The sequence below is a fragment of the Shewanella sp. 2_MG-2023 genome (assembly GCF_030548905.1).
GTDB classification, from domain to species: Bacteria; Pseudomonadota; Gammaproteobacteria; order Enterobacterales; family Shewanellaceae; genus Shewanella; species Shewanella electrodiphila.
This window is the reverse complement of record NZ_JAUOSO010000006.1, coordinates 115,343-173,013: the sequence shown is the minus strand read 5'-3', so window position 1 is coordinate 173,013 and position 57,671 is coordinate 115,343. Positions and strand designations below refer to the sequence as shown.

Genomic DNA, 57,671 nt, shown 5'->3' with positions numbered 1-57,671 from the left:
AACTGAGACCACCGATAACAATGGCTGACATGGTCAATGGCATTTCTCGGCCTAGCCCTTGGAACTGTTTGAGCTGGACGCTGCCAATTCGGTACATTACTGCGCCTAATGCTAAAAACAGTGCACCTTTCATTAATGCATGGTTAAACAAATGCAGTAAGGTTGCCATTACCCCGGTACTGGTATTTATCGAGTAACCGATGATCATATACCCCACTTGAGCGATGCTCGAGTAAGCTAAGATATGTTTCACATTTTGCTGATAAATCGCAGTGATAGAAGCGGCAAATACCCCCACAAGTCCAAGCACCATTAAAATGCTTTGTAATGGCAACGAGGTGAACGAGAAAGAAATCCCAAATACGGTAAAGGTGAAACGGATCAGCAGGTATACAGCGACTTTAGTTGCTGTAGCGGCTAAAAATGCCGTTACTATCGAAGGCGCGTAAGCGTATGCATTTGGTAGCCACAGATGTAAAGGGAATAGGGCTAGCTTCAAACAAATGCCGACGATCAAAAATGCGAAGGCAACAAATACTGTTCGGGTATGACCAACATCCACTAATCGGGTGGCCAGATCGCTCATGTTTAACGTGCCCGTCATTTGATAGAGCATGCCGATACCAATCAAAATAAAGGTCGCACCGATGGTGCCCATGATCAGGTATTGGTAGGCTGCCCATAGCGCGCGTCTGTCTCTACCTAAACCTATTAAGGCATAAGCAGATAGAGAAGAAATCTCTAAAAATACAAACACATTAAACGCATCACCGGTTGCGACGATGCCGAACATGCCAGTTAATGACAGTAGGTATAGACTGTAAAATAAGGTGTGGCGATCTTCGTCGAGTTCTTTTTGTATGCTGGTGTTAGCGGCAAACAACACCACGGTTCCAATGGTGGAAATAATCAGCAGTAAGAAGGCGTTAAGCTTATCGATGCGATATTCAATTCCCCAAGGTGCTTCCCAGCCCCCGAGTTCATAGATAATCGTGCCTGACTTCATCACTTCAATGAGCAGTAATATGCTGTTGACGCAGGTTGCAGCACAGACTATTAAGGCAAATATCCACACCAGTTTAGAGCGGTTTAAGAACCAGCATAGCGGGGCTGCAATTAGCGGCACCACAACTTGTAAAATAGGCAGGTGAGCTAACACTATGATTCATCCTCGCTGAGCTGATCTTGTTTTTGGATCTCATCTTCTTCGACACAGCCATAGGCTTCTTTGATTCTGATGACCAGTGCTAAACCAAGTGCTGTGGTTGCAATACCTACCACAATGGCGGTAAGAATTAACACGTGGGGAAGAGGGTTAGAGTAATCACTGATCCCTTCAGCAATAATCGGCGCACTACCGCGCTCGACCATGCCGACGGTGATATAAAAGATAAACACTGAGGTTTGGAAAATGGTGAGTCCAACTAGCTTTTTAACCAAGTTTCCGTGGGCGATAACGATATAAAAGCCAATCATCATCAACAATACGACGATCCAATAGTTATAGAGTCCGAGAAACATCCTGCTCCCCTTTTAGTTTTTGTTCTTGTTCTGATTGTTGTTTCTCTGCTTGAATTTCAGCTTGAGCTTGTCTGCGACCATCAAAGTTGAAGAAGATACTCAACATGACTGAGGCAACGGTGATGCCTACGCCTAATTCAATCAGTAATATGCCAATGTGTTGACCTGAAACAGGATCATCAGCCAGTACGTTGTAGTCTAAGAAGTTAGCGCCATTGAGCATGGACACAACCCCGACACAGGCGTAAAGCAGCAACCCAACTGCGGCTAACAGTTGAATCAAGGCTGGGTTGAATACTTTTTTAGCGGTATCTAAACCAAATAGCATGGTGTACAGAATAATTGCAGCAGCAAAAATAACGCCCGCTTGGAATCCGCCACCTGGGCCAAAGTCACCGTGAAATTGCACATACAATGCAAACAATAAGATGAACGGGATGAGCGCTTTACTGACAATACGTACCACCATATGACGTTCATGCATTTGTTCTTCTGTGGCTTCTTCAGATTTGATTTTTTTACGGCGACGAGGCAGTGATAACAGAGAAAGCACACCAATGCCTGCAGTAAAGATAACGGCGACTTCACCTAAGGTATCAAATGCACGGTAACTACCTAAAACGGAAGTCACAATATTAGGTACACCGACTTCCTCCATCGAGTCATGGATATAACGAGGGGCAACATGTTGATGAACAGGCGCCTCAGGATCACCGAAATAAGGCATATCTAAAGTGCCGTAAATCAGCATGCTACCAGTGACTAACACCACAAATAGCGCCAGAAAGGGTTTATGCCGTTTTGGCGCCTCTTTTCGGCCTGTTATGGTGATGGCCGCTAACATGAGTAAGCCAGAGATACCTGCACCAACAGATGCTTCGGTAAAGGCGACGTCTACAGCATCAAGCACCACAAAGAAACAGGCAGACAATAAGCCATAAATCCCAGTTAACATGACCACGGCTAATAGGTTTCTTGTGAATATGATTGCAACGGCAATAACGACTAAAAATATCAGTAGTACAATATCAACTAAAGCTTCGATGGCTTGTTCCCTCCCTGATTATCAGGCTTACCTTCTAGCGGTAATAAGCCATTACGTAATGCGGCTTTTGCTAAAGCATGGCTGGCAGACGGGTTGATAAATAGCGTGCACAATAAGATGAGTATTAATTTAATCAGCACTAAACCATTGGGGCTTTGTAGCATTAACCCAAATAGCACTAAACACGCGCCTAAAGTATCGGTGACACTCACAGCATGCATGCGAGTGTAAAAATCTGGAAATCGCAACATCCCAACGCCACCAGATAAGCAAAGGAAGCAACCAATTAGCAGGCTTAAACCGCTGATAATTTCGATTACGAGGTTCATTCTTCACCCTCCTTGGTTGAATGAGGCTTATAAGGAGCTACTTTAAATTCTGCTGAGTCAGAGTAGCGTAATACCCCAATCACACTGATAAAGTTAATCAAGGCGTATACAAGGGCGATGTCGAGAAACTCTGGACGGCCCATTAAAAAGCCCAATACAGATATCAATAGGATTGATTTGGTGCCAAACATATTGAAAGCGAGGATGCGATCGTAAAGAGTTGGGCCGACAATGCAGCGAATGATCGCTAACAGCATGACGACAAGAATTGCGATAGTAGCGGCAGCTAACATTAGTTTTCGAGCTCCCTTACCCGGCGATCCATATCGCCGGTTTTTAATGTATCGATATCATCCTTATGTAAAGCATGAACAGTGAGTTGATCATCAATTAAGTCTATGGCGACAGTCCCTGGCGTTAAGGTGATTGAGTTGGCGTAGATAACTTTATTAATGTCAGTGCACTGGCGTGTATCTATGGTGGCCAGAGTTGGCGAGATGCTGCTGTTACCCAACCAAATATGTTTAACCACACTGATGTTGGATAACACGACCTCTTTTGATAGCCACAATAGGTAGGTTGCCATATTGACCGACAGACTAATCGGATGAGATTCGTGGTCGATAACATCCATTTTCTGGGCGATATAGAGCACCAGCATGATCGAAGCTGCCCCTAATGACAGTAACAACGGGTTACTGTAGTTGGAGTTTATCCACCAAAATAGGGCTAAGGTTAATAACAGAATAAGCCTATGGCTCGGAAAAAAGCTGCTTTTCTTTTCTTGTGTCATATTCTCGAATACTTCGTGTTAATTAAGGACTGTGTAAACTTAGCGACTCAAAAATGATTGAGTTTTATGACAACGAACTATTCAAGTCGATGCAGTGCTAAGTTGATCATTGGCTTCATATAGCCTGTTCAATATTTTATTCACATGGTAATTCTGCTGATAACGCCTGATAAATTTTGCTGTGCAACAACTGTAAAGAGTCGGCAGAGGCTGGGAGTTGTTCAACAGTTCGGCCGACTATGCGTTCAATCAGCTGATCACGGGTTGCTTTTGTTGGGATACACACTTCGGTGATTTGCTTTATTGACGTCTCGTTACCGACTCGGGTTTGGTAGGCTCGATCTGAAAAACCGCCAGCACTTTCTCTAATCTTATATTGGTAACTCGTATTTAAAGCGCCTGCGAGAAATCCCTGAATGTAATAAGTACAGGCTTTAGTTGAGCTGTCAGACGGCGCATTTTTTAACGACATGCAAGATGAAAGTACTAATTGTGCTTCATTTTTATCGGTATTTGCAGATGCTGGTAACGAGAAAGATAGTAATAATAGCGCTAAGAGTTGGATGATCTTCATGTAGCCCCCTTTTTATAATGGCTTAATCACAGATAAACATTAGCAAAACTAAAATTTATCAATGTTAGCAACAGCAAGTTTTCAGGTGCAGGCTGTTAGTCGCTTGCTAACCTATCAATGACTTTGCTTAAGGCAGTGTTTTATCGTCGATTTTATTCAGTTAGGTATTATTAAAATTTGTACCTGGATAGGTATCGATATACTGACTGCTTTCAACTAATAAAGTAATTGCTAAAACACTGTAACTATAACAAAGGCTTAACAAATGAAGCCTTGGCGGAAACAATTAATTTACACTGCCAATCTATTTATAACACAAATGATTTAAGTTTAAATACTAAGTGAGTGTAAAGTCGCATATTTTTCGTTATATGAAGGAATTTTTCAGTTACTTACCTAAGTCCTTGCTGAGCCTAGGCTGTAGGCTACTTTTAAACTAGTTTTAGTTTAAAACGCCAGTTAATTAAGGTGCTGTTTCACGATTTTAAGGTGTGTTGTTGCCTTGTTTTTAGGTTTTAATGGCGTTTTCTGCGGCAAGTTTTATCAGGGTTTAGTTGAAAGCTCTAAATTGAGGGCTCTAAATTACGGGCTCTAGATTACGGGCTCTAGATTACGGGCTCTAGATTACGGGCTCTAAATTGAGAGTTCTAGATTAGGGGTTCTAGATTGAGGGTTCTAGATTAAGGGCTATAAATTGAGAGTTCTAGATTAAGGGCGTTAAATTGAGGGTTCTAAATTAAGGGTTCTAGATTAGGGGTTCTAGATTAAGGGGTTTAAATTGAGGGCTCTAGATTGAGAGTTCTAGATTAATGGGGCTAAATTAAGAGTTCTAGATTAAGGGCTCTAGATTAAGGACGGTAGAGTATGTGAGTTGTTAACTCAACCAATGACACGTCCGAGTTTGAATGGAGAGTTACACTGATTGTACCCAGCTTTGTATTGTATTAATCAAAAATCATCACCAGGCCAAGCGAAGCAAAAGTTAATTTGAAGCTGCACAATCCTTACATAAGCATTGTATTTCAATCTGAGAATTGATGAGCTGAAAGTCAGCTTGTTTAATACTGTCTTTTAATGCCTCAATGACACTGGTTTGAATGCCTTTCTCTGCCACTTTGCCGCAGGTTTTACAGATCAAAAACTGAGGAACTTCGTGGGCATGTTCGCAAGTGATGTGTGAACAAGCCAAATATTTATTTTCAGAAGATAATTTATGCACAAGCGGCAATTGACTCAGTATATCGAGCATGCGGTACACAGACATAGGGGCTAATGCTTCTTGATGTGTGGTGCGGTAGATATCAACAATTTCATAGGCTGAAAGGGGCTTACTGGAGTTCAGTAATACGCCTAAAACATTTTTTCTTTTCTCTGTTAACTTAACGCCATTGTCGCGACATATTTGCTCCGCTTTGGTAAAAATCGCAACGTTTTTGTGGGTAGGCATGGTTTGGCTCTAAAGAAATCAATGTTGCGCTATTATTTATCTTCGGGCTGAGATTGTAAATAATAAACCACCAAACATCTTTTTAAAGGTCGACTCAGGTTCAGATAGTGTGAGATAGGCGAGCCTATGAGCCATCAGCAATCAGCAATTATAACGTACTTACAAAAGGGGAAATTCCCGCAGGTGATTTCAGAATGACTGCAAAGCAATAATTATGAGCTTTATTCATTTTAAACATTACAAAAAATCATTCTATCTGGCCTTAACAAACGTGAGAATTTCAGACACAATGTAGATAACATCCATCTAGACGGCTAAACATGAGAAAATCCCTAAAACAGCGTTCATCCGATCATCACCGTGGGATCTACTTTATTGGCACAACCCCACCTAAAATCGATACCGATTTTGAAATGGTCAGTACTATTGCTGATAAGTTATTAGCGCGCCTTGATGAGATTAGCTTTGATGGTTTGATCATTTACGATATTCAAGATGAAACTAGCCGTATTGATGCGCCAAGACCTTTTCCGTTTAAAGCGACCCATGATTCTGGCACTTATGCTCAATTGATCAATCAAAAGTCTGGTAAGCCTGTAATTGCTTATAAGAGTGTTGCAGGCCTTGATGAACAAGGTTTTAACGAGTGGTTATCTCGGGCTTGGTATCAAAATAATGTCAGAGACATCGTATTGGTCGGCTCGCCGTCCGCGCAAGTCGCAAGTTCTCTACCATTAAATGATGCATACCGTGTGTTATCGGAACACTCTCAGGAGTTTTACCTTGGTGGTGTTGCCATTGCTGAGCGCCATTTAAGTAAAAAGAATGAACATATCCGTTTATTAGGTAAGTCCAATAAAGGCTGTGAATACTACATCACGCAAGCGGTGTATAACGCCCAAGCCACTATCGATATGCTTACCAGTTACGCTGAAGAGTGTGAGCTGAATAATATCAAGCCCAATCGAGTGATCCTGACTTTTTCACCTTGTGGTAGTGCTAAAACATTAGAATTTATTAATTGGTTAGGGGTATCAGTACCTGAAGAAACCAGTAACCGTATTTTGTCTGCAAATGACCCACTGTATGAATCAATTAAAGTTAATTACAGTAATTTGCAGAAGATCTTGGACGCCGTTATTCCACTTAATATTCCATTAGGCTTGAATATTGAAAGCTTAACCAATCGTAAAACAGAAATTGATGCGTCTATTTTGATGTATAAACTGCTTAAAGGCACGATGGATCAAGCCTTGGCCCAGAATCAAATAAATCAATTTGTGTTAAACAAATAAGCTCACTGCAAGCATGCCCTATGGCGTTAATTTCCCTAGGGCATGACTTTTCATACACAACTCAGCAGCGTTATTTCAAGTCCGAAATGATGGCCGGAATACCGGGTAGTAAACCCACTAGCGCCATAACGCCTGTGAGAATGACAAACATGATACTGGGTGCTATCCAGCGATTCATTCTAGTCAGTTTTGCGCTTCTGTCTTTACAGCCAATCAAGCCTAAATTATCCAATAGCATGGTGAGTGACCAGCCAAATGCAGGGTTCACTAATACTGATGAAAACACCACAATAGCGGCAGATTGGGTGGTTTTACCTTCGCGAGTCATTTCCATACCTGCTTCAAGTAATGGAATAAATACCCCAACGACCAGTGCAACACACAGCACTGGTTCCCAAATAGCAAGATCCATTGGATAACCCCATAGCGCAGCAATAACGCAAAACAATGCGGTAAGTAATGCACCCGCTGGAATAGGGCGCTTAGCAATCGCAGCTGGGACAATATAAGTCCCCCAAGATGAAGTGAAATTAGCCCCACCAAGTAGTGACCCCACTGTTTGACGAATTGAGGCACTGGTCATGGTATCGTCAATGTTCATATGTACTTTTTCAGTACGTGGAGGATAATTTATCTTTTGAAATACTTGATGGCCTAAAAAATCAGGGGACCACATAGCAACGGCTAAAATGGCAAAAGGCAGCACGACCATGAAGCTTTCGATAGTCGGTAAACCGAGCATCCAACCTGAGTTATCTCCCCACCAATACATTGGGTTCATATTAGGTAAACCAGGGGCGGTATGAAACTCAAATGGCGCGCCCATGGCAAAGGCTAATGTGCCGCCCAGTAAGCAACTTAATGGCACTGCAAGCCAACGTTTTCGCCAATGTTCCAGTAATGCGTACAGAATAATGGTGCAAAAAATCACGATAAAAGCAATGTGCTCCATGCCGATACCATCAGCCCACGCATACAATTTTTTTACTTGTGATGCGGTGCCGACAAAGCCTAGATACAAGAGTAGCCCTCCGCACACGCCTTTACTGGTGAGGTTTGCCAGCATACTGCCGCCTTTACTAATAGCGAGTATTAACCCTAGTGCGCCAATCAGTAATCCAAAGGCCATTGGGTGGCCACCTGCTGCAACCACAATCGGTATGATTGGGATCAACGGCCCATGGGTGCCAGCTAAGTTTGCTGTAGGTAATAAAAAACCTGAAAAGATAACAATGAAGAATGCAGCAATAATCAGTTCATAACGGACATTTTCTAAGATGAAACTTTCTTCAAGCCCTAGTGATGTTGCAAAGGTTGTCGCAATCGCGCCCACCATGACAACTTTACCAATGGTTGCAGCCATAGCTGCAATTGAATCTTCTGGTTCAAAGCGAAAATCTTTGAAAGGTAGGTTAGGACGCCAGCGTTTTGGGTCCATGATGCTGAGCTCGTGTTCTAGATATTCTTCTCGACTATTAAACGATGAACTTGGCTGATGTTGCTGTTGGTAATTTAACTTGTTTGCTTTTGTTGATTGGTCACTTTCTTGCTCATGTACTGATTCAGAATTACTGCTCATATTATTCCTATTGTTCATTCAAGAAAGTTCATTCACTAAAACTCACTTATTAAATTTCACTTGCTAAATTTCACTTGCTAAAAGTGCTTTGGATATAGACTCGGGATATAGATTAGAGGCACCTTATCTGAAGCATGTGGCCATAGCGAACAATAAAAGCCGTTTTGGACTCAGACATTAGTCGTAGGTAAATAATAATTTACAGATTTAAAATCAATAACTTGAATTGATTATTATCTATAGATAAGTCACAGGGTAGTTTTATGTAGGGTATTTGGGGTGTTACTCAGTCAGTTAATTACATTGAAAAATATATTGCAGAATAAACAAGAGTCATTATCTCATTATGATGTGATACCAAAGATAGGTTTTAATAAAGTCGACCTAAACCTCGTGATAGGTTTATAGCGTCATCCAGCTGATGATGAATCTGTTCATTGCTAAATCGGAATCTTGTTTAATTACTAATTTTGCGGTATTTCGACATTTAAAGCATTGAGGAGGAAATGCTTTAGGTTATTGAAAAGGTGAGCGTTAATTTATTAACTTAATTAGTGAGATAGTCTACTATTTGTGTGTATGGTTATATATGGAGATAGGATGTCTGCAGTTCACCCCAAACTAATTGAAATTGTTGTAGAACAAACGCCAAGGGCAATGATTGCCATGCTTATCGTCTCTATTGCTTATATTTCTATATTCATCTCATTTATTCCAATCACTATTTTATTGGCTTGGTTTTCATTGCAGTTACTTCTCGCGGTAGCTCGATACCTCAATATAAAAATGTTTAAACAGCATTTGAGTGACGACAATGCTAAGGGCTTGAGCCAACAAGAGATGGTATTTATAGGCCTTAATCTATTTCAAGCTTTCACTTGGATGGTTTCGTCTGTACTGATTATTATTTTCGCACCTCAACCATTTGAGCTGGTTAGTTTTGTGGTAGCGATAGGCATCATTACTGCTGCGACATTATCTATGACATCGCTTTATAAGGCTTATTTAGTATTCTTTTTTGCGATGATAATTCCTCAAGTTTTTATCATGTTTTATTATGGCGAGCATCAGCATATTGCCATGGTGGTATTCGCGGTAATTTATATTCCTGCAACAATCTTACTGTCTAAGTCGATGTATCATAGTCGTTTATCAAGTATTGAAGCTCATGAAGAAATAGAGAAAAGTGCTGAGGAATTCAGGAAACTCTCTATTGTTGATAATTTAACCAATGCTTATAACAGACGTTATTTTTTTGAAACCTCGAAAAAGGTTCTTATGATGGCGCTTAGAGATAGAAGAAAAGTGTCGATGCTGATGTTTGATATTGATTATTTTAAGAAAGTTAATGATACGCATGGGCACCAAACTGGAGATTATGTCTTAGTTAATTTGGCAAAAAATGTAAATCAACTCATGAGGGAAAGTGATATTTTTGCCCGCATCGGTGGCGAGGAGTTCGCCATTTTACTGAATAATACTTCAATGAATGATGCCAAAGTTTTAGCTGAAAGAGTTCGCGCTATGGTCGAAACATCCACTTTTGAATATAACAATACGGCTATACACATCACCATCAGTATTGGTCTTTCAGAGTGGACAGGTACTAGCATGCAAGTTGATCAGTTATATGCCATGGCCGATCAACATTTATACCTTGCTAAGGAAAATGGCAGAAACTGCTGTTATCCAGACTAAAAAGTCTGTTTTATGCGCGAATAAATTATCATCTCATCTCATCTACATCGAAATTGTTGAATTAATCTTCTTTGGTGTGGGAGATGGTTAGTGCTCCATCTAGATGAATATCTCGCTGTGGGAAAGCAATTACAATCTTGTTCTGTTCAAATAATTCGTCAATTCGAAAGCGTATCTCACTACTGGTTTGTCGCAGTTGGCCTTCCATTTTTGCTTCCATCCAAAAATAGACGACAAAAGCTAAGGCGTTGTCACCAAAGTCATTGAAGATTACGGTAGGAGCAGGGGTTGTTAATATAGACTCTTGCTCTGAAACAGCTTGTTCGATTAATTGTGCCACTTTACGACAAGGCGAGCCATATGCCACGCCAACACTGATAGTGGTGCGTGTTTTAGTATCCATTAAGGTCCAGTTGATAACAGTATTTTCAAGTAATTTACTGTTAGGTATTAATAAATGCACGCCATCAGTACGGCGAATTCGAGTTGATCGAGTATTAATGGCTTCTACATTCCCTTTAACGCCATCAACCTCTAAAAAATCTCCAATTTTAATTGGACGTTCCCACATTAAAATCCAGCCACTAATAAAGTTGTTAATGATGTTCTGAGCGCCAAAACCGACACCAATTGCAACAGCGCCAGAGAGAAATGCAAAAGCCGTGATGGGGATATTAATCAGTTCCAATGTTATGGCTAACATGGTGACAATACCGAGAATATAGGTAATGCGGCTAACGAAGTGCACTACATCAGGTTTCATTCCTTTTTTAGTCATACGACTGGTTAATAACTTAATGATCGCTTTAAGAACGAAATAACTTATCAGGAGTAAAAAGGGAATAAACAGAATATCGCCAACACTGATGGCTTTTTGTTGGACGGTAAAAACGGGTGTATCTAATATCGCAATGATATTGTCTAGCGCGCCATTAATTGTATCGAAATCCATCGTCATTCCTTGTTGTTTCATTAATTTGGCTAGTTTATTTTAGCTCGCTTTTTAACAACTGCTCATGTTAGTTACATGGCGATGATTACGTTTATAAGGATGATTTGTGTATTAGTTGGAGGTTGTTTCTGAGCGTAGCAAGCTTACGTTAGCTTATTTAGAAACAGCAAAACTAGGCGAACGGTTAGTTTTACTTGTGAATATTTAAACGGTTTCTGGAATGATTATTTGTAGGGTGAGCTCCTACATAAGTGATTCGTTTGATTGAGGTTTGTTAGTTAACATGCTTTGTGACAGTCAGGTTTAATTGCAACCATTCACTTACCGACCATATTTATTAAATACACCGACAGGAAAACGCTATTTATGCCACACGCCTTTTCAAATAGACGCCGCATTTTAAACCTTACCGCAGATAAAAAAGCGCTGAGAGCACAATTTCGCTGGGAAACCATCAATGCAATTGCTTATAAGTTGGGTGGTGTGCTGTTTGTTATAGGTAGTTTTTTCTTTTTCCCGAGTAGAGCTGAATATGCCTATATCGGTGGTTGGATATTCCTTGCTGCCTCGTTAACGTATTTAGTGGTGAATGTGCATGATATGGCCGAAATCCGACGTTACTGGAAAGACCATAGTACTCATAAAACAGATGAGGTTTTAGAGTACTTTGCGGGGGCGACTTATTTGCTCGGTACACTATGTTTTGTATTTGGCCGTTTAACCAGCTTTCCTCAAGTTGACTGGCCGCTTGTCAGTACTTGGTTATTCATTATTGGCAGTACACTGTTTATTGTTGGAGCAGCGGCGAACATCTTTTTGATTATCAAAGCTGACTCTGTGAAATTACTGCAATTGATGAATTTAACCTCCATATGTTTCATCGTCGGATCAGTGCTTTATGGCATGGCATCAGTGCCGTATTTATGGGCGTTCGAGTCGCCTAATGATCACTTACTTATTCTTAATTTTCTTGCTTGGCAGTACATGATTGGTAGCTGCTTGTTTCTGTTAGGTGGCATGTTTAATTACTGGCGGGCGTATTTGTTAGTTCAATCGGAAATTTCCAAGTTGCAGGAGTCATAATAAGGGCTTATAGGTGTTATTGGGGTTAAGGTTCTTTTATTGTGCATTGTTGATTATTACTATTAATAAATCTGTAAGTTCAATCCGTTTTACTTAAGCATTTATATGAAATATTAATTTTTATTATTTTTATGGATTAAAAAAAATAATGTAAAAAACAATTTTTGTATCTGTATTTTTTACATAAATAGGCGCAAAATCCGCTCTCTTTTTATTAGTCAGTACATTTTATGTTAGAAGTTAAAGTTATCAGTGCTTTATGGCTCATAGGCATATTAGCAGAGGCGATGACTGGCGCGTTAGCCGCCGGTAAAAAACAAATGGATCTGTTTGGTGTGGTGATTATTGGCTGCGTAACGGCAATAGGTGGTGGCACCTTACGGGATATGTTGCTCGGTAACTACCCAATTATATGGATTGAAAATGTACACTATTTGTTGGCCATCGCAGGTGCCTCATTACTTACTGTGATGATAGCGCCGCTAATGCGCTACTTAGCAAGATTGTTTTTGGCAATTGATGCTATTGGTCTCGCTGTATTCTCAATTGTAGGTGCACAGAAAACTTTAATGCTTGGATATAGCGCAGAAATAGCGATTGTAATGGGCGTTGTGACAGGTGTTTTCGGCGGCGTTATTCGAGATATTTTATGTAATCAAGTGCCGCTAATTTTTAAGAAAGAGCTATACGCATTCGTCGCTTTATTAACGGCAACCTTGTACGTGGTAATGAAGTTTACTGGGGTTATTGAATGGATAAGCCTGACTGTTGCTGTGACTTTTGGTTTTAGTTTTAGAATGTTGGCTATTCGATATCAATGGTCGATGCCAAAGTTTGATTATCAAAATCAGTCTGACAGTTCGCATTGAATAAATAAATAGCAACTGATAATCGTTGAGATTCGTTTGAATTGCAGATGTTTGTTATCAAGCTTATTATAGGTAGTGCTAATCATATCAAATATTAAACCACGCTTTAGCATGCTAAAACGTGGTTTTTGTAGAGCAGAATTTTCGAAAGTGCGGCTTCTTACTCTTGTTTTTCCTCTTGTATCTTACTCTTGTTTCTTAATCGTGTGACTGGGCGCTTGAGCTAGTAGCTATTGGCATTAAATCCATGCCGCAATTTGGACATGTATCGCCAGCAATACCTGTAATCTCAGCGTTCATAGGGCAAGCGTGTGTATGCTTGGCGCTAGCATGCTCTTTATGTGAATAGTTTTTATGTACGTGGTCGCCTTTTTTAGCGCACCCTTTGCACCCTTTGCACCCTTTGCACCCTTTGCACCCTTTGCAGTTTTCGGATTTGGCTTTGTTAGCACACTTGTCGCATTTGCCTTCACCTTTACAGTTTTCGCATTTGGCTTTGTTAGCACACTTGTCGCATTTGCCTTCACCTTTACACCCTTTGCAATTGTCACACTTGGCTTTGTTAGCGCATTTTTCACATTTGTCGCACTTGCCTTCACCTTTGCACCCTTTGCAATTGTCACATTTGGCTTTGTTAGCACATTTTTCGCACTTGCCTTTATTTGGGCAGTGGTCGCCATCTGCTTGGTGAGCATGTTCTAAATTCATGCCGCATTTAGGGCAAGTATCGCCATTCTGACCTGTTACTTCTGGATGCATTGGGCAAGCATGTGACTGTTTCTGCTCGGCAACATTATGATGTGCCGCAGTGGCCACTTGTACCGTCGAGCTGATTAAAAAGAGACTTAGGACGATATAAATTATGTTTTTCATTGCTTATTTCCATTAAAGATTCGGGCACGTTGTTCTGAATGATGTCAGTGTCTGTGGTTTATAAATAAAGTGACTAATTGTTGCTACTGTTAAGGTTAAGCAATGGGAGGTCTTAGGTGCTGCGTTGGCAATATTGATTGAAAGTAGGGGGTAAGGCTGACAATTTTATTATCTGGATGATGAAAAATTTTCCAAGGTTCATGCATCAACAGAGTGTCAGCAATACTGATATAAAAGCAGTTATCACAATCCGATGAGCAAGGGGTTAGGCCATCACAATGATGGGCTTTATTATTGGATAGAGTTTCATGTAGATGGTTTGCAGAACTGCAGGCTGTTAATAAAGTCGGTGCCAGCTTTCTGTCATGGGGATCATCGGTTTCAGAACTGATTATATTGTCAGAGTGAGCGAGATTGCCTACCTTTGGCATCATAAAATTCGGATTCGCAAATACCAACTGGCTGAACAGCGTCAGTATGGTAAAAACATATATTGTCCGTTGCCGAAAAAGGGTAAACATATCAGTTCCATAAAATATTATGGCTTGAGCTTATCACCATTTTTTTTCAATGAATCTGACTCAATTCACAGTTACAAAATCAACCTATGCCTTGTCATCATCAGCGATTTAATCTGTTAACTAGATCACTGGTGTTTATCTCTAAGCTGTTTGCATTCTCCTTATACTCGGCCTCATATTTTTATCTGATTATTTCCTACAAAAGTCCGCTTTCTATTTAATTCGTTAAATATAAAATGAGCGACTAAGTGCTTCATCTAGCTATTTCTGCCTATTTTGATTAATCTTTATTAAGTCACAGCTTAAGGAGTAAAGCGATGAAAGTAAGCGACATTATGACACCCAACCCTGTTTGTATTAGTCATCAGGCTAGCTTAAAGGATGCCCACTTATTGATGCAAAGTCGTAATGTGCGTCATTTACCTGTTATCAGTGAAACAACAGGAGAGTTCATCGGCTTACTGACACACAAAAAGATGATAGCAAGTGTGTTAAATACCTTGAACAAGTACGGTCAAGGCGCACTCGATAGAAAAGAGCGTTATACGCCCATCGCAGATATTATGGAAACCGAGGCGCAAAAGTTAGGTTTAGATGAACCTCTGACCGTTGTCGTGCAGTATTTTATTGATAATAAACTAGGTTGTTTACCGGTGGTTGATGAGGAAAATAAGGTACTGGGGATTGTGACTTCATCGGATTTTGTCAAACTCTGCCAGCGATTGCTGTTGATGCAGAAGTAATATTCGCCAAGTTATATTCACCAAGTAATATGTGAAATTTTCAAACTCTTAATTTTCATACTTATTTAGCTTATATTCTATAAAATGAGCTGGAATAAATCCCGCTCACCAAACTGAATCATGGATTATTAAAATATTCTTGTATTGATAAATTGAGAGAAGCGATTCAATTTTTTAGCAAGCGATTGTTTTTGTTCAATTTGAGTGAAGTAAGCTTGGTACATTGGATCTTCTAGCATGTTTTTTTCAAAATCTTTCCCAGCCTGCTCTCTATCTGATTGATGTGGAAATAAACCGCGTAATTTAGCGAGCTCACCATAATCAAACCAAATGCCGCCACATCCTGGGCAAATATCAATTTCTATTTGATGCTTAGGGCTATAAAACTGTCTAGCCATGACAATATCAGTACATTTAGGGCAATTAATTCTTTTAGAGTAATCTAATGCTGGCGGGGAAAATTGCGCTAGATGGTCGATTAACACAGTTCCACGATTTTCATGCTGCTCATCAAAGTGAGCTAATTCATGATTATCAAAAAAGACACCACCACAAGCCTGTGAAATATCGACGGCGATACCGCCTACTTTGACTTGTTTTAAGTTTGATTCCGTTCTTGGACACTTCATAAAAACTCCTTTTATACTATAACTTACAGTATCTTAACATGTTATATCTAACTAGCAATTTGTTGCTTGGTTAACTTTGGGGAATAACAATTAATGAAACGAAATTCAAATATTCATTGTGACATGGTTAAGTCAGCCTATTTCCCTTATTGTGTTAGTCCCTATTGTTTCAGATGATTTTTTGTAGATTCAGACTTAAAAATAAAGCCAAGCTATATTAGCTTGGCTTTAATTCTAGTTATGGTGCTATTACTGCGAGAGGGTTTATTTCAACTTAAATCGACCGACTAACCCATCTAAGTCATTTGCCATTGATTTAAGTGCATCACTAGAGTTCTCAATACTTGCCGATGCGTTAGCACTGCTTTCACTGCTGTCGCCAATACTGACAACATGCTGATTAATCTCATTTATCACTGCAGATTGCTCTTCTGTGGCTGTGGCAATTTGGATATTAAGCTCTGAAATATGGTGAACATTTTCAACGATATCTTCAAGTGCTTGATGGGTACGTTGCGAAGCTTGAACACCTAGTTCTGCATGCTCACGTCCTTCATGAACAGAAGATACTGCGGCTTTAGCACCGTTTTGAAGCTCTGAAATCATCGTGTGAATAGCATCGGTAGATTCATTCGTGCGCTGGGCTAAACTTCTCACTTCATCCGCAACGACAGCAAAGCCACGACCTTGTTCACCAGCTCTAGCCGCTTCGATGGCCGCGTTTAGTGCAAGTAAGTTAGTTTGTTCTGATATGCCTCGTATAACATCTAGTACGCTGGAAATAGATTCACTTTTTTCAGCCAAAATAACGATGTTAGAAGAGACTCCTTCCATGTTTGATGCCATCTCTTTAATGGTTGAATTAGACTCTTCGACAACCGTTTGTGCGCGTTGAGCTTTTTGCGTTGCCTCGGTTGTTGCATTTGCAGCTACTGAAGCGTTGTTGGCTATTTCTGCAATGGTACTACCCATCTCATTAATAGCGACGGAGACTTGGTGTGCTCCATCACGCTGAGTATCAGCGGATGTTTTTGAGTGCAGGGCATCGGTGTAAACTTGCTGTGAGGCAGTATTGACTTTATCTGAGGTGATAGCTAGCTCTTGTACCACATTGTGTAGTTTGCTGATAAATGCATTAAACCCTTTAGCTAAGCGGCGCATCTCTTCATTGCCATCTTCATTAATGCGTTGGGTTAAATCGCCTTCGCCTTCGCCAAGTTCTTTAAAGGTATCGGCTAGCTGGTTTATTGGGCGAACTAAGCTATTACCAAGATAGATGCTGATCATCACGAATAGTCCTGCAATGACTACAAAGGTCATCATGATGTTATTACGCGAAGTCGCAAGACCTGCATAAAGCTCTTGTTCTGGCACCTGAGCAATAACATACCAGCCTAAGCTTGGAATATAGCTTGAGGCAACCATTTGTCCATCAGCGATCGCAAAGGCGTAATCGTTCTGATTAAGCAGTTTTTGACTATTAATTGAAGGGTAAATGTCAGAGAGATTTTTTTCTGCTTTATAACCGATACTCTTGTGAACCTTGATAACACCGTTACCATCGACAAGATAAACAAAACCTGTTTCTTCAATTTGGAAACTGTTGAGGTAAGCGACCATAGCATCATAAGGTTTAGATACTCCAGCCATTCCCAGTCCATTGATTTGTTTATAGTTTATAATGATGTCAGTGCCACCAGTGCTATCATGATAGATGCTAATTGATTGCTTTTCATCATTGTCTTTAAAACGGAAGAACCACTTATCGTGCCCTGGATCCATTACCCGTAAAAAACCATTTTGATTCCAGTATTTATGGGTGTTTTTATCAGCGAATGAGACATTCCTAAAGCCATTATCACGCGCAGTTTGCGTTAAATACTGGATTAAGTGCTCTTCACCTTTAGCGCTTTCGCCTTGTTCGATCCAAAGTTCAATCATGCTGTTATTAGCGATAGATTGCGTAACCACTTTCATTTGGTTGATTTCGCCATCAATAGCATTACGGATCCGTTGTACTAGGTTGGGTGTATCTGATTGTTCTATACGTGTCGAAAGCAATTGTTTGGCACTATTTTGGCCGACATAGGCGACAACACTCGTTGATACAATGACAGCAAAAAGCATTGCGGTAATGAGTCTATTGCGAATGGATAGGTTAGACAAAAAATTCATGAATACAGCTCCTACACATCTATAATTTTAAAATTTAGGTTGTGTGTTTGATGGTTAGGTTTTCCTAATCTTAGGTGGTAATTATATCGGCTTTCATGTCATAACATTTAATGTTTTTGTATGTGAAATGTGTTTTTTTTGCTATTAAAGTGGATATAACTGCTTTGTAGGACAAAAACAAATAATCACACTATTGTGAATGTTTATCTTTAGGGAAGTGAGAGAGAAAACGCATAAATATCGAATGTAGGTTTGTAGAAGAAGGCTATAAAGAGAAGGCTAGGCTTCTAGGTTAATAATAAAAGTATAAATTACTTATTTAGTTAAATCGCATTGGATTTTGGGTTTTGTTTCTTGAGTGGCAGGGCTTTACTGCCAACTAAGCAAATACTCTTTTCGACAGGTTCTCAATGAAGCTACGCCATTTATTGATGATTGCTTGATTCAGTTGCTTGATAGAAATAGTTCATTCAATCAAGTAACTGAATCAAGTGTATATTTTAGATTTAACCGTTATTCGATTTCGTCGAAATACCAATAGCCTGCGTTAACCCAGTGGGTTAATTGCTCAACCACTTCATCATCATTTAGCCATGGGCTTAAGTCTTGTGCAGTTAACTCTTGGGTATCACATAGCAGTGCAATTAAGGCTTCTTTATCTGCTGATAATTGAAGTTGCTCGCCATTGATATACAGCACACCGTCAGCAACGCTGGTTTCAAAGTACAGCGTGCGCAGGCCGCCAAGCTTTACTAAAGGTTGTAGTTTAAGTTGCTCTGTGACATCTAGGGTTTGAAACCCTAAACTTTCTTCTGGTAAATCTAGCTCACATTTAGATTGTGTTAGGTAACGACCACTAAATTCACTGACTAATGTGTCATCAAGGGTAGCAAGCAGTTGTTGCTTAATACGTTCAAGATCGCTGTTATTCACTATGCCAGAATGTTCACTGATAACGCGATCAGGATCGGCTATTTGATCGTTACATAAGTCTTTGTCGATGATGTGATCTGCCATTGCGCTAACCATGTCTTTAGCTGAGGCAGTTCGATAACCCACAGAAAAGCTCATTGATGGTTCAAGTGTCACACCGTCATGAGGGTAGCCTGGTGGTAGATATAGGATATCGCCTGGAAGCAACTCTACATCAATAATCGGATCGAATGCTTCGGTGTGCAGTAGTGCTGGGTGTGCAGAGAATTCTTTGTGTGGACCAAGGTCGCCAACTCTCCAGCGTCGTCGGCCAGAACCTTGGCAAATGAATACGTCATATAGATCAATGTGTGGACCCACTCCACCGCCAGGTGTGGCATAACTCACCATCACGTCATCTAAACGCCAGCGCGGAATAAAATCAAAACATTTAAGCAGTTCTTCAGCTTCTGGCACCCAGTTATTTAGGGCTTGAACGATTAAGGTCCAGTCTGTTTCACCCAGTTCTTCATAAGATTCAAATGGGCCAAATTCAGCTTGCCATTGATCATTTTTCTTAAATACACGGCGAGACTCAACCACATCTTCACAAGCCAGCCCTGCCATTTCTTCTGGTGATAGCAAATTTTCAAAGTGTTTAAAACCTTGACGGATCACCAGTGGCTTTTTTTGCCAGTACTGTTCGAGAAATTGTTTTGGCGTCATACCATTTAAATCTAATTGCATGTTTATTACCCACTAAAATTTGCGGCGATCCTAACAAGTATTAGCAATGAGTAATTTGCCTGAGATCATATTATGGCAGATTAGTTTTTGAAAATGATGAAGCTCAATGATTCGAAAACCAGATTCGAAAAACAAAGTCGAAAACCAGATTCGAAAACCTGATTCAAAAACCAGAGTCGAATAATCGTAACATGACTGGTATGTCGTTTAGTTTCGGGATGTTTACTGCAGGTTGAATAACTTAAGTTTATCTAATTGCCAAGATCAAGCGACCATCATTAAGCTTTTCATTCACCATTGCGCCATCTAGTTTCTGTCCTAAAGGTGATTGTGGAGTGATAACGACAATGTTTCCATCGTCGAGTTTTATGCCGCCACAAACAGGTAATAGCCAGCAATTCATGCCAGCTTCTAAGGTCACTATCGCACCAAGGTTGATGTCATCTTCGGCCGTAAAGTCTTTAAGAGGAAGCGCCGTTAAGCGATTTATCATGATATCAATATCAGCGACTCGTTGTGATTGTCCATGTGCTAAGTAAGCGGCTTCTAAACCGATTGTGTCATATTGAGTTTCTGCCACGCTTTGTTCATTGGTGGCGTCATTATGGGCATCTTCAGCTGCACTCAGTGCCGTTTGGCGTTGGACTATCAATATATCTAACAGATTTTGCAGCAAAGATTCTTTTTCAGTCATAGGGCGCTTACTTACTTCTCTTATTCAGTGCTTGTAAAGGTGCAGCTGTTAATAACAATAATTCTTGTGATGGTAAATTTTATCAAATTAATAGCAGCATTATCGGGTTATTTTCTGAGTTACCCTGAATCAATAATTATCTAATTTTTGCATGAGCGTTGAGTTAACGTCGCGTGTAAATTGGCATGGATACGGTTTGATTAGATAGTTATAAAAGTTTGATTTAAATCTAAGTTTTATCAATAAACTCATAATTTTCTAGCGGTTTTTTGTTAATTTAAATAGGATGGGATAATGAAAGCTAGGCTTGATGATGTAGTTTAATACACAAGTTAATTGACTTGAATTAACTCAAGTTTAGGTTGATAAATGTTTAGCTTTCAAAGCAAGTAAGGCCATGGAAGTGATTGTTGTATGTTCTATTTTGATTAACAGTATCAGAAGGCTATGAAACCAATAAAAAGCATGACAACAAACGCGCAATATGCGGAACTGTTTGACTCCTTAGTACGTGTGAGTAAAGGATTGAATAAGGTCAGTTCCCTCAAGGAAATGGCAGCTTTCTTACAAACAGAAACCAGTACATTGTTTCAATTGACCGATGTGTGGATTTATATCACCGATGCGAAACGAACGGGGTGGCTGAATCATGTGGCTGGTGTTGGTCCTAACGCTGAAATCATGTCTACTATAGTGCCTCACATTAACTACAATGATGATCCTATTTTCAAGAAGATGCTTGGCCAACGAAAAATCTTTTATACCGAAGATTTGTTGATTGAGCCCGAGGCAAATAAAGATGTTACTCCGTTACTTAACCTTCGAACGGTAGTGAATTATCCATTATTTGTTGATGGCAAAGCACTTGGAGTGATGGCTTTTGGTAGTTTTGGCGAACAAACCGTCATTCTATCGCCGACTGAGCTGAATTACTTCGATGTCATAACTGAACAAACCGCTCTCACTGTGTCGAGAATGCATTTTTTCGATAAATCTCAGCAAGATCATCTCACCAAGTTATCGAATCGCTATGGATTAGAAAAGAAACTGCGAAATTTAGATGATAACAATAGTGACTGTGATTCAGCACTGTGCTTCATCTACCTAGATTTAAACAATTTTAAGCAGATAAATGACAATTTTGGCCACCTTGCAGGTGACCATATGTTGAAGACATTTTCGAGTTACCTTTCAAAAGAGCTTAAAAGTGCAGATATCATTGCTAGGATTGGTGGTGATGAATTTGTGCTGGTTTTTTCTGTTCCTGAACAATGTGATATTGACGATTTTGTTCACAAAATTATTCAACGAATAAAGCACCATTGTTGTACGGTCGATTATCGAGGTAACAAGTTTCAATTGGAGTTTGCTTGGGGGCATGTTGCCGTTGACAGTAAGGATTACTCTATTAATGACTTGTTTAACGTTGCAGACATCAAGATGTATCAACTTAAAAATTCGCAAGTAAAAGTAAAATCTGCACGAGTTGTAAAACCGCAAAAACAGGTGGCTGAAAAAGCGTAAAGCCATGACTAACGATAATACGTTTTTCGTGGCTTTTATGGTTCGTATTTTAAAGCGCCATGCAATATCAATGACGATTAAGTGACTTTATTGATTGCTCACTTCCCGTTTAATTGCAGGCTTAATATCAATTAATTGAGTATGGTTTAAACAATCTAACCCTTTCACCGTGATGACCCCATTTCTTATATTTTCAATAGGCAAGACCGCTGCGCCAATTGGATTTGGGCGATTGGGAGAGCGCAAAGCAAATGTTCCCTTCACCATTTGTTGCCTGCTTGTTTGAACGAGTTCATTGCGCGACGCGTCACCTAGCCAGTATAAAATTAAAATATCTTGCCCGTCACTGAGTCCAAGTAGGCCTTCTTTATAATCATCATAAAGCGCTATCTCGCACACTGGACCATTATCTTGAATGTTATTCGGACACGTATCGATGGCAAGATATGGGGTGTTAATTTGGCCAATAAACTTTAGTGTGGCTTTTGTTGTTGCTGCTGCTGTTATAGAGGTTTTAGACATGGTCTTTCCTTAATGCTCGTTCTTTAAACTAAATAGGGTGTAAAAAATATCGTCGTGATAATGACTGCACCATCTAAAAGGCTGGTGTTAGCCGGAATTTCACTAAAAAACATAAATGCCCATATAGGTGCTAGTACAGTTTCAAGCATTAACGTCATCGATACTTCAGGAGCTGAGATGTGACGAGTTGCTACCATGGAGAAAACACGCCCTAGGGGAGCTGTAAATAAACCCATAACGCCCATAATCAACCAAGTTTCCATGCTATAACTTGAGGGAGTAGCAAAGTAAAACATCACTATGGCGAGTAATAGCCCGCCAAGACCAACAATGGCTAGCCTGCTGATATCTTGATATTTACGTAGTAATGTAAACATCAGTGCTAAACAAGTGACAGAGAACAGGGCCAATAAGTCACCTAACCAATTTCCTGTGTTCACAGAGCCCGATACCACGATAGTTATCCCAATCATGACAGCGACGATTGCGAATAAGGTTGAGCGATTAGTGGTTTCTTTTAGTATCAACCAACTGAAAATGGCGGCAATGGCAGGAGTGGCGCTTAAAATGACAAATGTGTTGGCGATAGACGTCATTTTAATGCTAAACACTAAGCCTGTTGCACTTCCTAACATGAGTATGCCTGATACCAGTATTGGCCAGCCGCTTGCTGTTAACGCTTTTCTGATCCCACGTTTATCACTCAATTTAAGTAGTATCGGCATCGAGATTGCGCTGAATAATCCAAACAAAAAGGCAGCATCGAATCCGCTAACGCCTGCATAGCGAATAAATATGGGATCGATACTCATTAGCACAGCGCCTAACAATGCGAGTCCAAAGCCTATCTTTCTTGAATTAGTCAGTGCTTTGGTTGTTGAATTTGTCATCTTAATACCTTAAAAATAAAATCATACCAGCGAGTATGATTTTAATTTGGTAAGCTGTCAATATAAATCATACTCTGCGGTATGATGTTTTTGAGCTTAAATTCACTTGGATTGATTAAAGAGCGAATTAGAACTACTGGTAAGGCTTGAAGTAAGGCTTGAAGTAAGGCTTGAAGTAAGGCTTGAAGTAAGGCTTGAAGTAAGGCTTGAAGTAAGAGTTGAAGTTAGAATCGCGAATGAGGGAGCCAGATGAGCAAAATTGAACAAAATAAACAAAAGAAGAGACTGGCTATTTTACGTGCTGCGCAAGAACAGTTTTTAACTGCGGGTTATGGCCTTGCGAATATGGATTGTATTGCAAGTGAAGCACAAATGACCAAGCAAACCGTCTATCGCTATTATGCTTCTAAAGAAGTCTTATTTAAGGCAACCCTGGAGCATATGGGAAGTCAGTTCGATGATAAGGCAACGCAATATTTATCACTGGATGATAATCATGCCGCTTTGCTTGGTTTTGCAATTGAGTACATCAGTTTCCATTTATCTGATGAGCACATTGCGACTTTTAGATTACTGGTAGCTGAAAGTGGAAACAGCCCTGAAATAATTACTAACTTTTTTAGTGTTGGGCCTGATGACGTGCAGCGAGTATTAATTGAGTTTTTCCAACAAAGATTCAATGTCACTGACATTGAAACCACAGTTGAGCTGTGGCTAGGGATGTTATTAAACCATAGAAATAAGGTGTTAATGGGCATGACTTCACCGACACGAAGTGAAATTGAGCATTACGCTGAAGCAGCGACAGCATTCTTACTTCGAGCTGTTGAGTAAAATCGATAAACTTTCATAAACGGCACCTTGCCGTAAAGTGAATTAGCTATTTATGATAATTGATGAATTACTTTGGATATTATAAATACTTTGGATGTTATAAATACTTTGGATGTTATAAATACTTTGGTGATAAACAAGCGAACATTTCAGTTATCAACAGTAAGATAGTTTGCAGCTGCATTCTTTCGCAAATATAAATACAGCTAAAACCAATACTGACAAAAATGCCATCACAGTACTCACTGGATGGCATTTTTATTACACCTGAATCAATTTTACTTTGGTGACAAATTATCTCACTAGTTCCAGTAAAACGTAAACGAGCTATTTATTTTCTAGACGTTTCTTAAGGTTTAATGCGGCATCAGCGGCAAGTAAACGCATAAATTCAGAACCATTATTTTGTTCACCTTGGCCGCCTCCAATCACAATCTCTGGCACTAAACGACTATTACCGAGACTATTAAACAATGCTGTTTGAATTTTAACCTCGGCTTTCAAAGTTTCATCAAATACATATTTTGGATCCAATGCGGCAGATTTTGCGCGCTGACGAGCCTCTGCAAGAACATCCATCCCCATAGCTTCTAGACGCTGTTGCTTTAATATTTCAGCCTGCTCTAACGCTAACTGAGATTTAACGGCTACACGTTGCTCAGCAGAAATAATCGCATTAGCTTTAACTCTTTCGGCATCGATTTGCTCTTTGATTTTTAGCTTTTCAGACTCTGCTCTTTGCTTAGCAATGGCCTGCTCACCCAAAGCAACTTCTGTGCGAGCCTGTTGTTCAGCTTTTTTCAGATTTTGTCTTGCCAGCGCTTCGTCAGCAGCAGCTTGCTTTTGCGCTTCAAGTCGAGAGTTCACTTTGCTTTCGTATTCAATATCAATGATGCTGGCATCTACAACTGTAATACCATACGAGCCTAATATTGGTGCATTACGTAACTTATGACCTTCATTATCTTGCTTGATTTTAATTGTTACTCGCTGCTGCTTACTTAACTCGTTAGGTTCATTCGAATTATCATTACGGTTAGAGCCAAATGTTTGCTCAGTAACAAAAATCCCGTTCACTAGTTGATCAGAAAAGTCCTGGCTTAACTGACCATTACCACCCGAATAATGCTGTTCAACAGACATCATTCTGGCTGACGCTTTGACATTTTCAGTGGTCGCACGCAGTAAAAGGTTAGATACCAATGTCTCTTGAGAGCCAAACTCTTCATGAATTTTCAATAACCCTCTAAGTTGCCCAGTTTCATTAGCTGGCACATTGCCTGGTAGTCTAAAACGAGCGACACCTCTGGCATCACCAGTAGTCGTATCAAGAAAGCGAATAGGAATTAATGGAACCAATGCACTCGCAGTAGCCGCTTTATCACCGGTGAAGTTGATTGAGATAACCTTGTTATAGGCCGATATTGTCCCAAAGGCTTTAAAGTATGGACCAGCTTGGTTGATAACCGTTAAATTTCCGGTAAATGCAGATTGATGAACTAATCTTTCGTCCGCTTCATTCCATGCAATCATTTGAGACACTAAGATAGCAATTACAGCAATAACCGTAATAAATGCTGCGATTAAAATAATATTTCGACGTCCGATTCGACTTGCTAAATTGGGTTTAGTCTCTAGTGACTGACTTTCCATGTCTTTCATTCTCCATATGTAATTTCTTTTTAACGAAGTAAGTGATTTCTTCCTCGCTCAGGTGAGCGCAGAAACTGCCAGAACGATGTAAATCGATAAAGGTGGCAAGTATGTCCTGCTTACTTTGTGTCTTTTTTTCTTCATTTTCTTGATGTTGATTCTTCTCAATCAGTTGAGTGATTAACTCATCAACGACTGTATCTTCATCAAATAACACATTATATTCTCGCGCTTTCTTTAAACGGTCTCTATTCAAGTTTTGATAGATGACGTAAAGAGCAGCACACAAAATAATAATGAGTACACATAACCCTGTTATATAAAAAAACATAGTTGCTACTTACTCGTGTATTAATGAGTGGTTTAAATATTTTGCCAAAAAACGTGCATTAGGCTTGTTCACTTTTTGGCAGCGGTTATCTTACAGTTTTAACAAATAAAAAACAGGTAAAGGTTGAATTATCTAATTGAAATTTAATTAAAAGCTATCCTGCCTTTAGCTTTTCTATCAATAAATTACGTTGCTATTTAGCAGACATTTTTTGAATTTATTGGAGATGAAATTGAATATGTTTGATGATAGCCAACACTTTCTTCTGTCAATTTGGACTTACTAATTGTGTCTAAACTCAGTTTCAGGTTGGTTGTTGCCTTTTAAGGTTATGATTTATGGTTAAGTAATTGAATTTTAAACCTATGAGGTTGGCTTTGGTTTAGATCGTGCACCAAACAAAAAAAGCCGTAGCAAACCGCTACGGCTGTGAATGCCTAATGCCTTTTATGGGGATCGGATCAGGCCGGGTGATGGCTATTCTCCAGCGGGAATGAGCTCGAATTCATTAGTGGCCTTTACCCCATGAACTTGAATTGCGACTTTATAAAGTGCTACAGCACCTGCTGAGGCTTTGCTTTCAAGATCTAGGTCTATCGCGTTAAAAGTGTATTGTCCTTCAGTTTCGGTTTCGGTTAATACGCCACTGCATTCATCTTCAGTTGTAGGATCACAGCTAAACGTTTGACTAACATGCCAGCGTTTCCAAGCTTTAGCGTTAGAAGATGATGCATTAGGGTCGGGATAACCTAAGTAGATAATGTCGTAAGTGCTGGCATCGGTGATGGCTTTTTCATCGCCATTATCTAGGGTGAAGGTTAATGCGCCAGTGGCAGCATCAAACTCATCAACCGTTAACACTATCATATCGGCATCATCAATCTTCACCACTTCACTCGCTGGTGGATCAACAGGATCGGTTACTGGTGGTTCAACTACAGGCGGATCGACTGGATCCGGTGCACTGGTATCGTCGTCACTTCCACACCCTATAAGCAGTAGGGAGCTAGCCAGCAAGGCGCTCAATAATTTAAGTTTCATAATGAGCTCCTTAATTGAAATGTCCGGTATGACAAGTTTGACACTCTAAGTCACCTTTAACACTGGCAGCTGAGCCCATAGTTTCAGTTGTGCCATGACAGGTTTGACAGGCTTGAGTTTCTTCTGAAGCCATCGCTTCAGGTAGAGCTCCAATGACTTCACCAGCATAAGCGCGGTTAAGTAAGTCAACAATGTAGTAAGCCATACTGGCTGATAATCGTTTACAACGTTCGCCTTTTTCGACGAAAGGTTTACCGCCGTTAGCACCTGACCAATTACTGATTGATGAATGACATAATGGGCTGTTGGCCACTGAAGTTTTACCCACAAGCTCGCTTTTCTCTGCTGTTGAGCCAATACCTGCCACAAACTCGTCAGATGATAGTGGTAAATCTTCTCTTTCGTAGTAGCGGAAAGAGGCCGAAATAACGGCTGAATTTTGGTCATTAATATCGCCGAGAATGTTGATCAACATACCTGCTGCGTTTAAGTTACCGCAAATGGTGCCTTGCCCGACAATACCTGCCCAGCCATAGCCTGCTAATGCCGTAGGGATTGAGGCAAAGTTTTCTGCATCAACACTTGAAGATTCGGCTAGTTTAGTGACGATGGAATGAAATACTTGATGCATACACCCGCCACCTGTTTCATAAGCCAGTTTTGCAGTGGCCATTGCATCTAGTGGTACATACTTTAATTTGTCACCGAGTTCTAATCTAAAGTTTCCATCAGCATCTGTAGCTGCAAAAGCGGATGTTCCGACTAATGTTGCACCGGCTGCAACAGTGCTCATTCCAATGATTTGGGTTAATGCTTGGCGTCTGTTCATACTCATAATAATCACCCTATATCTAATGTTATTGTTACTCAGTTTGTGTTTTGTTTTTATGACTTGCTTATATCTTTAAATTGGTTCGAGTTATCTCATTTAGCGCTGCTTCAATGTTTCTATATCTGAGGCTAATGCGCTGCTCGATGAATCTAATGTAAGTGATGGGGGGATTAATTTTGTGATGTAAAGCGAAGAAATATAGGCTGTGAAATGGACTTTAAATTCGCAGTTGATTGCATTTGTAAAGTGAGTAAACAATGTGAATTTTGGGTTGAGCAGGCTGCTAACGTGATTGTGATCACGTTATTTTTTAAATTAATTAACATTAAAGGCAGTTTTAACGACTCATTACGTTGCATTTATATTGTTAATTTGTGTGATTTACGTCGCATTTTGTTGTTGTTCATTGCTTTTTACTTCATAAAAATTGCAATTAAAAGCACTAAATTAAGCAGGATCACAGAATTATCTATGGGTTGTTTTAGACTGGGTTAATGAGGCGTTTTAGTGGGGAAAGTGATGCAATTAGGGCATTGCAAATTCGATGTTAATAAAGGCGAATTAGTTAATAACCAAAGTGATGAAGTTTGGCGCCTTCCTCGTGCTGAGTTACAAGTACTTACATTGTTAATTGATTACCAGGGTAAAGTGGTGGCTAAGCCATTATTAAAAACTGGCAATGGCCAAGAGCAACCATTAAGTGATGCATCAGTTACCCATGCTATTTTTACCTTAAGAGCATTCTTAGGCCCACAATATGAGTCATTGATTGAGACTGTCAAAGGGCAAGGGTACTTATTAAAGCATCACCGAAGTCGTAAGCAATCGGTGAATTTTTTTTCTCACCCTCAACGCTTTGCCATCATCGCTATTATCACTTTGGCAGTTGCACTGTTAATTAGTGGCTTGATGTTTATCCGTTTCTCGCCACCTAAAGCGTTACCTGTTTTACCTAACAGCACAGCAACAGTAAAACTGACTTCAGGCCAAACAGTTGATGTGATTTTATATTCTAGTTCTAAAACCAATTTAGCATTATTAAAAAAGCAGGGGATGCAATTACAACAAAGCCTAGCGCAATGTAATTCAACGTCTTGGAAGCGTGTTTTTTTGTCTCTTTCCCATGACGAACAGGTGCTAAATATTACCTTACGTGGCGAACATTATGGCCAATCTGTTATCCGTAATCTAAAAATTAGTGACTTACGACAACCCAAGAAATTTGTTAGCCAAGCATGGCTAAAAGGAGTTGAAATTTGTGATTAATTTTATGTGCTGGATTAACAATGATTGTACTTTTAAGAGGTGCTCACATGGTTAAAAATTGGCGTTGGGTAATCAATATCATCATATTGACCATACTGTTGAGCTGTATCGGTGTGATAGCAAATCTTACCGCTTCTAGCTCGCCAAGCTTTATGCTTAGTTGCAGCTCTGAACTGTTTAATCATCATAATGACCAACAAGATAGTAATCATTATTTACTAGTGGATCTATTATCTAAAGATGGCCAGGTTCAAGTGCATTATCGCTATTTTAATATCGATGGCAGTTCAGCTGGTACAGTGTCAATGCAAGGCAAGGTTAACAGCATTGATACTGAAAACATGATTTACGATATTTCAGTGAATACCAAACAAGAAAGCCCGTTAGCTGAACATCAACAGGTTCCTGAGCACTATCGCTACCTTTCTTATGTCAGTAACCTCAACTTAAGCAGAGACGGAATGCATAACCTTAGCTTGCAGATTATTGAACAAGATAAAACAAAGGATTTTGCCGTGGTGTTATTTCAGCCAAGTAATACAGTGTGTGGCTGCCGTTTAGTGCACTAATGTTATTTATCGTTCGCTTATGTCGGCTAAGTTGAGTCACTGCTTACCAATCATTTGGGCTTTTAATAAATGCATTAAAAAAGCGAACCATGAGTGGTTCGCTTTTTTATTATGACAGCTAATACACGCTTACCTGTTTATGGATAAGCTACTTTGAAGCGTATTAATCATCTTCAACTAACGTCATCAGAGAGGTGTTACCACCCGATGCCGTGATATCAATACTCACGGTTTTCTCTGTCAGTAGACGCAGGATCAAGTTATCGAAATACTCAGAACTGATCACAGGTAATATCGCACCTTGACGTTCAGCTAATTTCTCACTGATGTAGTGTTTACGATCGCAGTTACCATCAATAACCACACCCGATAATTTAGGATGAGCCAATAGTGTCGGTAAATGACGATGTCTTGCCACTTGGAAGATATCTTTGTCTGCGCCAGTTGCTATCAACTTATCTCTAAATACCAATGCTTCATCATGGTATAAATCAGACACCACTGTGATAACTGTATTACCTGTTGCCAATGCGGTTACTATTGAGAGTACCCAGAAGTGGAAGCTGACGTTTTCATCGGCAAAACAAATAATATTGCCGCGATTTTCCAAGTAAAGGATATTAGATTCACCTGTTGGTCCAGGCAACACCTTTGGCTTTTTCAACAGTTTTTCAATATCGATTAATTGATCTCGAGAAACCTTTAAGGTGTAATTTAAATCGTCTGCTAAGTCGTCAACAATATCAACATGGGCGATTTTAGCCAGTAACTGACGTACGCAAGAGGTACGGGTGTTTAAGTCAGTTAAACGCCATTGCTTTTCAACCTTGTTGGCTCTATCCATCAGCAATGTTGCTTCGGATATAGACTGTGCATCACAATCTTTCTCAATAGCTTGCGGCGGTAACAGGTCAAAATCATCGGCATTAGGTGTGGCTTTTTCTTTGACCAAACGTGATAGATAATTTGGCCCACCGGCTTTTGGCCCCGTCCCTGAAAGACCACGACCGCCAAATGGTTGTACACCGACAATGGCGCCAATCATATTGCGGTTGATATATACATTACCAGCGCGTGATAATCGGGCGAGATCAATTGCTCTGTGCTCTATTCGGGTGTGTATGCCCATGGTTAAACCAAAACCTGTGCCATTAATGCTATCGATGACATTTTCGATTTCATCACCTTTAAAGCGAACCACATGGACACATGGACCAAATACTTCACGCTTTAATACACTAATATCATTGATTTCATAAAGGCGCGGCGCAAAGAAGAAGTGTTCATTGTCAGCGACTTCAGTAGATATATCGCATTGATATAGCAACTTACCATAGTCTTTCATGTAATCACTGTGGGCGTTTAATGCGCTCAGTGCTTTTTGATCGATAACAGGGCCAATATCGGTACTGAGGAACTCAGGATTACCAACATGTAATTCAGCCAGTGCGCCTTTGAGCATGGTAATGACATTATCAGCAATATCTTCTTGTAAAAATAACACGCGAAGCGCCGAACAACGTTGACCTGCAGACTGGAAGCCAGATGATATAACATCATCCACAACTTGCTCTGGTAGGGCGGTTGAATCAACTATCATACAATTTTGACCGCCAGTTTCAGCAATCAAAGGCACTTGATGGCCACCGCGTTCAGACAAGATTTGCGAAATTTTTGTGCCTGTTTCAGTCGAACCTGTAAACATCACAGTTTGAATGCGTTCATCTGGCAAGATGACATTGCCGACTAGGCTACCTGGAGCAATCACTGCTTGAACAACACCAGTAGGAAGACCGACATACTTCATTAGCTCAATGGCGCGCAGAGCAATCAAGCTGGTTTGTTCTGCTGACTTTGCTAACACGGTATTACCGGTGGCAATGGCTGCAGCAACTTGGCCTAAGAAAATAGCTAATGGAAAGTTCCAAGGGCTAATACATAACACCACACCGCGCGGCTCTATGCGGTCATCTTCAGCTAATTCAATGGCTCGGTTAGCGTAATAACGGCAAAAATCGACAGCTTCTCGTACTTCATCGATACCGTCTTGAGCAACTTTACCGGCTTCTTTTATACATAACGCAATCAGTTCGTCGGTATGACGCTCTAAGATATCTGCGATACGAGTTAATAGCGCGGCGCGTTCAATGACAGATACTTGTGACCATGAAGCGAATGCCGTTTGCGCAGTGTCGATCATCGCCAGCATGGCATCTTTATCGTGGAAATGGTGATAGCCAATGATTTCATTATGATTGGCAGGATTTTTCACTGCCACAGCGCCTTCTGGCACATCAGTGGCATTAAGTTGTTTGTTAGTAAACCAGTTATCAAGTGATTCTTTTAGTGGCGTGATCTCGTTGATGTTGGTTAAATCTAAACCTTTTGAATTATCACGATTTTCGCCATCTTCACTGTAATATAAAGCAATCGGTTTAAGGATTTGCTGATTGTATTTCTCTTTTAATCGCTGAGTTTTTTCTACTGGATCTTCAAGTAGTGACTCAACCGGTTTTGACTCATCAACAATGGCATTAACGAATGATGAGTTGGCACCGTTTTCCAATAAACGACGAACCAAATAAGCGAGTAAATCTTCATGGTGACCCACAGGCGCATAAATGCGGCATTGAATGTGTTCGCCACTGACGATTTGATCATAAAGTGAATCGCCCATGCCGTGTAAGCACTGGAATTCGAAACCTTCTTTATCATCACCTGCAAGTTCTACAATGGTGGCAGCTGTATAAGCATTATGAGTCGCAAACTGCGGATAAATTGTGTCTCGGTAGCCTAATAATTTATTAGCACAGGCGTGAAATGACACATCGGTCGATGACTTACGGGTGAATACAGGGAAGTGATTATGACCGTCCTTTTGGGCATTCTTAATTTCGGTATCCCAATAGGCACCTTTGACTAAGCGCACCATCATTCTGCGGCCAACACGCACCGTTAATTCACGTAGCCAATCAACCACAAAAATTGCGCGTTTTTGGTAAGCCTGTAAGGCAATACCAAAGCCGTTCCAACCCGCTAAGTCGTCGTCGCTAAATACGGCTTCGATAACATCAAGTGAGATATCTAATCGTTCTGACTCTTCAGCATCAACGGTCAAGCCAATGTTATACTTTTTGGCCTGTAAACATAGGGCTTTAAGCTTTGGCACTATTTCGTTCATCACTCGTGATTTATGGGTAAATTCGTAACGAGGATGAATAGCAGAAAGTTTTACAGAAATGCCAGGGACTTTTCTAGGGTCATTTTTACCAGACGCTTGGGCGACTTTACCAATGGTTTCGATGGCGTCTTGGTACGATGCTAAATATCGGTTGGCATCGTCCATAGTACGAGCGCCTTCACCTAGCATGTCATAGGAATACACGTAACCTTGTTGCTCTTTTGTGGCAGCACGCTCAGTTGCTGCGACGATCGTTTCACCCATCACAAACTGCTTGCCCATGATTTTCATAGCGTAGTTCATTGATTTTCGAATGACGGGTTCGCCTAGGCGGCCAATGGTTTTCTTCAATAATCCAAAGCGATCTTTGGTACGTCTATCGGCATAATCTACCACTGAACCTGTGATTAATAAGCCCCATGAAGAAGCATTCACAAATAATGAATCACTGCTGCCTAAATGGTTGCTCCAATGGCCTTGGGAGATTTTGTCGCGAATAAGCACATCTTGGGTATGTTTATCAGGTACGCGTAAAAGTGCTTCTGCCAAGCACATCAATACCACGCCTTCTTCACTTGAAAGTGAATATTCATTAAGTAAGGCATCGATTGCACCATTGCCTGATTGATCTTGACGAATTTTCAAGACCATTTGGCGTGCGCGTTCCCACGCCTTACTTCGGGCGCTAACGTTAATTTCTGCTAGAGGGAGAATATGATCTACTGCGATGTTTTCATCTATACGATAAAAATCGCGAATTTTTTGACGGATTGGACAGTCAGAAATTAACTTACCTTCAAATAGCATGTGCTTGTCCCCAAAAATGAGTAAATATTGCGTCACCGGCAATTAAAATTATTCCAATAATTATTATTATAGTTGTCCGATAACAGCAGTTGAGTGCTGTTTCAATACGCTACTGAAACATTATTTATTTTTAGCAAATTATTTATTTATAAAGTGTGATTTACCTTCAATAATTCTAGGTGAGAATATCCTCCATCTTGCACTTCTGTGTCAATACTCATTTAGTCAAAAAGATGTAAAGTTTTTTAACGAATTTAACTCGTCGTTAACCTTTGTTAGTGCTAATTCTTGCCCACCTAGCTAGAAGCAGTAATTTGCCTATTAACGTGACTTTTAAACTAAGATTTTAAATCCGTTTTTAATCGTCTGCTTTCTGGTAAGCTCTACTCGATTTATCATTGTTTTGTTAGCGTGTTTATCGATGATTTTCAGTTATTTTTATGGTTATGTCTGTTTTAAACGACGCCTAGAGGTATAGGTGACACTGACACCATTAATCAAACATCCTTGCTGCTGCATTTATTCATGAGTATATGATGGCTACACTTGAGCAAAGCGCCTGTATTGCCTACAATAGCGCTAGATTCTATTACTACAGAGCATGCTCATGAACGATACAACTTCACAACCCGCTTTACCTGATCGCCTTTCTGTTAATCCACGCAGCCCACATCATGTTGAAGCTGTTTTTGAAAATGACATTGGCATCAAAGTTAATGGCAAAGAACGTTTTGATGTTGAAGAGTACTGCATCAGTGAAGGTTGGGTTAAAGTGCCAGCAGGCAAGGCGTTAGATCGTCGCGGTCAACCTTTATTAATGACAGTTAAAGGCACAGTTGAAGCATTTTATCGTTAAGTAGTACGGTAAAATTTCGCATTTTAAAGGCTTAGTAATCATGACTAAGCCTTTTTTGTGTCTAACTCAATGGTGGGTTAGTTTGTCGCCTTATCAATTAATCAATTAATCAACCAGTTAATCAATCAACGGCTTGCTGAGGAATCAACAAAATATGACTACGGCTTCGCGCTAAAATAGCCTCCGCTGTATTGCCTATCACTCTGCCCATAATGCCTTGTCGCTGCACAGCGCCCATCACTAAATATTCGGCATTTAATCGACAGCTGAGTTCAAACAAACACATATCAGGGTTACCTGCCAAAATATGAACATGGTCTCTATCAATACCAATTTGTTCTATGGCTTGTTGATGCTTATCGTAAGCTTCTTTAATCAGTACGCGGCTATTTAATATATCCATATCGCGTAGTATTTTAGGAATTCTGATTACAAACCCAAGGTGCAACTCGTGACCTGTGACTTCTGCTAGACGGCGTGCTTGGTTAATCACCGCTTGATTGAGTGCTTTTTTAACGGGTTTGTTACTGCCCAAATCCACCGCCATTAAAATTGTCCCTGCTTTACTAAGCAGATTATGAGTTAACAGCATTAATGGTACTTTAGTGTGGCGGATCAGTTGCCAATCAGCAGGTAGAAAATAATCGGACTCATGGATAGCCTTTAACATCATCGCGTATTGCTGAGGTTTAGCCTGCTGGCAGGCATGCTCGGCTAAATCTTTACACCATGTGATGTTGAATGGGATGTTGAATGGGATCTTGGATGGGGTGTTGAAGGGCATATCCGTTGGAGTCATGTCAGCAGCTATGTCGCTGAGTTGTTGTTCTAGCTCTAGCTTCTGTGTCGCTAGAATTTGCTGACGTACATCGGCGGCGATTCGTGGATTATAGTAGGCATCACCGCTGAATGATTCGTAGCTATAGGCTGCTATTTCAGGCTGTAGATTCATTTTTTTAGCTAGCTCAATTCCCGCACTCATCGCATTGGCTTGTTGCTGATTTTTTTGAGCAATAATATATAGCTTATCCATGGCAACCTCCTGATATATTCCTTCATACATTACCTAAGTCAAATGTACCAAAACAGCTGATTTACTCCTTGATCTTTATCATTGATAAGCTCAATATTTAATCAAAGGCGCAGCGATTAGGAGGCGTGTATGACAGTAGAGCAGTTTATTATCGCGTTATGCTTAATTCTGCTTTGCGGTAAGGTTTTAGGGAGCATATTTGAGCGGCTTCAATTGCCTGCTGTCGTCGGTGAAATCCTAGCTGGACTGTTATTGGGACCTACATTTCTCAACATTGTCACGCCCAATGCGACACTGGCGGTGTTGGCTGAACTCGGGGTCATTTTACTGTTATTTTCCATTGGCTGCGAAACGTCAATTAAGCGTTTATCTCAAGCGGGAGGGCGGGCTGCGCTAGTCGCTGTTTTGGGGATCGTCATTCCAATTATTATGATTGGAATCAGTAGCGCCTATTACCTGACGGATTCATATTTTACTGCGCTGTATTTAGGCTGTGCGTTAACAGCAACCAGCATCGGTATTTCATTACGGGTGCTAAGCCAAGCCCAGCAAGCACAAACTGACGTTGGTAATGTGATTTTAGGTGCTGCGGTTATTGATGATATCTCTGGCGTTATTTTGCTAAGTTTGTTGTTTAACTTTGCAAGCTTTGGAGAGTTTGATTTAGCCAGTTCGTTAATACTGACCGCCAAAGTGCTGCTTTTTTTAATCTTAACACCGCCAGTGACACGGGGTTTGCTGTATCTGGCTCGTGCACTCAAACCCTTTGCTGATAAATCAGGTTATGAAGTGATCATCACCATGGTGTTGATTTGCCTATTTTCATGGTTAGCGCATTGGTTTGGTGCGCCTGCACTATTAGGTGGTTTTGCTGTGGGCTTAGCGTTAAGCCGGCAATTTACTTCACCGTTCAATCGCTATTTAGTGAACCCTTTTTCTTTTACTCACAAGATGGAAATATCCACTAAAACCATGGTCGATGTGTTTGCGCCGATATTTTTTGTATACGTGGGCATTCGTTTAGATTTAAGTCAGCTAGATTATAGCTCTGGCGGGATCATGCTGTTGGTTTGGCTGACGCTGCTAGCGATTTTAAGTAAATTGCTCGCAGGCTGGTTTGGCGGCAGAACATGGCAAGCCAAAGTTGTGGTAGGCAGCGCCATGATCCCAAGAGGTGAAGTGGGCTTAGTATTTTCAGAGCTTGGTTATCAAATGGGTATTATTGATAGTAAATTATTTACTGAATTAGTGGTGATTATTGCGATTACCACCTTAGTGGGTCCGATGATGCTTAAATGGAGTATTAAACAACAGGTTAAGAAACTTCCCCAAGTTAAGCCGAATTAAAGGTTCTCCAGTTTGATTTATGCAGGTTATTGCTGGCTTTTTAAGTTGTGAACATCAGCTGTAAACAAAATTTGCCAATGTTAGCTCTCATTTAACAACAACATGACTTTTATTCATGTTGGAAGGCTGTAAAATCCGCGCCTTGTTTAATCACGAACCTAATACTCATCATGATCGATCTGGCCCTACTTCCTGTTTATCTAACCACTGTGGTTGCTTTGCTATTAATTCCCGGCCCAGACATGCTGTTGATTGCCAGCTCTAGCTTGAGCTATGGCCGTAAAGTGGGCGTATACGCCAGCTTTGGTAACGCAACATCGGGGTTAATCTTAACCTTACTAGCGGCTATGGGCGTGTCAGCTCTGGTGGCAATGAACCCTTTTGCTTTAGAAGTATTAAGAGTATTGGGCGGTGCGTATTTACTCAAAATGGGCTGGGATTGTATGCGCAGCAGTGCGGCTGATGCGCCCGAAATTGAACAACAAAATAACTTAGCCAAATTATTGTATCGCCGAGCAGTAATGAGTAATTTGCTTAACCCTAAGGCGCTAATCTTCTTCGTGCTCTTTTTACCGCAATTTGTCTCTACTCAGCTTAGTGCTAGTTCAGGCGAGCAGATGTTAGCATTAGGCCTGCTGCTTAACGTAATGGGGTTATTATTCAATTTATTGCTGGTGGCATTAGTGGGAACCCTAGGTAAGCCACTGCTTAAAAATGATAAATTTAGAACTTACCAAAATAAGTTTATGGGGCTGATATTTTTTGCCTTAGCGATTTGGTTGCTGGCTTCACAGGTGCAAAGTATTGCTTAATTGAATGGGCTAAGCTTAAGGCTTTAGGTTAAAGACTTTAGATGAAAGTCTTTAGATTAAAGGCTTTAAATTAAAGCTATTGTGAGAGTCGTCATAAGTGGTTCTCATTTAGCCTTAACTAGAGCCTAAAATAGAGTCTAGTTCAGCGATAATATCGTGAGGGTTCACTTCATCATTATCCTTGAATAAGCTCTTTTGTAAAAAGTCATTTCCCCCTCATTTATCTGCGCATTTTTCTGTTCACTACTCTTTTTACTACTATTTTCAGTTCACTAGTCTGTTCATTTTTCATCATTGATCTCAACAAACATATTCATCGTGCTATTGGCGAGCTAAGCCATTTATGCTCATTGTGCTGGCAATAGTCTTGCAAAATACGCACGTAAATTGAATCACTTAGTTTATAACACGCCTTGGCGCTTAATTAGGCTCTAACGCACCAAAAATGCGTGCTGACGACTGTACACTCGCTGCGCTTGGGGATAATCTGGTTAGTAATATAAGGTCATTGTTTTGGCCTTTGATACCAGGATGAGATTATCGATGAAGTTATTCAATGTTAAACAGTTAATGAATCATTCATCTCGCTCGAAGCAAATTATTACAGTGTTAGTTAAATATGGTTTGGCTAATTGGATAAGAGAAGAGAACCCCGCTTTTATTAAAAGTGTATTCGTTAATGAAAATGGCCAACAACTCGCCTCGCTTTCTGTTGCTGTTCGTTTGCGTTTGGCTTTTAGTGAATTAGGTACAGCATTTATCAAGCTGGGCCAGATATTGAGTACCAGAGCAGACTTGGTCGGCCAAGACATTGCCGAAGAGCTGACTAAACTTCAAGCCGGCACTCCAGCAGATCCAGAAGCTGAAATTAAGAAAACCATTGAAGCTGAGTTTGGTATACCTTTCGAGCAATTATTCATCGATTTTAATTTCACTCCATTAGCATCAGCCTCTGTAGGCCAAGTACATATTGCGACCACTCAAGACGGTGATGAAGTGGTCGTCAAAGTACAACATGCAGGAATTGAAGATAAGATTCTGGCAGATGTAGAAATCCTTAAGATGCTAGCTTCACTTGTTGAGCAATATCATGAAGAGCTCAGACTGTATCAGCCTACCAGCTTGATTTTAGAGTTTACTAAGTCATTACTGAATGAACTCGACTACGTTAAAGAAGCGCGTAGCATGCAAAAAGCCAGTCAGTTTTTTGAAGCCAACCCGCACGTTCATATTCCCGATGTTTATCAGCAGTTATCCAGTAAACGAGTGTTGGTTATGGAGCGCTTAAAAGGCTTTAGTATTGCCGACAAAACTGCATTGGAGCAGGGACAATATGACACCAGTAAGATTGCTGATGTGGGCATTAAAGTCTATTTAGATATGATTTTTGAGTTAGGTTTTTTCCATGCAGATCCTCACCCAGGCAATATCTGGGTACTTGAAGATAATCGTCTTGGGGTACTGGATTGGGGAATGACAGCAAGGCTGAGCAAAGACATGCAGCAACGATTTCAGGAGTTATTGCTTGCATTGGCAGATAAAGACCCGAAAGAGCTTACTTACCATGTCATTAGACTATGTCAGAGCCAGCCGCAGCTAGATCATGAACTACTTGAGAAAGATATAAGCGAGTTTGTGCATGACTACCTTGAGGTGGACATGAAACAAGTCTCCATCGTAGATGTGTTAAACGAATTTATTCGGATTATTAAACAGCATAGGTTGGTGATCCCCACAGAAGTGTCGATGCTGTTTCGCGTGTTAATTATGCTTGAAGGCTCATCGAAGTTATTAAGCAGTAATAAAAGCGTTGGCGATGCGATAAGACCGTATGCGATTAAAATAAAATTAGCGCAGTTGTCTCCACTACATGCATTAAAACAAGCACAAACTATTTCGACTCGTTGGCAGCGGGTGATCAATGGTTTACCTGATGAAATCGACAAATTAACCCATCAAATCAGCAGTGGTCACTTTGACGTAAACCTTAATCATCGCAACCTTGATACCATTATCAATCGCTTAGTTTTTGGGGTGTTAAGTGGCGCGATTTTCTTAGGCGGTTGTATGCTATTGAGCAGTAACGTACCCCCTTTATATGAGGGCATTTCTATACTGGGCACAGGAATCACTGCCATTGGTAGTTTTCTTGTTGGTAAGTTATTACTGGCTATTGGCCGTTCTGGCAGTTTATCTAAATAATGGATTATTAGAGTTTATTAGGAGCTTATTTATGCCTGCGAGAAATCAATCCATTATTTATTTAATGGCGATCAATGCGGTTATTTTTATCTTAAGTGAGTTCGTAAATGTGACCGAATTACAGTCGCTGGCGTTGTACTTCCCGCTTAACGATCAATTTCAGATTTGGCAGCCTTTTACGCATATGTTCATGCACGGCAGCATTGCTCATATTCTGTTTAATATGTTTGCATTGTGGTCTTTTGGCACACCGTTAGAGCAAACTTGGCAAACACCTAAGTTCTTATTGTTTTATTTTGCGACTGGAATAGGCGCAGCGGTGATATACACCCTTGCTAATTATTATCAGTTCAACATGATTATTAATGAGATCATGGCGCTGGGTTATGGCAGCTCACATATCGACGCGATTTTATCTCAGGGCATGGCGGATCAAAATTTGATTACTGCACTCGGTAAAGATCGGTTAATCGAGCTAATGGCCATTTATCATACCCCAGCAGTAGGGGCGTCAGGAGCTATTTATGGAGTGTTAGTGGCTTTTGCAATGCAATATCCAAATGCGAAATTATCACTGATATTCTTGCCGGTACCGATTAGTGCTAAGTACTTTGTTCCATTGATTATTTTAGGTGATTTATTCTTTGGCGTGACAAAGTATTCTATCGGTAATATTGCTCATTTTGCCCATGTCGGTGGTGCACTAACCGCCTTAATTATCATGTTGATGGTTAAAAATACCCAAAGGAACTTTAAGGTTCGTTAGTGGCTTTTAAGCGGCTTTCAAACTCTGCCCACAGGTGAATCAAAGTATTTAATAATCAAAAACACGGCAATTGCCGTGTTTTTTGTTTATTGATGAGGGCAGCTGCTAACCATGATAATTAACTATGAAAAATAACCGTGACGATTAAGCGGCTTTGACATCTAAAATATGCGTCATCAAATATTCAGCATCTTTGTAAACACCGCCGAGGGTGGCAGAGCCCCGTGTGTATAGCCAAGGTAAGCCAATAAAATAAAGTCCTTCAACATCACTACTGACGCCACGATAATTGCTCGGGTAGTTCATTTCATCAAATGAAATCCCATCAATCCAAAAAAAGTTAGGTTTAAAGCCCGTCGCCCAAATAATATTTTTAATACTACTGACACTGCCTTTTTGGAAGGTGATATGAGACTCATCTGCCGACAAGGTTCTGCCCATATGAATCACATTATCTTTAGCAAGTAGTGACTTAACATCTGTACCAATAACAGGCTGCACGCCTTTACTGAGCCATTTGCCGACTTTGCTATAACGAGACACAGACAAAAAGCCGATTTTACTGAACCACCACCAGAGTGTTTTACCTAAGAATGTTTGTGGAATAGCGGCAATTTTATCGGTGCCAGAAAAGTGCACTGTGCGGCCTGTCTCAGCTATTTCAGATAAAATCTGCACCCCAGAATCTCCCGCACCTACGACTAAGCAATCACCATCCTGCAGTTGTGATGGGTTCTTATAGTTTTCACTGTGCAACTGGGTGACATTATCGGCAATATCAAGATGACATGGTGGGGTATAAGGGGTATGGAACGGACCTGTGGCTACGATTACTTGCTTAGCTTGGTAATGGCTTGAACCTGTAATGACTTCGAAAATGCCGTTCACTTTTTTAACTGATGTGACTTTTTGATTGAACTCAATTGGTATCTTAAATTGCTCGACATAGCTTTTAAGGTATTCGGCCACTTCATATTTATTAGGGTAATAGCCCTTAGGAAAGGGAAACTTCATCCCAGGAAGATGGTTGTACTCAGTAGGAGTGAATAAGGTTAACGAGTCCCATCTTTTAAGCCAAGGAGCGCCGATATGTTCATTGGCATCTAGTACTAAGTAATCTTTATTATTGTTGGATAAGTTATAAGCCATAGACAAGCCAGACTGGCCTGCGCCAATGATGATAAATTCTTTCATGGATCCCAAATGAGTACATATCGAAAATTATGCGCGCTATTGTAACAGAAGCGCTGCTTAGTCATGGGATATTACAGAAAAGGAGTTACTGGGTGGGTGTAAACCTGGTGGCTAGCACACTCTTATTACCTTGTTATCAATCTCTTATCACACCAGTTTTAGCCATAATAAAACACGGTCGTTAACCGTGTTTTATTTAGCTATCAACAAGTACTTTCAGCAAATGCCTTGAAAAAGAGCATTATTATCAAATCAGTTTAACAACGGCTATTTAAACGCTGCAATTTCTTGTTTTACAGCATCGACTACCGCATGTGGGCTACTGATGTATTTTGAATGGTCGATAAAAATTGCGTTGTCGCCTACGGTCATCACCATTGCAGGGAAGTTTTTAGTACCGATCATTTGCTGAATTTCTTCGATGCTTTCTAGCACGTACTCTGCATCCATATTCAGCTCATCTCTGAATATTTTGTTAGATGGAGACAATTTAAATTTCTCTACAATATCCATGAAATCATGCTTAGTATTTAATGGATTGCCTTCAATAAAGTGTGCTCTTTGCAGGGCATTTAGCACTGGTAGCTGTTTGTCAGCTTGCTTGCTTTGCATCCAACCCATTAAGTTGGCGGTCTTGATTGAGCTTTTAGGGCTGTTTGCATAGCGGATATAATCTCGACCAAACTTCAGTCCACTTGATCTTTCTGCCGCTTCCATTTGTTCTTCGCCCGCACTGTCTTTACCCATGTAATGGGCAGCATGTAATAGGTGTACCTGCATCTTTGGGTAGGCTTCTTGTAATGCATTTGCTATTGGCGTTGCCGCATAGCTCCAAGGACAATGTGAGTCGTAGATAAAGTAAAGCTCGGTGGTCATGGGGTTAATTCTTGATTGAGTATCGATAAAACGATCCTAAATACTTTATTAGCATTATTCAATCTTTGTCTGTTATTCGCGAGATGTTTACAGAGGAATAAAAAATGCCTGCCAGGGGGGAACTGGCAGACATAAGGCTAATCATTAGCATTAACCATTAAACTCAGTGATTGTCGTTAATCATGAATTATTGAAACGAGAGTTCCCAAGCATTGATGGTTCCTGTATCTCGTCTTGCGCTATCAACTGCTTTAAGTCTCCAATCACCGGCAGACTCAACGCCAGTCATATTGACTGTGTATGTTTTAACAATATCGTTTGCACTGCCACCAGTATTGTCATGTAATACGGCAACTTGACCAGTTGGGCTAGATAGCTCAACTTTTAAATCGCCAATGTATGTATGACTAATATTAACACTCACAGTAATTTCACCAGAATCGCCAGTACGCGCAGCAGATAATGTGCTGCTGACACCAGCGGCATTGTTATCAGGAATACTGTAACTGTTATTATTTGCATAGGTCGCAGCGCCACCAGTGCCACCGCCTGTACCACCACCAGATGCTTCAGTGTAATTAGCGACTAAACTCACGCCACTAAATGCGCTGTAACCACGTACCATCACATGGTAAATACCAGTTTGTGCCGTTGCTATCGGGCAAGATTCTGCATTACCGCCTTTCCAAGGGCGACAGTCATAACTGCTAGTGGTTGGGGCTGCGCCATATAGAACATACAAATCGGCATCGCCGCTGCCACCACTCATAGTAAAGCTTAAATCTGTTGCGCCAGCAGGCACATCAATTGAGAAGAAAAGCTCGTCGTTAGTGCCGCCACTCAAATTAGCCTTAGCAACACCATTGACCAATTCGTCATCACCAACACCTGTGCCCGGATCAGTAGGCCCAGTACAAGATGCATCTAGGTAAGTTTTGGCTGCCTGCGCATCAACTAAACCATAACCAGTTTGGTTATCGCGCCCAGCTATTGTTAAATCCTCAGCGGTTGCATTAAGTGCTGCGCGAATTTGAGCTGCATTACATTCTGGATGATGACTCCATATTAAAGTAGCTACACCCGAAACATGGGGGGTCGCCATCGAGGTGCCATTGTAATATTCGTAATCTTCATTATCGGTATTGGTTACAGTAACAGAAGAGCCGATTTGATTACGTAATGCTAGCCCCGTAGCGCGGTCAACTGACACTGATACAATAGGCGCTTCGTTATTACTGTCTACCAAGAAAGGATTTTGAAGCCCTGGTAAGTCGGTATTACTGTAGACAATCGATGCGCTTGCACCAGCTGCCTCACAAGCTTTAACAGCGTCAATATCTGGGTAGGTACTACCTTGGTTACCAACACGCTCTACTAAACAAATTTTATTGTTCATGTTGCCACAGTTAAAGCTACTACCATTGACCGAACATTCTGCTAATGCACCAGTAGCTGTGCCGATAAATGGTGTGCTGACATGGCTTGAACCTGACAACACGTAGCGATTATGGGGCACAATACCATTATCAAAATATGACTGGCCATTAATAGTGATATCCGCTAAACGGCCTTCTCCGCGGGTGACGGTTGATAGTATTGCTTCACCTGGACCTGAAATTTCCACTTGCGTTGTGTATTGTGAAAACGCTGCGTGGTCTTTATTGCTATCCACAGCGGCAACAGACATAACTGAATCGTATGATGCTGGGTAACTGAGGGTACTGTTACCATCATTACCGGCAGCGGCAATCAATAACACACCGTTATTTTCATGGGCAGCGAGGGCATTTCTTTCAGTGTTACTTGAACCCGAACCTCCTAAACTCATAGTGACGACATCGGCATTATTGTTGACACAAGTGTCCACTGCGGCGACAAGATCTGAAGAGTAGCCCCAGCCAGAAGCATTGAATACTTTAATAACATGAATATTGGCGTTTTGATTGGGCATTACACCCACAACGCCTTCGTTATTGGCGATAGCGGCGATAGTACCAGCAACATGAGTACCATGGGCATTGCCGGCACCTGGTTCATACCAGTTATTGGTACCTGAGTTATTTGTGCCTGTTACGTTGTTGGCATTCAGATCGTTGTGTCCTAAATCATAACCCGAATCAATAATACAAATGGTACGGTTGCCAGCTTGACTATCACTGACTGAAGTTGCGCCAACATAGGTCTGCCCCCAAGGCGTGGTTTCATTTAATAATCGACGTTGGACATCTTCTTCAACGTAATCAACATCAGCTCGGTATCTTAATGCTTGTAAATTTTTGCTATCGAGCTTTACGCTATAGCTATTACTGCGGCCAATACGTTTCATTTCTTTTGCTGCAACGCTATTCATTGCACGAAAATGTGAAAATACTTCATTGCTTCTTGGCTCATATTGCGCATCGTCAATCGCATCAGCAGTCGCTGTAGAAAACCCTGCTGATGCAGCATTGGCATTCTTGAATTTTACTATATAGCGTTTTGGGAGTGGGTCCTGTTGGTCTAGTTGTATTGCATTACTATGCAAGTTTGGTGTGAAAGAGGGTGCAGCGTTGATACTGTTAGAGATCGAAAGTGCCAGTACTGACACTCCTAGTACAGTTGTTACTTTGTTTTTAGTCATAACTATTTCCATGTTATTCAGAGTAAAAAATTGTTTTTTATTATTTTTACAGCGCAAAAATCTATTTTGATGCCCTGTTGTGATCAATTTATCTTTAGTTGTTACATTTGTAAAATAAATGTAAATAAATATTCTTTTGTAAATTGAGCTTGGTAAGTCACGCATTAACATGAATAAATATTCTTATAAAGGTGGCTTTGTTGCTATCTGAGGTCGCGGGTATGATTTTATATTCAGTGTGATGCGTTATTTATTTCACTGGGGCTAGGCTCAAAGCTTGGAGGGATAAAATGATAAGTGTTATTAAACTTATGATTTAACGGTATAAAAAATATTTTTTCATTTTTTAATTTATTTTTAAATTTACATTAGCGCCTATGCAGGGGCATAGCTAAGAGTGATATCGGTTTAGAAATGGATGATTGGGCAATGGTTATCATGATTTATACAACTTGGTTTGAACGGAATAACTAAAAGTGTGGTTACTGCTAGGGCATGTTGATATTTCAAGGTTGTATTGCAGCAAATTATTGCTCATTTAGAAAAATGTGGTGTCGTTAAGCTACATAAAAAGCCGATAACGTCGTAAAAATGGACAACAAACGCAGCCTTCAAGGATTGGCTAAAAACGGATTCGGCATTATTGAGGGATTTTTTGCGAATAAAGAGTGTTTAGATTGCAAGGCTGCAATTCACTCGCCGCATTTAATCCGTTTTTATCTCGAACGAAATTTAATTAGCAAAGGTCAACACGCCCTAGGTGACATAAGAGAAAAGGGTAAACAAGGGGAATCGCTGCTACAGCATAAACACTAAAAACGAGTGTCAAAGTTGGCTTATTACAACGGATTATTTCTTATTCGCAGAGTTTAATTCCTATCGTCAATTAAAATGTAAATTAAAACTGACGCTTAAGTATTCGCAGTGTTAGTCAGGCATTCATTGACGTGATAGGTTATTTAGTTGGTGTTTTAATCAATTAATATTGATTAAAAACTCGCATATTTTAACCGAATTAGGTCACAAAAGGAGTTTGTTCATGGGCTGCCCACTTGGTCATAAGTCTGCAAAGCAGACTGATAACAATAAAAATAATGAGACCAAAGCTAATTATAGAGAGCTTGAGGAAGGCATTCATCGAGATTTTAAAGATGATATGTCCTATGGCGATTACCTGAATCTTGAGAAGATTTTATCGGCGCAGCAACCACTATCTGAAGAACATGATGAAATGCTATTTATTGTTATCCACCAAGCCAGTGAGCTTTGGTTAAAACTGGCTGGACACGAGCTAACGTGTGCGATTGATAACATTAAGTCTGGCGATTTTGGTCATGCCTTTAAAGTGATTTCTCGGGTTAAACAAATTCTGAATCAACTCACTCAATCATGGAATATTCTCGCCACATTAACCCCAGTTGATTACCTTAAATTTCGTGATGCATTAGGCCACTCATCGGGTTTTCAGTCTTACGGTTATCGTAAAATTGAGTTTTTACTAGGTAATAAAAATGCTGATTTACTGGAGGTTCATAAAGCCAATCCAGCAGTTTACATCGAGTTAAATCAGCTGTTACACGCACCGAGCTTATACGATGTCAGCATTAAGGTATTACATCAGAAAGGCCTAATTGATGATGAGTCAGTGCTAGCTAGAGATGTCAGCCAACCTTATCAAAGTCATCAAGCTGTTCTACAAGCATGGATTAATGTTTACCAAGATGCAGATGAGCATTTTGAACTATACGAGTTAGCTGAAAAGCTGGTGGATATTGAAGATAGTTTTCAGCAATGGCGCTTTAAACATATGTACACAGTACAGCGAATTATTGGTAACAAAGCCGGAACTGGTGGTTCTTCAGGAGTTGAGTTCTTGAAAAAGTCATTGGATATCAGTTTTTTCCCTGAGTTGTTTGAGCTACGCACTCACTTATAGCACTGATAGGAAGTGGCCAACTTCTTCGCCCATTATTTGATTTAAGAGATTAACGTTATGACAACGCATTTAGCCGAAAACCTACAAGCTCATTATTGTGCATTTAATGTAGCTAAGCGTATTTTACTGTCTGGTCATTCACATCAAGCGTGGCCAGATGTGGCCAAACAAGGCATGTTAGAGTGCTATGACGATGCGGCAAAACACATAGATGATAAGTGGGGCATAGCATTAGCGAAAGCTGACAGCGTAAGAGATTTTTATCGCAGCTTGATGGGGGAGCCAGATGGCCAAATAGCCTTAGGCTCATCAACTCATGAACTGATTTTACGGTTTTTATCGGATCTTAACTACGTTAAAACCAAGCAAAATAGACCGTTAAAAATCGTCACCACAGATGGAGAGTTTCATTCTTTAAGACGTCAACTACAACGTTTACAAGAGCTTAATTGTACCATTGAAGTCGTGCCTGTTCATCCAAGTGAGACGTTAGCGCAAAGAGTGATTGATAAGATCGATGCTGATACCGATGCAGTGATGTTATCGGCAGTTTTCTTTAACACCAGTGAGATTTTCTATGACGTTGGTTTAGTCGCTAAAGCGGCTGAATCATTAAACGTGCCTTGCCTAGTGGATGCCTATCATGCTTTAAATGTGGTGCCATTTAATTTACAACACTGGCAGATTGAATCAGCATTTGTGGTCGGTGGTGGTTACAAATACTGCCAAGCGGGTGAAGGTAATTGCATGATGCGGATCCCTGCTAGTTATCAAGGCAGTCCAATTATTACAGGGTGGTACGCTGAGTTCGATGTGTTAGACCAAGCACCTGGTAAAGTGGGGTATGGTCTGGGGCAATCTGCTTTTGCTGGTTCGACATATGATCCTGTCAGCCATTATCGCGCCGTTGCTGTGTTTGATTTTTTTAAACAGAAGCAGTTAACTGACCAAGTTTTAAGAGAGATAAATCAAGCTCAAATTAAACGTTTATGGCAAGGTATTACAGCGATAGGTGAAGACAAGTTAGGTCTGAGATTACCGTCTCACGATGTGCAAGCCAATGGTGGATTTTTATCTTTGACTACAGATAAAGCTGGTGATTGGGTTAAACAGTTAGGCGAGAGTCACTTGCTTTGTGATAGTCGAGGTAACCAACTAAGGTTTGGCCCTGCGCCTTATGTGACAAATACACAGGTTGATCAGGCACTGAATATTATTGAAGATACTTCGAAGTTGATTCATCGCTAATCAGTATTAGTGGTATAGATAGTGATGATTGAATAAGCGAACCCTTGGGTTCGCTTTATTGTTTGACAGTGGGAGGCAAGCGGGCTTTCAGTGCGATATCTCTTGATGCGTAAGCTTGTTTAGCTTACGCCAGTTTAACTTATACCAGTTTAACTTAAGCTTGCTAACTCATGCCTTTACAGATTATGCATCAGGATCGGGCGCTCGCATGCGATCCCACCATTCACTATCAGCATCAATTTGGCCGTTCTCATCGATAGCTGGATAAGGGATTTGTTTTCTACGGCAAGCTTTGGCGTAAATAGGATGGCCTTGTTCAAACAACTTAGTTTGGCAGTATTGGTGATCAAGTTGTCTGTTGTTATACATACCGGCTTGTTCACGTTGTCTTTGTGCTTCGTACATGATTAATGCGCCAGCAACCGAAACATTCAATGATTGCACCATGCCCACCATCGGAATAATAATGTGTTGATCGGCAGCTGCAATAGCTTCAGGACTGACACCATCACGTTCATTACCGAGCACAATCACTGTGGGTTTGGTGTAATCCACTTCACGAAAATCTACCGCAGTATCAGAAAAAGTCGTCGCAAGAATTTGCATTCCCTTAGCTTTAAATTGTTCGTGAGCTTCAGTAAATGTTTGATGCTTTATAGTGTTAACCCAGCGGTGACTTCCTGATGAGGTATTACCTGATACCCATAGGGTTTCTTCAGGCATAACCGCATGAACTTGATGAATACCAACACTATCGGCAGTACGTACTGTCGCAGCAATATTATTGGTTTTATGGACTTTATCGAGACAAACCGTGAGGTCGACTTGGCGATTATCAAGCATTTCGTTGATGCGGGCTAAACGTTCTGGCGTCATGGGGTTAATTCTGCTTCTTTAAAAAATGGGTTAAATCGTTATCTGGTATTTTGCGCAGCGATTATAACGCTAAAATAGCACTAAACTCGACTAGTATGTCTGAAGAGATGGAATTGGAGTTGAGTCGCTATTTGATATTAATGATGTGTGATTTTTTAGTATTGCTAAAGGTAAAACGAGCAAGGCCAAAGGCACTTGCTCGCTGTTTTCATCAAAATCCCAAGATTGTTACTCTTTTTCGATGATCAGTTTTCTGTGTGGGAAAGGAATTTCAATACCTGCTTCATCCAGTGCTTTCTTGATTTGCTCAGGGATTGAATACAGGATGTCGAAGTAATGCTCGCCATGACAGAATGGACGGACTAAGAAGTCCACTGAGCTGTCATTTAAGGTTTCAACTTCTACAAATGGTGCCGGATCTTTCAAAATATGCGGATGAGCGGCAAGTACAGCATCAATCACTTTTCTTACTTCATCGGTGTTTTCTTTGTAAGCCACACCAAAGTGCATATCCACACCGCGAATATCATGGAATGAGTGATTGACGATTTGAGCGCCCCAAATTTGGCTGTTCGGTACAATAATATGCTGATTATCGAAAGTTCTTAAAATGGTAGTGAATAGGTCAATCTCTTGCACATTACCAAAACGATCTGCAGCACTAATAAAATCACCGACTTTATAAGGACGGAATAGCAATAGCATTACACCAGCAGCAAGGTTAGATAATGTTCCTTGTAACGCTAAACCAACCGCTAAGCCAGCAGCACCCAACAAGGCAACGATTGAAGCGGTTTGCACACCAAAGCGATTTAATACCGCAATCGCAACAAACGCGAGAATGATGTATTTAGCAACACTGCCTAAAAAACGGAATAAAGTATTGTCGAGCTTATCGTACTTTTCACCAATTTTATTAATGATTGCACTGGCTTTATTCGCGATATAAAGGCCAACGATCAGTATTAATGCGGCGAGTAGTACATTGATGCCAACATCTATAATTAATGGTAGGTATTGATTGATATCGATTTGATCTACGTAATCTTGCATTATGCCTCCTGCATATAAGGGATTCTTGCCTTAGGGCTAACAAACATTATCTCGTTAGTGACAACGATTCAGTCAATGAAAGGTAAATTCATTGGGATTGAGTGACATAAGTGTATTGTTATCGAATTTAGCTTAGCACAATCAACAACTAAGTGTGATGAAAGTCTCATTATTAATGCTAATGAAGGGCTTGTTTTACTTGAGTTATTTAGGACTTATTTGACCAGAAATTGTAAATCGACATTATTGGCAAACTAATTGATGTACTAGAAGGTTAAGATTGGCATCAGACAGAGCTAAAAGCTTATTTTACAAGTAAGTCATTGAATTATATCGGTAGGTTTTTTAGTCAGAGTTTTAGTGCTTAAGCTAAAAACTCTAACTAAAACTCTGATATTTAGCGTGGTGACTACTGCTTTGCACTTTGTTGTTTTGATTTTCTAGAAAACCGAAACAACATCGCAATCGTTGCAGAGAGCATTAAACTTAAGCTCACGACTAAAAAGGCTTTATTTAATGTTTCCTGATGATTACTAAGCATCGGGTTATTCATCACCCATTGACCTATAAATAACAGCACCGCGCTCCAGATCATTGCGCTGGTAAAACTCATCAACACTGTGCGTTTAACGCCAAGCTCTCTAATACCCATCAGCATAGGCGTTAACACTCTAACAAACGGGATAAAGCGCGAGATAAACAGGGCTAAAAAGCCGTACTTTTCTAATAAGTTAGACGCTCTTTGTAGTGTATTGTCTGGCAGACCGTTTTCAATTTTAGTCACAATGGGGTGATGAGACAGCCACCTTCCTTGAATATAGGCGATGCAAGATCCTAACCCGGCACTAAAGGTTAATAATAGAAAGGCATGCTGAAGTTCTACAACGCCTAAACCCACTAAGCTACCTACAAATAACACGAGTCCATCACCGGGAAGAGGTAAAAAGACAAAGCTAGATTCAAGAAACAAAATGAGCGCTAATATCAACATTAGGTGATAGATTGTGACTGTTTCCAATAAGACATCAAAATCTTGATGCCAAATAGAAAGCATTACATCAAACATTGTATCTCCTCTAAGCAGAGTAAAGTGTTGTTAAATTGAAAGAGCAGCAAGTCGTTATTCCGTAATTCAACGATAGATTAGCATTTCATTAAATCTAGCTTCATTAATTAATGCCCATCCTTGTACCTCAGCGTAAATATTTGTTAAATAATTTGTCTGTCGAATCTTATTTGTTTAAATTTTTGATTTATTTACAGGAGGGGTTTAACAGGAATCTTGATAATTTCTCTAAGCTGACTTACGCAAAGTATATTGTTGTTTGGTAATTTATCCTGCTGACTTTGTTGATCATCTATCTTGATGATTATATTGGCAATCTATCCCGATGGCTTTGTTAGTTGTCTCTCTAAGTGATGGCTGCATGGCATAAGTCGATAGCATGGGCACAGGCAATGAGGTTGTAACTCATATAATCAGTTGAAGAGCGTTTAATGAATTTCAATTTTCAGAACAATTAATACAAATGATGAAGTTGAAGCTTATAGCTAATGTTAAATAGGCTTAATAGCCAATGATTTAATTTTTAAAGCTTGTGGGATTAATTTTTATTAATAACTTGGGTTACTAACTTTGATTACTAACTTTGATTGATAGCGTATATAGGCATCTTTTAAATTAATTCTCTCTGAATTAGTTGCTGTTTGATTACCTTCTGTTTAATTAGTTTTTGTGTATGAATGTGTTTATATATTTATTCCTCAGTTTTTTGTTTTTTGTAATAATCTTGCTATGTCTAATTTAGTTATTTCTTGTTTATGAATACATTTGTTTTTATAAGTTTATTGTGATGTTTAACAAATTAAGTGTAAATTAATGTTGTTTTAAGTTTTACCTTGTAGGTAATAGACTTTGTACTGAAAAATAGAAGTGTAAATAAGGGTTTGATTTGATGTTTATTTGGTTTTTTAGATAAGTGTGAGCTTGCTCGATGCTGGTTGTTATTAAATTAAGGTTAGTATTAATGTTTTTTATTAATGTTGATGTCAACCTAACTATCTGTATACATGTGTTTTTTTAACTTTATGTGTTTTTTGTGGCTGGTTGTATAAATATTCCTGCTTTAGTTAGATGGATTAATGCGCTATTTCATCTAAATAAAATCAATTTAATACCCCTTAGGAGGTATGTCTTTTGTAGGTGAAAATTTGAAGTGTGACAAGTAATTAGCTTTGCTTTGGTTATGGTCACATTAATACTGTAAAGCCCTGTCGTGATTAACTTGTTGTGATATTAATTGTTTTAAATTAATTAGATTTTTTAATTTTGAAAGTTTGATTGATGTATTTGGTAAGTGAGATGAACAGATGTATTTATCAAATTATAAATAATAATAATCCCATTGAGGAATGATGATGAAATTAAGAAAAATAGCTGTCGCAGTAATGCTAACAACTGCTTTTACAGGTTACAGTGTGGCGGGCGAAGTCGATTTATATAAAAGTGAAAATTGGCAAAAAACTTTCCCTGAGCAATATAAAACTTGGGCCGAAACTGAAGAAACTACACCAGCTTCAGGTGAATTAGATGATTTATTAGCAAGCAACCCTAACTTAGTCAGCGCCTGGGCAGGTTATGGTTTCGCTAAAGACTACAATCGTGCTCGTGGTCATCACTTTGCATTAACTGATATCGTTAAAACATTACGCGTTGGTCACCCAATGGTAGGCCATGACGGTAAGATGGTTGGTGAAGCAATGGCGGCAAGCTGTTGGTCTTGTAAAACACCTGATGTCGCTCGCATGTATGACGAAGTCGGCGAAGGCAAGTTTTCAGACAATGCATGGTCAACTTGGGGCCACGAGATGTCTAACACCATCGGTTGTGCTGATTGTCATGAATTAGGCAAAGAAGAGATTCGTTTAAGTCGTCCATACACCGACCGCGCTATGAAATCGATTGGTAAAGACTTCGATAAGCAAGACGCCACAATGCAGGCCAGTCAGACGTGTGCTCAGTGTCACGTTGAATACTACTTCGACGGAACCGATGAGAAGAAAGTTAAATACCCAATGGATTACTGGGTACCTGGTGTTAATACAGACTATAAAGAGTTTGTAGGCTACAAAGGAACTGACGGTTTATATGAAGGTTTTGCTGCTGAAGCACAACTGGCTTACTTTGATAAGCGCGGCTTTAAAGATTGGACCAATGCTGTTTCTGGTGCACCAATGATTAAAGCGCAACACCCAGAGTTTGAAAACATGCTTGATCGTACTGAGCATGCAATGGATAGCCATTTAGAGTTTGGTTGTACAACTTGTCATATGCCTAAAGCTGAAAATGAAAAGGGCGGCAAGTACTCTAATCATAAAGTGACGTTTGAAGCTGAAACATTACCATCAAGCTGCCAAAGCTGTCATGAAGCAGAAGACTTCAATGAAATCCTTGATGAGCGTAAAGCTGAAATCAATAAGCTACGTTTTGAAGCTGACGGCACAGATCCACGTTTGACTGAAGTGCACTTTAAAGCGCAAGCAATCTGGTCAGCGAATGGCATCGAAGGTTTAGAAGCTGGTAAAGGCATTGCAGTGGCGAAAGGTAACTACGAAGCCGCATTGAAAACTAAATCAGTACTATCTGGCGAAATGAACAGCTTACTGACCAAAGTGAGAAATGCTCAGTGGTTCTGGGATAGTGCAACAGCATCACATGGTATCCATGCTCATAACCCTGCAGAAGCCATCCGTTTGTTAGAGAAATCTAACGATATTTTAGATGCTGCAATTACTGAAGCTGATGCATTACTGAAAAAGTACGCACCAGAATACAAGTACGATGCCACTAAATACGACACTAAAGCGAAAGTTCAGCCTCTTGTTGGTTTAGACCTTGAAGCAATGAAAGCGTCAAAAGAGCTATTCATTGAAAAGCGTGTAGAAAAAGAATGGCCAGTAGAGCTTAAGTAATTCAGTTACTGACGCTTTAATGAATCAGTGCGATTTGAATAAATAGACTCTCCACTATCACCGTTCAAATCTGTCACTGTGGCAGCAAAATGCCAGTCGATGTTCATCGACTGGCATTTTTTATAAGTAAAACCTTATTGGAGAATGTTTATTATTCGCAATGTGCATCATACGCAATGTATACCATACGCGATGTGCATAAAGATTCGCTTGGTCATTGAAGTCATTAATAGCGCTATCATCAGTGGGCTAAATCAGTAAAATAGACTTACCTCTTATCAATGCGATATCTCATTTTGAAGGTTCAACACATTACCATTGCTTTACCGTCACTTATTCACCGAATAGGACGGGACAGTGTTAATCAAGCGAAAGTCATTTGCGCTCAATATCAATGTGAACTTAAACGAGTAAGGCGCTCCAGAAACTGGACGCTTGTAGGCGATGCTATCAATGTGCAAACCATAGGAGTGTCGCTTAAAACCAATGATTCAATTACTTTTGCTTATCTGATTAAGAAAATCGATATCGGTTTAATTGGCCATGAAGATAAACTTGAAACCTTAACGCAAAAATTACAACGGCTTATTACTCAAACGCCTAATATTACCCTAGCAGAATTGATGCAATTAACCGATTGTACTGAAGTTGAAGCCCGCACAGCGCGATTTGAGACTGATATTTGGTAGATATGATGATTAAGCAGATTATTAAGTGTTGTTATATATGTACTTATACATACTTTTTGCTTTAAAATTAAACACTTATTTGAGCTTCTACTCCCATCTATTATTCCCAATAACGCCTGTTGTTAACCCCTCTGTCACTGGTTGTTTATTACGTTCATTGAATGGCATTAATTAGGCTATTTATCATCAAAGCTAAGCCTGATGCTTATTCCTTTGTGTGTCGACAATGTCTTTAGTATCACCATTATTCCCAGGTATATCGTGCATCTCTAATTTAAATCACAATAGATTTGAATCAGTTGCTCAATAGCTGTCTATACTTGCTTACGAGCCATTATTTTGCTTGGTTTTGTATTTTGAACTTAGGTATTTTGGACTTAGGTAATTTGCTTCTCTTAGGCTCATTTCTTTATTTGAAAATGAATCTTAACGATATTTACTCATCAGGTAACTTTAGGAGAGTTAGGTATGAAACAGTGGGAATTATCCCGACGGGACTTCATGAAAAAGTGCGTTATCGGTGGGGTAACTGTTTATAGTGCACCGATGTTATTGCAACAGCAAAGTGCAATGGCTAAAGGTGTTGCTTCTTCACTGGCTGAAACTTGGTATCAAGATGGCAAGCCTGCATTTCGATTTGATGCGATAGAAAAAATCACTGGCGAGAAAATTTACGGTCGTGATTATCGCGCAAAAGATATCCCGTCTTGGCCAGACACTCAGCATCATGCTTTTATTGTGCGAGCTCACATTGCCGATAAAGTGTATCAAGGCCTCGACCTCAGTGTTATTCCTAAAGATCTGATGCCTTACAAAATTATTACAGCTGAAGATTTAGAGAGTAATGATCTAAAGTTACCGTCTTTTTACGGTGATAATATGCTGCTTAAAAAAGGCAGCGCGCCTGATTATTTAGGCCATGAAGTGGCCATTTTATTATTTAATGATTTTGCTCAGTTTTTAAAAGCCAAAATGATGCTGCAATTTCATGAGCATTTTGTGCAATATGGCCCTGAAACCGTGCCTTATAATGCTGCCTCAAAACAACCTTATGCTGGCTGGCGGATTGTCCGTGAAGAGTCAGCTAAAGGATCCCAAGATGATGATATCTATAGTACATATCATTCGGGGCAATTTTTCCCTAAATATGAGGGGCAAAAATTGCTTTGGCCTAACCCAGTAAAAGGCAGTGATGATATTGGCGAGCGAGGGATGTATCTTGCGCAGACTCTTCGTCAAGAGATGACATCTAACGATGATTGGTTTGTATTAAATAAACAATACAAAACGCAATCGATTGAACCTATGATGTTAGAGCCAGAAGCCTACAACGGCTTTTTCGATAAAAAAAGCCAAACTTTACACGTGGTAATAACGACACAGTCCCCCCAAGATTTTTATCTTCAAGCTGGCAAGGTACTCAGTGAAAGCCCATTAACCCAATCGATTAAAAATCTTGTGGTTCATTCTCCTTATATTGGAGGCGGGTTTGGCGGTAAAGACCATACTATTTTTCCGTATTACGGCATGATTGCATCGATTTTTGCAGATGCTCCGGTAAGACTGGCCAATAATCGATTTGAGCAATTTCAGTCAGGACTTAAGCGCCACCCGTTCCATTTTACTAATCAGTTAGCATTTGATAAGTCGAGCCTTAAACTCAAAGGTTTAGTGGCAGACATGAACTTAGATGGTGGTGGTAGAGTTAACTTCTCCTCATCAGTTGCCATGGTGGGAGCGAGTGCTATTCAAGGCATTTATTACATTCCCAGAAATGATATTGTGGCGACCTGTTTACCATCATATTTGCCGACGGCTGGTTCAATGCGAGGTTACGGTTCTTTGCAATCAATGGCATCTATAGAAATGATGTTTAACGAAGCAGCAGATGAAATGAAAGTGGATCCTTTCAAACTTCGCCGCGTCAACGCCATGGTTAATGGTGACAAAAATACCCAAGGCTCAGTGCCTCTTGAAAATATTCGCTACCAAGAAATGCTCGATTTGGCTGAAAAACATGAAATGTGGCAAAACAGACAAGCCAATAAAACCAAGTTTGACCAAGCCAATCCAGATAAATCAATGGGCGTTGGTTTTGGTTTTGTCAGTAAAGATTACGGCACTGGCTCTAATGCTCCGTCCTCCTATGTTGGTGTAACGCCAGATGGAAAAGTGGTGGTGAAAGTGTTCTCTGTTGAAATGGGTACAGGAACTGATACTTCTCAGGCCAGCTTAATTTCAGAATACTTGGGCTCAGCAGCA

Annotated in this window: 50 protein-coding genes and 1 pseudogene (2 of these 51 running past the window's edge); 21 read left to right on the top strand and 30 right to left on the bottom strand. The window is 40.1% G+C overall.

Annotation, left to right across the window (positions count from 1 at the left end; all coding sequences use genetic code 11):
* From Q4600_RS08295 to Q4600_RS08260, 8 genes are all read right to left on the bottom strand, one after another.
* Positions 1-1,159, bottom strand: partial view of a monovalent cation/H+ antiporter subunit D family protein gene (locus tag Q4600_RS08295; protein ID WP_102528291.1) — the 5' portion only. 320 nt of this gene lie to the left of the window's left edge; the window shows 1,159 of its 1,479 coding nt (coding positions 1-1,159); its start codon is at positions 1,157-1,159; its stop codon lies beyond the left edge, outside the window.
* Positions 1,159-1,521: a cation:proton antiporter subunit C gene (locus Q4600_RS08290; protein WP_102528292.1), complete on the bottom strand. Its 363-nt coding sequence runs from the start codon at positions 1,519-1,521 to the stop codon at positions 1,159-1,161. Before Q4600_RS08290 ends, Q4600_RS08295 begins: the two co-directional genes overlap by 1 nt.
* Positions 1,502-2,536 (bottom strand): Na(+)/H(+) antiporter subunit B, encoded by a 1,035-nt coding sequence (locus Q4600_RS08285; RefSeq protein ID WP_303515331.1) that lies wholly within the window; start codon positions 2,534-2,536, stop codon positions 1,502-1,504. The genes Q4600_RS08290 and Q4600_RS08285 overlap by 20 nt, the downstream gene beginning before the upstream one ends.
* A gap of 17 nt (positions 2,537-2,553) precedes the next feature.
* Positions 2,554-2,895 (bottom strand): monovalent cation/H(+) antiporter subunit G, encoded by a 342-nt coding sequence (gene mnhG, locus Q4600_RS08280; RefSeq protein WP_102528294.1) that lies wholly within the window; start codon positions 2,893-2,895, stop codon positions 2,554-2,556.
* Positions 2,892-3,188, bottom strand: a complete 297-nt coding sequence (locus tag Q4600_RS08275) for a monovalent cation/H+ antiporter complex subunit F (protein ID WP_102528295.1) — start codon at positions 3,186-3,188, stop codon at positions 2,892-2,894. The genes mnhG and Q4600_RS08275 overlap by 4 nt, the downstream gene beginning before the upstream one ends.
* Positions 3,188-3,688 carry a Na+/H+ antiporter subunit E gene (locus Q4600_RS08270; protein WP_102528296.1) on the bottom strand — a complete coding sequence of 167 codons (501 nt, stop codon included), beginning with the start codon at positions 3,686-3,688 and terminating at the stop codon, positions 3,188-3,190. Before Q4600_RS08270 ends, Q4600_RS08275 begins: the two co-directional genes overlap by 1 nt.
* 136 nt (positions 3,689-3,824) lie before the next feature.
* Positions 3,825-4,262: a Rap1a/Tai family immunity protein gene (locus Q4600_RS08265; protein ID WP_303515183.1), complete on the bottom strand. Its 438-nt coding sequence runs from the start codon at positions 4,260-4,262 to the stop codon at positions 3,825-3,827.
* A gap of 982 nt (positions 4,263-5,244) precedes the next feature.
* On the bottom strand, positions 5,245-5,709 hold the full coding sequence (locus Q4600_RS08260) for a Fur family transcriptional regulator (RefSeq protein ID WP_102528298.1): 465 nt from the start codon (positions 5,707-5,709) through the stop codon (positions 5,245-5,247).
* A gap of 320 nt (positions 5,710-6,029) precedes the next feature.
* On the opposite strand from Q4600_RS08260, the gene Q4600_RS08255 reads away from it, so the two are divergent.
* Complete coding sequence (locus Q4600_RS08255) at positions 6,030-7,004, top strand: methylenetetrahydrofolate reductase (RefSeq protein ID WP_303515179.1); 975 nt, start codon at positions 6,030-6,032, stop codon at positions 7,002-7,004.
* 70 nt (positions 7,005-7,074) lie between these two features.
* On the opposite strand, the gene Q4600_RS08250 is transcribed toward Q4600_RS08255, so the two are convergent.
* A complete protein-coding gene (locus tag Q4600_RS08250; RefSeq protein ID WP_102528300.1) occupies positions 7,075-8,583 on the bottom strand; it encodes a DUF3360 family protein in 1,509 nt (502 codons plus the stop codon).
* Between the two features lie 600 nt (positions 8,584-9,183).
* On the opposite strand from Q4600_RS08250, the gene Q4600_RS08245 reads away from it, so the two are divergent.
* On the top strand, positions 9,184-10,281 hold the full coding sequence (locus tag Q4600_RS08245) for a GGDEF domain-containing protein (protein WP_303515176.1): 1,098 nt from the start codon (positions 9,184-9,186) through the stop codon (positions 10,279-10,281).
* Positions 10,282-10,342: 61 nt separating this feature from the next.
* On the opposite strand, the gene Q4600_RS08240 is transcribed toward Q4600_RS08245, so the two are convergent.
* Positions 10,343-11,233: a mechanosensitive ion channel family protein gene (locus Q4600_RS08240; protein ID WP_303515173.1), complete on the bottom strand. Its 891-nt coding sequence runs from the start codon at positions 11,231-11,233 to the stop codon at positions 10,343-10,345.
* Between the two features lie 366 nt (positions 11,234-11,599).
* Here Q4600_RS08240 and Q4600_RS08235 point away from each other — a divergent pair, with 366 nt between their 5' ends.
* A complete protein-coding gene (locus tag Q4600_RS08235; protein WP_303515170.1) occupies positions 11,600-12,316 on the top strand; it encodes a YrhK family protein in 717 nt (238 codons plus the stop codon).
* Positions 12,317-12,546: 230 nt separating this feature from the next.
* Positions 12,547-13,185 (top strand): trimeric intracellular cation channel family protein, encoded by a 639-nt coding sequence (locus Q4600_RS08230; RefSeq protein WP_303515167.1) that lies wholly within the window; start codon positions 12,547-12,549, stop codon positions 13,183-13,185.
* A gap of 198 nt (positions 13,186-13,383) precedes the next feature.
* On the opposite strand, the pseudogene Q4600_RS08225 reads toward Q4600_RS08230, so the two are convergent.
* Positions 13,384-13,482: pseudogene (locus Q4600_RS08225) on the bottom strand (ATPase P); the annotation flags it as partial.
* Positions 13,483-13,539: 57 nt separating this feature from the next.
* Here Q4600_RS08225 and Q4600_RS08220 point away from each other — a divergent pair.
* A complete protein-coding gene (locus Q4600_RS08220; RefSeq protein WP_303515336.1) occupies positions 13,540-13,887 on the top strand; it encodes a hypothetical protein in 348 nt (115 codons plus the stop codon).
* Between the two features lie 266 nt (positions 13,888-14,153).
* Here the strand turns inward: Q4600_RS08220 and Q4600_RS08215 are convergent, their stop codons facing one another.
* On the bottom strand, positions 14,154-14,579 hold the full coding sequence (locus Q4600_RS08215; protein ID WP_303515165.1) for a hypothetical protein: 426 nt from the start codon (positions 14,577-14,579) through the stop codon (positions 14,154-14,156).
* A 317-nt stretch (positions 14,580-14,896) separates the two neighbouring features.
* Here Q4600_RS08215 and Q4600_RS08210 point away from each other — a divergent pair, with 317 nt between their 5' ends.
* Complete coding sequence (locus Q4600_RS08210; protein ID WP_102529348.1) at positions 14,897-15,322, top strand: HPP family protein; 426 nt, start codon at positions 14,897-14,899, stop codon at positions 15,320-15,322.
* Positions 15,323-15,450: 128 nt separating this feature from the next.
* On the opposite strand, the gene Q4600_RS08205 is transcribed toward Q4600_RS08210, so the two are convergent.
* From Q4600_RS08205 to Q4600_RS08190, 4 genes are all read right to left on the bottom strand, one after another.
* Positions 15,451-15,951: a zf-TFIIB domain-containing protein gene (locus Q4600_RS08205; protein ID WP_303515160.1), complete on the bottom strand. Its 501-nt coding sequence runs from the start codon at positions 15,949-15,951 to the stop codon at positions 15,451-15,453.
* Between the two features lie 264 nt (positions 15,952-16,215).
* A complete protein-coding gene (locus tag Q4600_RS08200; RefSeq protein WP_303515157.1) occupies positions 16,216-18,126 on the bottom strand; it encodes a methyl-accepting chemotaxis protein in 1,911 nt (636 codons plus the stop codon).
* 513 nt (positions 18,127-18,639) lie between these two features.
* Positions 18,640-19,785 (bottom strand): cupin domain-containing protein, encoded by a 1,146-nt coding sequence (locus Q4600_RS08195; protein ID WP_303515154.1) that lies wholly within the window; start codon positions 19,783-19,785, stop codon positions 18,640-18,642.
* A 247-nt stretch (positions 19,786-20,032) separates the two neighbouring features.
* Positions 20,033-20,479 (bottom strand): transcription elongation factor, encoded by a 447-nt coding sequence (locus tag Q4600_RS08190; protein WP_303515151.1) that lies wholly within the window; start codon positions 20,477-20,479, stop codon positions 20,033-20,035.
* A gap of 447 nt (positions 20,480-20,926) precedes the next feature.
* On the opposite strand from Q4600_RS08190, the gene Q4600_RS08185 reads away from it, so the two are divergent.
* Positions 20,927-22,003 (top strand): sensor domain-containing diguanylate cyclase, encoded by a 1,077-nt coding sequence (locus Q4600_RS08185; RefSeq protein ID WP_303515148.1) that lies wholly within the window; start codon positions 20,927-20,929, stop codon positions 22,001-22,003.
* A gap of 87 nt (positions 22,004-22,090) precedes the next feature.
* On the opposite strand, the gene Q4600_RS08180 is transcribed toward Q4600_RS08185, so the two are convergent.
* Together Q4600_RS08180 and Q4600_RS08175 are read right to left on the bottom strand one after the other, a co-directional pair.
* Positions 22,091-22,525, bottom strand: coding sequence for an SAM-dependent methyltransferase (locus tag Q4600_RS08180; RefSeq protein WP_303515145.1), 435 nt, complete (start codon positions 22,523-22,525; stop codon positions 22,091-22,093).
* Positions 22,526-22,548: 23 nt separating this feature from the next.
* Positions 22,549-23,415 (bottom strand): DMT family transporter, encoded by an 867-nt coding sequence (locus Q4600_RS08175; RefSeq protein WP_303515143.1) that lies wholly within the window; start codon positions 23,413-23,415, stop codon positions 22,549-22,551.
* A 249-nt stretch (positions 23,416-23,664) separates the two neighbouring features.
* Between Q4600_RS08175 and Q4600_RS08170 the strand changes: the two genes are divergently transcribed.
* Entirely contained in the window at positions 23,665-24,249 is a 585-nt protein-coding gene (locus tag Q4600_RS08170; protein ID WP_303515141.1) for a TetR/AcrR family transcriptional regulator, read from the top strand.
* Positions 24,250-24,576: 327 nt separating this feature from the next.
* On the opposite strand, the gene Q4600_RS08165 is transcribed toward Q4600_RS08170, so the two are convergent.
* The 4 genes from Q4600_RS08165 to Q4600_RS08150 all read right to left on the bottom strand — a co-directional run bounded on the left by Q4600_RS08165 (position 24,577) and on the right by Q4600_RS08150 (position 28,109).
* Complete coding sequence (locus Q4600_RS08165) at positions 24,577-25,902, bottom strand: SPFH domain-containing protein (protein WP_229369138.1); 1,326 nt, start codon at positions 25,900-25,902, stop codon at positions 24,577-24,579.
* Complete coding sequence (locus Q4600_RS08160; RefSeq protein ID WP_229369137.1) at positions 25,877-26,233, bottom strand: methanolan biosynthesis protein EpsI; 357 nt, start codon at positions 26,231-26,233, stop codon at positions 25,877-25,879. Before Q4600_RS08160 ends, Q4600_RS08165 begins: the two co-directional genes overlap by 26 nt.
* 477 nt (positions 26,234-26,710) lie before the next feature.
* Positions 26,711-27,274, bottom strand: coding sequence for a hypothetical protein (locus Q4600_RS08155; protein ID WP_102529342.1), 564 nt, complete (start codon positions 27,272-27,274; stop codon positions 26,711-26,713).
* Between the two features lie 10 nt (positions 27,275-27,284).
* Complete coding sequence (locus tag Q4600_RS08150; protein WP_102529341.1) at positions 27,285-28,109, bottom strand: cytochrome c3 family protein; 825 nt, start codon at positions 28,107-28,109, stop codon at positions 27,285-27,287.
* A gap of 504 nt (positions 28,110-28,613) precedes the next feature.
* On the opposite strand from Q4600_RS08150, the gene Q4600_RS08145 reads away from it, so the two are divergent.
* Complete coding sequence (locus Q4600_RS08145; RefSeq protein WP_248955470.1) at positions 28,614-29,372, top strand: winged helix-turn-helix domain-containing protein; 759 nt, start codon at positions 28,614-28,616, stop codon at positions 29,370-29,372.
* Positions 29,373-29,419: 47 nt separating this feature from the next.
* Positions 29,420-29,941 carry a hypothetical protein gene (locus Q4600_RS08140; protein ID WP_303515128.1) on the top strand — a complete coding sequence of 174 codons (522 nt, stop codon included), beginning with the start codon at positions 29,420-29,422 and terminating at the stop codon, positions 29,939-29,941.
* A gap of 163 nt (positions 29,942-30,104) precedes the next feature.
* Here the strand turns inward: Q4600_RS08140 and putA are convergent, their stop codons facing one another.
* The gene (gene putA, locus Q4600_RS08135; protein WP_303515125.1) at positions 30,105-33,929 is read right to left on the bottom strand and encodes a bifunctional proline dehydrogenase/L-glutamate gamma-semialdehyde dehydrogenase PutA; all 3,825 of its coding nucleotides are present in this window, start codon (positions 33,927-33,929) and stop codon (positions 30,105-30,107) included.
* A gap of 607 nt (positions 33,930-34,536) precedes the next feature.
* Between putA and Q4600_RS08130 the strand changes: the two genes are divergently transcribed.
* Complete coding sequence (locus tag Q4600_RS08130; protein ID WP_102529336.1) at positions 34,537-34,785, top strand: DUF3297 family protein; 249 nt, start codon at positions 34,537-34,539, stop codon at positions 34,783-34,785.
* 121 nt (positions 34,786-34,906) lie between these two features.
* On the opposite strand, the gene Q4600_RS08125 is transcribed toward Q4600_RS08130, so the two are convergent.
* On the bottom strand, positions 34,907-35,818 hold the full coding sequence (locus Q4600_RS08125) for a universal stress protein (protein ID WP_303515121.1): 912 nt from the start codon (positions 35,816-35,818) through the stop codon (positions 34,907-34,909).
* Between the two features lie 129 nt (positions 35,819-35,947).
* Here Q4600_RS08125 and Q4600_RS08120 point away from each other — a divergent pair, with 129 nt between their 5' ends.
* The 4 genes from Q4600_RS08120 (at position 35,948) to Q4600_RS08105 (ending at position 40,945) form a co-directional block, all read left to right on the top strand.
* Positions 35,948-37,165, top strand: a complete 1,218-nt coding sequence (locus Q4600_RS08120) for a cation:proton antiporter (RefSeq protein ID WP_303515119.1) — start codon at positions 35,948-35,950, stop codon at positions 37,163-37,165.
* 170 nt (positions 37,166-37,335) lie between these two features.
* The gene (locus Q4600_RS08115; protein WP_198589607.1) at positions 37,336-37,977 is read left to right on the top strand and encodes a LysE family translocator; all 642 of its coding nucleotides are present in this window, start codon (positions 37,336-37,338) and stop codon (positions 37,975-37,977) included.
* 543 nt (positions 37,978-38,520) lie between these two features.
* The gene (locus Q4600_RS08110) at positions 38,521-40,179 is read left to right on the top strand and encodes an AarF/ABC1/UbiB kinase family protein (protein WP_157936239.1); all 1,659 of its coding nucleotides are present in this window, start codon (positions 38,521-38,523) and stop codon (positions 40,177-40,179) included.
* Positions 40,180-40,210: 31 nt separating this feature from the next.
* A complete protein-coding gene (locus tag Q4600_RS08105) occupies positions 40,211-40,945 on the top strand; it encodes a rhomboid family intramembrane serine protease (protein WP_303515111.1) in 735 nt (244 codons plus the stop codon).
* Positions 40,946-41,089: 144 nt separating this feature from the next.
* Here the strand turns inward: Q4600_RS08105 and Q4600_RS08100 are convergent, their stop codons facing one another.
* The 3 genes from Q4600_RS08100 to Q4600_RS08090 form a co-directional block, all read right to left on the bottom strand.
* Positions 41,090-42,139: an NAD(P)/FAD-dependent oxidoreductase gene (locus Q4600_RS08100; RefSeq protein WP_229369130.1), complete on the bottom strand. Its 1,050-nt coding sequence runs from the start codon at positions 42,137-42,139 to the stop codon at positions 41,090-41,092.
* A 267-nt stretch (positions 42,140-42,406) separates the two neighbouring features.
* Positions 42,407-43,015, bottom strand: coding sequence for a protein-disulfide isomerase (locus tag Q4600_RS08095; RefSeq protein WP_303515108.1), 609 nt, complete (start codon positions 43,013-43,015; stop codon positions 42,407-42,409).
* Positions 43,016-43,202: 187 nt separating this feature from the next.
* Positions 43,203-45,635 (bottom strand): S8 family serine peptidase, encoded by a 2,433-nt coding sequence (locus tag Q4600_RS08090; RefSeq protein WP_303515105.1) that lies wholly within the window; start codon positions 45,633-45,635, stop codon positions 43,203-43,205.
* A gap of 591 nt (positions 45,636-46,226) precedes the next feature.
* Here Q4600_RS08090 and Q4600_RS08085 point away from each other — a divergent pair.
* From Q4600_RS08085 to Q4600_RS08075, 3 genes are all read left to right on the top strand, one after another.
* Entirely contained in the window at positions 46,227-46,451 is a 225-nt protein-coding gene (locus tag Q4600_RS08085; protein ID WP_303515103.1) for a hypothetical protein, read from the top strand.
* Between the two features lie 223 nt (positions 46,452-46,674).
* Positions 46,675-47,571, top strand: coding sequence for a tryptophan 2,3-dioxygenase (gene kynA, locus Q4600_RS08080; protein ID WP_102529326.1), 897 nt, complete (start codon positions 46,675-46,677; stop codon positions 47,569-47,571).
* A 57-nt stretch (positions 47,572-47,628) separates the two neighbouring features.
* The gene (locus Q4600_RS08075) at positions 47,629-48,819 is read left to right on the top strand and encodes a kynureninase (RefSeq protein WP_303515100.1); all 1,191 of its coding nucleotides are present in this window, start codon (positions 47,629-47,631) and stop codon (positions 48,817-48,819) included.
* Positions 48,820-49,002: 183 nt separating this feature from the next.
* Here the strand turns inward: Q4600_RS08075 and trmH are convergent, their stop codons facing one another.
* From trmH to Q4600_RS08060, 3 genes are all read right to left on the bottom strand, one after another.
* Entirely contained in the window at positions 49,003-49,695 is a 693-nt protein-coding gene (gene trmH, locus Q4600_RS08070; protein ID WP_102529324.1) for a tRNA (guanosine(18)-2'-O)-methyltransferase TrmH, read from the bottom strand.
* A 228-nt stretch (positions 49,696-49,923) separates the two neighbouring features.
* Positions 49,924-50,748: a mechanosensitive ion channel family protein gene (locus Q4600_RS08065; RefSeq protein WP_102529323.1), complete on the bottom strand. Its 825-nt coding sequence runs from the start codon at positions 50,746-50,748 to the stop codon at positions 49,924-49,926.
* 409 nt (positions 50,749-51,157) lie between these two features.
* On the bottom strand, positions 51,158-51,814 hold the full coding sequence (locus Q4600_RS08060) for a DedA family protein (protein WP_303515095.1): 657 nt from the start codon (positions 51,812-51,814) through the stop codon (positions 51,158-51,160).
* Between the two features lie 1,352 nt (positions 51,815-53,166).
* Between Q4600_RS08060 and Q4600_RS08055 the strand changes: the two genes are divergently transcribed.
* From Q4600_RS08055 to Q4600_RS08045, 3 genes are all read left to right on the top strand, one after another.
* Entirely contained in the window at positions 53,167-54,720 is a 1,554-nt protein-coding gene (locus tag Q4600_RS08055) for an ammonia-forming cytochrome c nitrite reductase subunit c552 (RefSeq protein WP_303515092.1), read from the top strand.
* Between the two features lie 296 nt (positions 54,721-55,016).
* Positions 55,017-55,409, top strand: coding sequence for a ribosome recycling factor family protein (locus tag Q4600_RS08050; RefSeq protein WP_229369118.1), 393 nt, complete (start codon positions 55,017-55,019; stop codon positions 55,407-55,409).
* Positions 55,410-55,877: 468 nt separating this feature from the next.
* Positions 55,878-57,671: the 5' portion of a xanthine dehydrogenase family protein molybdopterin-binding subunit gene (locus Q4600_RS08045; RefSeq protein WP_303515089.1), read on the top strand. It continues 1,032 nt past the right edge of the window; 1,794 of the gene's 2,826 nt are visible here — the first part of the coding sequence; the start codon lies at positions 55,878-55,880; its stop codon lies off the right edge, out of view.

Excerpts from the sequence above, each read along its gene's own strand:
- Q4600_RS08095 (WP_303515108.1), bottom strand. The coding sequence starts at position 43,015 with ATGACCACCGAGCTTTACTTTATCTACGACTCACATTGTCCTTGGAGC.
- Q4600_RS08230 (WP_303515167.1), top strand. The coding sequence starts at position 12,547 with ATGTTAGAAGTTAAAGTTATCAGTGCTTTATGGCTCATAGGCATATTA.
- Q4600_RS08180 (WP_303515145.1), bottom strand. The coding sequence starts at position 22,525 with ATGTCTAAAACCTCTATAACAGCAGCAGCAACAACAAAAGCCACACTA.
- Q4600_RS08215 (WP_303515165.1), bottom strand. The coding sequence starts at position 14,579 with ATGTTTACCCTTTTTCGGCAACGGACAATATATGTTTTTACCATACTG.
- Q4600_RS08240 (WP_303515173.1), bottom strand. The coding sequence starts at position 11,233 with ATGGATTTCGATACAATTAATGGCGCGCTAGACAATATCATTGCGATA.
- Q4600_RS08190 (WP_303515151.1), bottom strand. The coding sequence starts at position 20,479 with ATGACTGAAAAAGAATCTTTGCTGCAAAATCTGTTAGATATATTGATA.
- Q4600_RS08210 (WP_102529348.1), top strand. The coding sequence starts at position 14,897 with ATGAAAGTAAGCGACATTATGACACCCAACCCTGTTTGTATTAGTCAT.
- Q4600_RS08055 (WP_303515092.1), top strand. The coding sequence starts at position 53,167 with ATGAAATTAAGAAAAATAGCTGTCGCAGTAATGCTAACAACTGCTTTT.
- Q4600_RS08275 (WP_102528295.1), bottom strand. The coding sequence starts at position 3,188 with ATGTTAGCTGCCGCTACTATCGCAATTCTTGTCGTCATGCTGTTAGCG.
- Q4600_RS08290 (WP_102528292.1), bottom strand. The coding sequence starts at position 1,521 with ATGTTTCTCGGACTCTATAACTATTGGATCGTCGTATTGTTGATGATG.
- Q4600_RS08235 (WP_303515170.1), top strand. The coding sequence starts at position 11,600 with ATGCCACACGCCTTTTCAAATAGACGCCGCATTTTAAACCTTACCGCA.
- Q4600_RS08110 (WP_157936239.1), top strand. The coding sequence starts at position 38,521 with ATGAAGTTATTCAATGTTAAACAGTTAATGAATCATTCATCTCGCTCG.
- Q4600_RS08245 (WP_303515176.1), top strand. The coding sequence starts at position 9,184 with ATGTCTGCAGTTCACCCCAAACTAATTGAAATTGTTGTAGAACAAACG.
- Q4600_RS08100 (WP_229369130.1), bottom strand. The coding sequence starts at position 42,139 with ATGAAAGAATTTATCATCATTGGCGCAGGCCAGTCTGGCTTGTCTATG.
- Q4600_RS08105 (WP_303515111.1), top strand. The coding sequence starts at position 40,211 with ATGCCTGCGAGAAATCAATCCATTATTTATTTAATGGCGATCAATGCG.
- Q4600_RS08255 (WP_303515179.1), top strand. The coding sequence starts at position 6,030 with ATGAGAAAATCCCTAAAACAGCGTTCATCCGATCATCACCGTGGGATC.
- Q4600_RS08075 (WP_303515100.1), top strand. The coding sequence starts at position 47,629 with ATGACAACGCATTTAGCCGAAAACCTACAAGCTCATTATTGTGCATTT.
- Q4600_RS08165 (WP_229369138.1), bottom strand. The coding sequence starts at position 25,902 with ATGGAAAGTCAGTCACTAGAGACTAAACCCAATTTAGCAAGTCGAATC.
- Q4600_RS08265 (WP_303515183.1), bottom strand. The coding sequence starts at position 4,262 with ATGAAGATCATCCAACTCTTAGCGCTATTATTACTATCTTTCTCGTTA.
- Q4600_RS08060 (WP_303515095.1), bottom strand. The coding sequence starts at position 51,814 with ATGTTTGATGTAATGCTTTCTATTTGGCATCAAGATTTTGATGTCTTA.
- Q4600_RS08270 (WP_102528296.1), bottom strand. The coding sequence starts at position 3,688 with ATGACACAAGAAAAGAAAAGCAGCTTTTTTCCGAGCCATAGGCTTATT.
- Q4600_RS08175 (WP_303515143.1), bottom strand. The coding sequence starts at position 23,415 with ATGACAAATTCAACAACCAAAGCACTGACTAATTCAAGAAAGATAGGC.
- kynA (WP_102529326.1), top strand. The coding sequence starts at position 46,675 with ATGGGCTGCCCACTTGGTCATAAGTCTGCAAAGCAGACTGATAACAAT.
- Q4600_RS08115 (WP_198589607.1), top strand. The coding sequence starts at position 37,336 with ATGATCGATCTGGCCCTACTTCCTGTTTATCTAACCACTGTGGTTGCT.
- Q4600_RS08155 (WP_102529342.1), bottom strand. The coding sequence starts at position 27,274 with ATGAAACTTAAATTATTGAGCGCCTTGCTGGCTAGCTCCCTACTGCTT.
- Q4600_RS08125 (WP_303515121.1), bottom strand. The coding sequence starts at position 35,818 with ATGGATAAGCTATATATTATTGCTCAAAAAAATCAGCAACAAGCCAAT.
- trmH (WP_102529324.1), bottom strand. The coding sequence starts at position 49,695 with ATGACGCCAGAACGTTTAGCCCGCATCAACGAAATGCTTGATAATCGC.
- Q4600_RS08185 (WP_303515148.1), top strand. The coding sequence starts at position 20,927 with ATGAAACCAATAAAAAGCATGACAACAAACGCGCAATATGCGGAACTG.
- Q4600_RS08065 (WP_102529323.1), bottom strand. The coding sequence starts at position 50,748 with ATGCAAGATTACGTAGATCAAATCGATATCAATCAATACCTACCATTA.
- Q4600_RS08170 (WP_303515141.1), top strand. The coding sequence starts at position 23,665 with ATGAGCAAAATTGAACAAAATAAACAAAAGAAGAGACTGGCTATTTTA.
- Q4600_RS08140 (WP_303515128.1), top strand. The coding sequence starts at position 29,420 with ATGGTTAAAAATTGGCGTTGGGTAATCAATATCATCATATTGACCATA.
- Q4600_RS08160 (WP_229369137.1), bottom strand. The coding sequence starts at position 26,233 with ATGTTTTTTTATATAACAGGGTTATGTGTACTCATTATTATTTTGTGT.
- Q4600_RS08250 (WP_102528300.1), bottom strand. The coding sequence starts at position 8,583 with ATGAGCAGTAATTCTGAATCAGTACATGAGCAAGAAAGTGACCAATCA.
- Q4600_RS08120 (WP_303515119.1), top strand. The coding sequence starts at position 35,948 with ATGACAGTAGAGCAGTTTATTATCGCGTTATGCTTAATTCTGCTTTGC.
- Q4600_RS08195 (WP_303515154.1), bottom strand. The coding sequence starts at position 19,785 with ATGCAATTAGATTTAAATGGTATGACGCCAAAACAATTTCTCGAACAG.
- Q4600_RS08150 (WP_102529341.1), bottom strand. The coding sequence starts at position 28,109 with ATGAGTATGAACAGACGCCAAGCATTAACCCAAATCATTGGAATGAGC.
- mnhG (WP_102528294.1), bottom strand. The coding sequence starts at position 2,895 with ATGAACCTCGTAATCGAAATTATCAGCGGTTTAAGCCTGCTAATTGGT.
- Q4600_RS08090 (WP_303515105.1), bottom strand. The coding sequence starts at position 45,635 with ATGACTAAAAACAAAGTAACAACTGTACTAGGAGTGTCAGTACTGGCA.
- Q4600_RS08200 (WP_303515157.1), bottom strand. The coding sequence starts at position 18,126 with ATGAATTTTTTGTCTAACCTATCCATTCGCAATAGACTCATTACCGCA.
- Q4600_RS08130 (WP_102529336.1), top strand. The coding sequence starts at position 34,537 with ATGAACGATACAACTTCACAACCCGCTTTACCTGATCGCCTTTCTGTT.
- Q4600_RS08220 (WP_303515336.1), top strand. The coding sequence starts at position 13,540 with ATGTACGTGGTCGCCTTTTTTAGCGCACCCTTTGCACCCTTTGCACCC.
- Q4600_RS08205 (WP_303515160.1), bottom strand. The coding sequence starts at position 15,951 with ATGAAGTGTCCAAGAACGGAATCAAACTTAAAACAAGTCAAAGTAGGC.
- putA (WP_303515125.1), bottom strand. The coding sequence starts at position 33,929 with ATGCTATTTGAAGGTAAGTTAATTTCTGACTGTCCAATCCGTCAAAAA.
- Q4600_RS08260 (WP_102528298.1), bottom strand. The coding sequence starts at position 5,709 with ATGCCTACCCACAAAAACGTTGCGATTTTTACCAAAGCGGAGCAAATA.
- Q4600_RS08085 (WP_303515103.1), top strand. The coding sequence starts at position 46,227 with ATGGACAACAAACGCAGCCTTCAAGGATTGGCTAAAAACGGATTCGGC.